At 56.8% G+C, this 56879-nt stretch carries 56 protein-coding genes and 5 tRNA genes (2 of these 61 running past the window's edge); 25 read left to right on the top strand and 36 right to left on the bottom strand.

Going from position 1 to position 56879, the window contains the following annotated elements:
- The 4 genes from P349_RS06270 to P349_RS06285 all read left to right on the top strand — a co-directional run.
- Positions 1-815, top strand: partial view of a BapA/Bap/LapF family large adhesin gene (locus tag P349_RS06270; protein WP_032647947.1) — the 3' portion only. It extends 9289 nt beyond the left edge of the window; only the last 815 of its 10104 coding nucleotides appear in the window; its start codon lies beyond the left edge, outside the window; it ends in the stop codon at positions 813-815.
- Between the two features lie 81 nt (positions 816-896).
- Positions 897-2300 carry a TolC family outer membrane protein gene (locus tag P349_RS06275; protein WP_032647949.1) on the top strand — a complete coding sequence of 468 codons (1404 nt, stop codon included), beginning with the start codon at positions 897-899 and terminating at the stop codon, positions 2298-2300.
- The gene (locus tag P349_RS06280; RefSeq protein ID WP_024908316.1) at positions 2297-4492 is read left to right on the top strand and encodes a type I secretion system permease/ATPase; all 2196 of its coding nucleotides are present in this window, start codon (positions 2297-2299) and stop codon (positions 4490-4492) included. Before P349_RS06275 ends, P349_RS06280 begins: the two co-directional genes overlap by 4 nt.
- Before the next feature lie 10 nt (positions 4493-4502).
- Positions 4503-5672 carry an HlyD family efflux transporter periplasmic adaptor subunit gene (locus P349_RS06285; RefSeq protein WP_152540067.1) on the top strand — a complete coding sequence of 390 codons (1170 nt, stop codon included), beginning with the start codon at positions 4503-4505 and terminating at the stop codon, positions 5670-5672.
- A 48-nt stretch (positions 5673-5720) separates the two neighbouring features.
- Here P349_RS06285 and P349_RS06290 read toward each other — a convergent pair whose 3' ends face one another.
- Entirely contained in the window at positions 5721-6458 is a 738-nt protein-coding gene (locus tag P349_RS06290) for an AraC family transcriptional regulator (RefSeq protein WP_032647951.1), read from the bottom strand.
- 97 nt (positions 6459-6555) lie between these two features.
- On the opposite strand from P349_RS06290, the gene P349_RS06295 reads away from it, so the two are divergent.
- Positions 6556-6975, top strand: coding sequence for a nuclear transport factor 2 family protein (locus tag P349_RS06295; RefSeq protein WP_032647953.1), 420 nt, complete (start codon positions 6556-6558; stop codon positions 6973-6975).
- Positions 6976-6977: 2 nt separating this feature from the next.
- Here the strand turns inward: P349_RS06295 and P349_RS06300 are convergent, their stop codons facing one another.
- From P349_RS06300 to P349_RS06325, 7 genes are all read right to left on the bottom strand, one after another.
- Positions 6978-7496: a DUF6622 family protein gene (locus P349_RS06300; RefSeq protein ID WP_032647955.1), complete on the bottom strand. Its 519-nt coding sequence runs from the start codon at positions 7494-7496 to the stop codon at positions 6978-6980.
- Positions 7497-7580: 84 nt separating this feature from the next.
- A complete protein-coding gene (locus P349_RS06305) occupies positions 7581-8615 on the bottom strand; it encodes a fimbrial protein (protein WP_081758217.1) in 1035 nt (344 codons plus the stop codon).
- 11 nt (positions 8616-8626) lie between these two features.
- The gene (locus P349_RS06310; protein ID WP_050597513.1) at positions 8627-11155 is read right to left on the bottom strand and encodes a fimbria/pilus outer membrane usher protein; all 2529 of its coding nucleotides are present in this window, start codon (positions 11153-11155) and stop codon (positions 8627-8629) included.
- A 44-nt stretch (positions 11156-11199) separates the two neighbouring features.
- Positions 11200-11862: a fimbrial biogenesis chaperone gene (locus tag P349_RS06315; RefSeq protein ID WP_050597512.1), complete on the bottom strand. Its 663-nt coding sequence runs from the start codon at positions 11860-11862 to the stop codon at positions 11200-11202.
- 35 nt (positions 11863-11897) lie between these two features.
- The gene (locus P349_RS06320; RefSeq protein ID WP_032647958.1) at positions 11898-12443 is read right to left on the bottom strand and encodes a fimbrial protein; all 546 of its coding nucleotides are present in this window, start codon (positions 12441-12443) and stop codon (positions 11898-11900) included.
- A 99-nt stretch (positions 12444-12542) separates the two neighbouring features.
- On the bottom strand, positions 12543-13166 hold the full coding sequence (locus tag P349_RS25010; protein WP_050597511.1) for a LuxR C-terminal-related transcriptional regulator: 624 nt from the start codon (positions 13164-13166) through the stop codon (positions 12543-12545).
- 385 nt (positions 13167-13551) lie between these two features.
- Positions 13552-14733 carry an aminotransferase-like domain-containing protein gene (locus P349_RS06325; RefSeq protein WP_032647962.1) on the bottom strand — a complete coding sequence of 394 codons (1182 nt, stop codon included), beginning with the start codon at positions 14731-14733 and terminating at the stop codon, positions 13552-13554.
- A 129-nt stretch (positions 14734-14862) separates the two neighbouring features.
- Between P349_RS06325 and P349_RS06330 the strand changes: the two genes are divergently transcribed.
- Positions 14863-15219 (top strand): hypothetical protein, encoded by a 357-nt coding sequence (locus P349_RS06330; protein ID WP_032647964.1) that lies wholly within the window; start codon positions 14863-14865, stop codon positions 15217-15219.
- Here P349_RS06330 and P349_RS06335 read toward each other — a convergent pair.
- A complete protein-coding gene (locus tag P349_RS06335) occupies positions 15212-16105 on the bottom strand; it encodes a LysR family transcriptional regulator (RefSeq protein ID WP_032647965.1) in 894 nt (297 codons plus the stop codon). The genes P349_RS06330 and P349_RS06335 overlap by 8 nt on opposite strands.
- Before the next feature lie 97 nt (positions 16106-16202).
- Between P349_RS06335 and P349_RS06340 the strand changes: the two genes are divergently transcribed.
- On the top strand, positions 16203-16805 hold the full coding sequence (locus P349_RS06340; RefSeq protein WP_032647967.1) for a short chain dehydrogenase: 603 nt from the start codon (positions 16203-16205) through the stop codon (positions 16803-16805).
- Here the strand turns inward: P349_RS06340 and P349_RS06345 are convergent.
- The 7 genes from P349_RS06345 to P349_RS06375 all read right to left on the bottom strand — a co-directional run bounded on the left by P349_RS06345 (position 16799) and on the right by P349_RS06375 (position 25254).
- Entirely contained in the window at positions 16799-17533 is a 735-nt protein-coding gene (locus tag P349_RS06345) for a class I SAM-dependent methyltransferase (RefSeq protein WP_032647969.1), read from the bottom strand. The genes P349_RS06340 and P349_RS06345 overlap by 7 nt on opposite strands.
- 126 nt (positions 17534-17659) lie before the next feature.
- Complete coding sequence (locus tag P349_RS06350; protein WP_032647971.1) at positions 17660-19039, bottom strand: amidohydrolase family protein; 1380 nt, start codon at positions 19037-19039, stop codon at positions 17660-17662.
- A gap of 1 nt (position 19040) precedes the next feature.
- Positions 19041-19997, bottom strand: a complete 957-nt coding sequence (locus P349_RS06355; protein ID WP_024907671.1) for a carbamate kinase family protein — start codon at positions 19995-19997, stop codon at positions 19041-19043.
- A complete protein-coding gene (locus P349_RS06360) occupies positions 19994-21574 on the bottom strand; it encodes a hypothetical protein (RefSeq protein WP_032647973.1) in 1581 nt (526 codons plus the stop codon). Before P349_RS06360 ends, P349_RS06355 begins: the two co-directional genes overlap by 4 nt.
- A gap of 11 nt (positions 21575-21585) precedes the next feature.
- Complete coding sequence (locus P349_RS06365) at positions 21586-23001, bottom strand: DUF1116 domain-containing protein (protein WP_032647976.1); 1416 nt, start codon at positions 22999-23001, stop codon at positions 21586-21588.
- The gene (gene fdrA, locus P349_RS06370; RefSeq protein WP_032647978.1) at positions 23001-24542 is read right to left on the bottom strand and encodes an acyl-CoA synthetase FdrA; all 1542 of its coding nucleotides are present in this window, start codon (positions 24540-24542) and stop codon (positions 23001-23003) included. Before fdrA ends, P349_RS06365 begins: the two co-directional genes overlap by 1 nt.
- Positions 24543-24648: 106 nt before the next feature.
- Positions 24649-25254, bottom strand: a complete 606-nt coding sequence (locus tag P349_RS06375; protein ID WP_032647980.1) for an ankyrin repeat domain-containing protein — start codon at positions 25252-25254, stop codon at positions 24649-24651.
- A gap of 320 nt (positions 25255-25574) precedes the next feature.
- Here P349_RS06375 and P349_RS06380 point away from each other — a divergent pair, with 320 nt between their 5' ends.
- Complete coding sequence (locus P349_RS06380; protein WP_032647981.1) at positions 25575-26504, top strand: LysR substrate-binding domain-containing protein; 930 nt, start codon at positions 25575-25577, stop codon at positions 26502-26504.
- Here P349_RS06380 and P349_RS06385 read toward each other — a convergent pair.
- Positions 26501-26659 (bottom strand): YqaE/Pmp3 family membrane protein, encoded by a 159-nt coding sequence (locus P349_RS06385; RefSeq protein WP_032645235.1) that lies wholly within the window; start codon positions 26657-26659, stop codon positions 26501-26503. The two genes, P349_RS06380 and P349_RS06385, sit on opposite strands and share 4 nt — an antisense overlap.
- Positions 26660-26840: 181 nt before the next feature.
- Here P349_RS06385 and P349_RS06390 point away from each other — a divergent pair, with 181 nt between their 5' ends.
- From P349_RS06390 to P349_RS06400, 3 genes are all read left to right on the top strand, one after another.
- Positions 26841-27140, top strand: coding sequence for an ArsR/SmtB family transcription factor (locus P349_RS06390; RefSeq protein WP_032647983.1), 300 nt, complete (start codon positions 26841-26843; stop codon positions 27138-27140).
- A gap of 9 nt (positions 27141-27149) precedes the next feature.
- Positions 27150-27671 (top strand): rhodanese family protein, encoded by a 522-nt coding sequence (locus tag P349_RS06395; protein WP_032647985.1) that lies wholly within the window; start codon positions 27150-27152, stop codon positions 27669-27671.
- Positions 27672-27750: 79 nt separating this feature from the next.
- Positions 27751-27930 carry a hypothetical protein gene (locus P349_RS06400; RefSeq protein WP_023308920.1) on the top strand — a complete coding sequence of 60 codons (180 nt, stop codon included), beginning with the start codon at positions 27751-27753 and terminating at the stop codon, positions 27928-27930.
- A gap of 38 nt (positions 27931-27968) precedes the next feature.
- Here P349_RS06400 and stpA read toward each other — a convergent pair whose 3' ends face one another.
- Positions 27969-28373 (bottom strand): DNA-binding protein StpA, encoded by a 405-nt coding sequence (gene stpA, locus P349_RS06405; RefSeq protein ID WP_024907680.1) that lies wholly within the window; start codon positions 28371-28373, stop codon positions 27969-27971.
- A gap of 494 nt (positions 28374-28867) precedes the next feature.
- Between stpA and alaE the strand changes: the two genes are divergently transcribed.
- Positions 28868-29317: an L-alanine exporter AlaE gene (alaE, locus tag P349_RS06410; RefSeq protein ID WP_008502567.1), complete on the top strand. Its 450-nt coding sequence runs from the start codon at positions 28868-28870 to the stop codon at positions 29315-29317.
- Between the two features lie 32 nt (positions 29318-29349).
- Here the strand turns inward: alaE and P349_RS06415 are convergent, their stop codons facing one another.
- Positions 29350-29694, bottom strand: a complete 345-nt coding sequence (locus P349_RS06415; protein ID WP_024907681.1) for a DUF2002 family protein — start codon at positions 29692-29694, stop codon at positions 29350-29352.
- Between the two features lie 160 nt (positions 29695-29854).
- Here P349_RS06415 and P349_RS06420 point away from each other — a divergent pair, with 160 nt between their 5' ends.
- The 13 genes from P349_RS06420 to leuA all read left to right on the top strand — a co-directional run bounded on the left by P349_RS06420 (position 29855) and on the right by leuA (position 44714).
- Positions 29855-30181: a DUF883 domain-containing protein gene (locus tag P349_RS06420; protein WP_008502569.1), complete on the top strand. Its 327-nt coding sequence runs from the start codon at positions 29855-29857 to the stop codon at positions 30179-30181.
- Positions 30182-30433: 252 nt separating this feature from the next.
- On the top strand, positions 30434-30673 hold the full coding sequence (nrdH, locus tag P349_RS06425) for a glutaredoxin-like protein NrdH (RefSeq protein ID WP_008502570.1): 240 nt from the start codon (positions 30434-30436) through the stop codon (positions 30671-30673).
- Positions 30670-31080, top strand: coding sequence for a class Ib ribonucleoside-diphosphate reductase assembly flavoprotein NrdI (nrdI, locus tag P349_RS06430; protein WP_032647987.1), 411 nt, complete (start codon positions 30670-30672; stop codon positions 31078-31080). The genes nrdH and nrdI overlap by 4 nt, the downstream gene beginning before the upstream one ends.
- Positions 31053-33197, top strand: a complete 2145-nt coding sequence (gene nrdE, locus P349_RS06435; RefSeq protein WP_032647989.1) for a class 1b ribonucleoside-diphosphate reductase subunit alpha — start codon at positions 31053-31055, stop codon at positions 33195-33197. Before nrdI ends, nrdE begins: the two co-directional genes overlap by 28 nt.
- Before the next feature lie 9 nt (positions 33198-33206).
- Positions 33207-34166 carry a class 1b ribonucleoside-diphosphate reductase subunit beta gene (nrdF, locus tag P349_RS06440; protein ID WP_032647991.1) on the top strand — a complete coding sequence of 320 codons (960 nt, stop codon included), beginning with the start codon at positions 33207-33209 and terminating at the stop codon, positions 34164-34166.
- Positions 34167-34497: 331 nt separating this feature from the next.
- Positions 34498-35700 (top strand): glycine betaine/L-proline ABC transporter ATP-binding protein ProV, encoded by a 1203-nt coding sequence (proV, locus tag P349_RS06445; protein WP_032647993.1) that lies wholly within the window; start codon positions 34498-34500, stop codon positions 35698-35700.
- Positions 35693-36763 carry a glycine betaine/L-proline ABC transporter permease ProW gene (gene proW / locus P349_RS06450; RefSeq protein ID WP_032647995.1) on the top strand — a complete coding sequence of 357 codons (1071 nt, stop codon included), beginning with the start codon at positions 35693-35695 and terminating at the stop codon, positions 36761-36763. Before proV ends, proW begins: the two co-directional genes overlap by 8 nt.
- 9 nt (positions 36764-36772) lie before the next feature.
- Positions 36773-37768 (top strand): glycine betaine/L-proline ABC transporter substrate-binding protein ProX, encoded by a 996-nt coding sequence (gene proX, locus P349_RS06455; RefSeq protein WP_032647997.1) that lies wholly within the window; start codon positions 36773-36775, stop codon positions 37766-37768.
- A gap of 199 nt (positions 37769-37967) precedes the next feature.
- Positions 37968-39152 (top strand): MFS transporter, encoded by a 1185-nt coding sequence (locus P349_RS06460; protein WP_032647999.1) that lies wholly within the window; start codon positions 37968-37970, stop codon positions 39150-39152.
- A gap of 313 nt (positions 39153-39465) precedes the next feature.
- The gene (gene mprA / locus P349_RS06465; protein WP_023333174.1) at positions 39466-39996 is read left to right on the top strand and encodes a transcriptional repressor MprA; all 531 of its coding nucleotides are present in this window, start codon (positions 39466-39468) and stop codon (positions 39994-39996) included.
- 126 nt (positions 39997-40122) lie between these two features.
- Positions 40123-41295 carry a multidrug efflux MFS transporter periplasmic adaptor subunit EmrA gene (emrA, locus tag P349_RS06470; protein ID WP_032648001.1) on the top strand — a complete coding sequence of 391 codons (1173 nt, stop codon included), beginning with the start codon at positions 40123-40125 and terminating at the stop codon, positions 41293-41295.
- A gap of 16 nt (positions 41296-41311) precedes the next feature.
- Positions 41312-42859 (top strand): multidrug efflux MFS transporter permease subunit EmrB, encoded by a 1548-nt coding sequence (gene emrB, locus P349_RS06475; RefSeq protein WP_024907690.1) that lies wholly within the window; start codon positions 41312-41314, stop codon positions 42857-42859.
- Between the two features lie 199 nt (positions 42860-43058).
- Complete coding sequence (gene leuA / locus P349_RS06480) at positions 43059-44714, top strand: 2-isopropylmalate synthase (RefSeq protein ID WP_032648002.1); 1656 nt, start codon at positions 43059-43061, stop codon at positions 44712-44714.
- Here leuA and P349_RS06485 read toward each other — a convergent pair.
- The 17 genes from P349_RS06485 to P349_RS06565 form a co-directional block, all read right to left on the bottom strand.
- Positions 44701-45465 carry an AraC family transcriptional regulator gene (locus P349_RS06485; RefSeq protein ID WP_032648181.1) on the bottom strand — a complete coding sequence of 255 codons (765 nt, stop codon included), beginning with the start codon at positions 45463-45465 and terminating at the stop codon, positions 44701-44703. The two genes, leuA and P349_RS06485, sit on opposite strands and share 14 nt — an antisense overlap.
- A gap of 64 nt (positions 45466-45529) precedes the next feature.
- Complete coding sequence (gene luxS, locus P349_RS06490; RefSeq protein ID WP_024907693.1) at positions 45530-46045, bottom strand: S-ribosylhomocysteine lyase; 516 nt, start codon at positions 46043-46045, stop codon at positions 45530-45532.
- Positions 46046-46198: 153 nt separating this feature from the next.
- Positions 46199-47743: a glutamate--cysteine ligase gene (gene gshA / locus P349_RS06495; protein WP_032648004.1), complete on the bottom strand. Its 1545-nt coding sequence runs from the start codon at positions 47741-47743 to the stop codon at positions 46199-46201.
- 83 nt (positions 47744-47826) lie between these two features.
- Positions 47827-48255: a YqaA family protein gene (locus tag P349_RS06500; protein ID WP_008499541.1), complete on the bottom strand. Its 429-nt coding sequence runs from the start codon at positions 48253-48255 to the stop codon at positions 47827-47829.
- The gene (gene yqaB / locus P349_RS06505) at positions 48252-48818 is read right to left on the bottom strand and encodes a fructose-1-phosphate/6-phosphogluconate phosphatase (protein WP_032648006.1); all 567 of its coding nucleotides are present in this window, start codon (positions 48816-48818) and stop codon (positions 48252-48254) included. The genes P349_RS06500 and yqaB overlap by 4 nt, the downstream gene beginning before the upstream one ends.
- Before the next feature lie 250 nt (positions 48819-49068).
- Positions 49069-49145 (bottom strand) — tRNA-Arg (locus P349_RS06510).
- Positions 49146-49305: 160 nt separating this feature from the next.
- A tRNA-Arg gene (locus tag P349_RS06515) sits at positions 49306-49382 on the bottom strand.
- Positions 49383-49411: 29 nt separating this feature from the next.
- Positions 49412-49488: transfer RNA gene (locus tag P349_RS06520), tRNA-Arg, on the bottom strand.
- Positions 49489-49552: 64 nt separating this feature from the next.
- Positions 49553-49629: transfer RNA gene (locus tag P349_RS06525), tRNA-Arg, on the bottom strand.
- 4 nt (positions 49630-49633) lie between these two features.
- A tRNA-Ser gene (locus tag P349_RS06530) sits at positions 49634-49726 on the bottom strand.
- A gap of 342 nt (positions 49727-50068) precedes the next feature.
- On the bottom strand, positions 50069-50254 hold the full coding sequence (gene csrA / locus P349_RS06535) for a carbon storage regulator CsrA (protein WP_000906486.1): 186 nt from the start codon (positions 50252-50254) through the stop codon (positions 50069-50071).
- A gap of 241 nt (positions 50255-50495) precedes the next feature.
- Positions 50496-53123, bottom strand: a complete 2628-nt coding sequence (gene alaS / locus P349_RS06540; protein ID WP_032648007.1) for an alanine--tRNA ligase — start codon at positions 53121-53123, stop codon at positions 50496-50498.
- 131 nt (positions 53124-53254) lie between these two features.
- The gene (recX, locus tag P349_RS06545; protein ID WP_032648009.1) at positions 53255-53755 is read right to left on the bottom strand and encodes a recombination regulator RecX; all 501 of its coding nucleotides are present in this window, start codon (positions 53753-53755) and stop codon (positions 53255-53257) included.
- 68 nt (positions 53756-53823) lie between these two features.
- Positions 53824-54882, bottom strand: a complete 1059-nt coding sequence (gene recA, locus P349_RS06550) for a recombinase RecA (RefSeq protein WP_024907698.1) — start codon at positions 54880-54882, stop codon at positions 53824-53826.
- A gap of 89 nt (positions 54883-54971) precedes the next feature.
- On the bottom strand, positions 54972-55469 hold the full coding sequence (gene pncC, locus P349_RS06555) for a nicotinamide-nucleotide amidase (protein WP_024907699.1): 498 nt from the start codon (positions 55467-55469) through the stop codon (positions 54972-54974).
- Between the two features lie 128 nt (positions 55470-55597).
- A complete protein-coding gene (locus tag P349_RS06560) occupies positions 55598-56476 on the bottom strand; it encodes a metal ABC transporter substrate-binding protein (protein WP_032648011.1) in 879 nt (292 codons plus the stop codon).
- Positions 56477-56490: 14 nt separating this feature from the next.
- On the bottom strand, positions 56491-56879 hold the 3' portion of the coding sequence (locus tag P349_RS06565) for a metal ABC transporter permease (RefSeq protein ID WP_032648012.1). It continues 472 nt past the right edge of the window; 389 of the gene's 861 nt are visible here — the last part of the coding sequence; its start codon lies beyond the right edge, outside the window; the stop codon is at positions 56491-56493.

Raw genomic sequence — 56879 nt, 5'->3', positions numbered from 1 at the left:
CCGGGACCTATACGCTGAGCTTTACCGGTAGCGTACCGGGGCTCAGCGTCGGGAACATCACCATCACGCCAAGCGTGAACGGTACCACCTACTCGCTGACTGATTTCGACGCGACCGGCAGCCACACCGTCAACGGCAATATCTTCGACGGTACCGACTCGGGCGGCGTACTGGATCAGCTCCACTCGGTGGATACCCGCCTGAGCGTGACCGGCTACAACGGCGTCAGCACCACGCTGGATCCGTATACCGGCAGCGCAACGGTGAACATCACCGGCCATTACGGCATCCTGGCGATCGGTGCAGACGGTCATTACACCTATACCCTCAACAGCGGGGTATCGCTCTCATCCATCACCTCTAAGGAGACCTTCAACTACACCCTGACCGATGCGACCGGGAAGACGGACAGCGCCACGCTGACCATCAACATGGCGCCGCAGTTCATCAGCTCGGAACATAACGACGTCATTACCGGCACCGCCTACGGCGACACGCTGATTTATCAGGTGCTGAACAGTACGGTGGGGAATGCCACGGCGGGTAACACCAGCAGCGCCGCGGGCGATCACTGGACTGGCTTCTCGCTGGCGCAGGGAGACAAGATCGACATCGGCGATCTGCTGGTGGGCTGGAACGGTAGCGCCTCGACGCTGGGAAATTATCTCCATGTCACTAATAGTAATGGCAATACCGTGATCTCCATCGACCGTGACGGTGCAGGGTCCACCTACACTAATACCACGCTCGTTACGCTTGATGGCGTTCAGACCACCTACGACGAGCTTGTTAACCAGCAACACATCATTACCTGATAGCACCTGCAAGAGATGACCCGGGCGCACAGCGCCCGGGCATAAATAATAAAGCCGTACTCTTTTTATTAGGGACATGACATGGGAATGAAGATGCCTTACTGGTGGCTCTCGTGCTGCCTGATATCTGTGCCCGCTTTCTGTGCAAATCCGGCGGCGACCATCAATACCGGACAGCTTCGCGAAACGCAGGAACTCCCCTCACTCAACGGTCGCGTGGCCCCGGTAGCAGGCAACGCCGCTCCCGGTTCATTGCAGCTTGGCGAGGCCGTCAACCGCGCCGTCACCTGGCACCCGGCTATCAGCGAAGCCGTGGGGAAACTCTACCAGCAGAGCGAAGAGGTGGACGTCGCGAAATCAAAATACTATCCGCAGATTAATGCCGGCGTGGACAACGGTTATTCCCACGACGGCGATCAGAACGGCTTTACGCCATCGCTGGTGCTTTCTCTCTCACAAATGCTCTACGACTTTGGCAAAGTAGCCAGCCAGGTGCGCGCCGAGAGCGCTGGCGTTGCCCAGCAGCAGGCCAACGTGCTGGTGAGTATCGACACCATCGCCCACGATACCGCCGTCGCCATGGTACAGGTGCAAACCTGGCAGCAGATGGTCGACACCGCCAAAGAGCAGCTTGAAGCCCTCTCTTCCATCGGCACGCTGACCCGCCAGCGTAACGACGAGGGCGCCACGTCGCTCTCTGACGTGGTGCAGACCGATGCGCGTATCGAAGGCGCTCGCGCCCAGCTGATGCAGTACCAGGCCAGCCTCGACAGCGCCCGCGCCACGCTGATGAGCTTTCTCGGCTGGAACAGCCTGAACACGATCAGCAATGACTTTCCGCAAAAGCTGGGTCGGAGCTGCGATATCGCCGAGCCAGACGACCGTCTGGTTCCCGCCGTTCTCGCTGCCTGGGCGCAGGCTAACGTCGCCCAGGCTAACCTCGACTACGCCGATGCGCAGATGACGCCAACCGTCTCACTGGAGCCGGAGGTGCGTCACTACATGAATGACCGCTATGCAGGCAGCGAAACGCGGGATCGCACCCAGTATTCCGCCTGGGTGAAAGTGCAGATGCCGCTCTATCAGGGCGGCGGCCTCACCGCCCGGCGTAACGCTGCCGGACACGCGGTGGAGGCGGCGCAGTCCACCATTCAGCGCACGCGCCTTGATGTCCGCCAGAAACTGCTGGAAGCCCGTAGCCAGGTGATGAGTCTGCAAAGCACGCTGCAAATCCAGGGCCGCCAGGAAGCCCTCAGCGCCCGCACCCGTGAGCTGTACCAGCAGCAATATCTTGACCTCGGCTCACGCCCGCTGCTCGACGTGCTCAACGCCGAACAGGAGGTCTATCAGGCGCGCTTCACCCAGCAGCAGACCCTCGGTCAGCTGCACCAGCTGCAGCTCAACTGCCTGTATAACACCGGACAGTTGCGTCATGCGTTCGATCTTGATAACCGCACCATCCAGACCGTGGAGATCCAGCCATGAAGCAGCGTGATATCCCGCAAGGTGAAAACATGACGGATGAGGCGCTGGCGCAGTGGGCGCAGGCCTTTGGCTTTATCGCCACCCGCTACCGCGTCGCCTGCTCGCCCGGCGCGCTGATCGCAGGCGCACCGTGGCTGAAAGGCAAACCGATGGTACCCGCCCTCACCCAGCTGGCGCGTGAGGCGGGGTTGTCGTTTCAACTGCTCACCGCTGACCAGCAGTCGATCAACAGTTGGCGTCTGCCGGTGGTGGTGGCGCTGAATGACGGCCGGGTCGGCGCGATCGAGCACTTCGACGGCGACGACACGCTGGAAGTCAGCTTTTTCGGCGATGAGACCTACACCAACCGGCTGTCGATGACGGCGATGCTGCCCGCTATCCGCCACGTTATTGCCCTGCGTCCACTCGCCGCACTGAAGGACAGCCGCGTGGACGCCTATATCTCAAAATACCGGCCGGACTGGCTCTACCGCCTGGTGATGCGCGATCTCCGCCCCTACAGCTGGGTGATGCTGGCCGCGCTGTTTATCAACGTGCTCTCCCTCTCCGGCATTGTCTTTTCCATGCAGGTGTATGACCGGGTGATCCCCGCCCAGTCCTACCCGACGCTGTACGTCCTGACCATCGGGGTGCTGATTGCCACCCTGTTTGGCTTTGTGCTGCGCGTGGCGCGCGGGCACATTATGGATCTGCTGGGCAAGCGCTCGGATATGCGCGTCTCGGATCGCGTATTCGGCCACGCGCTGCGGCTGCGCAACAGCGCGATCCCCCGATCCACCGGGAGCTTTATCTCACAGCTACGCGAGCTGGAGCAGATCCGCGAGATGGTCACCTCATCCACCATCTCGACGATTGTCGACCTGCCCTTCTTTTTACTGTTCGTGGTGGTGCTGGCGATCATCGCCCCGCAGCTGGCGTGGATCGCCCCGGTCGCGGCGGTGATCATGGTCCTGCCCGGCCTGCTGCTGCAGAAGAAGCTAGCGGAGCTGGCGAAACAGTCGGCTCATGAATCGACCCTGCGCAACGCGGTGCTGGTGGAGAGCGTGCAGGGGCTGGAGGACATCAAGCTGATGCAGGCGGAAAACCGCTTTTTGCAGCAGTGGAACAGCTATATCCAGATCACCGCCGAATCAGGCCTGCGCACCCGCGAGCTGACGCAGAACCTGATTAGCTGGGGGATGACCATCCAGAGCCTGGTTTACGCCGGAGTGATTGTGGTCGGCGCGCCGATGGTGATCGACGGCACCCTGACCACCGGCTCGGTGGTCGCCGCGTCGATGCTGGCCTCCCGCATGATCGCCCCGATGGCGACGCTGTGCGGCGTGCTGGCGCGCTGGCAGCAGGTCAAAGCGGCAAAAGAGGGGCTGGACAGCATCATGCAGCTTCCCACCGAAAACCAGCGCGAGGAGACACCGATCCGCCAGGACGTGCTGCGCGGTCACTACCTCTTCGAGCAGGCGCAGTTCCGCTATCAGCCGGACGATCCGCGTATGGCACTGCGCATTAACCGGCTGGAGATCCGGCCGGGTGAGAAAGTGGCGATCCTCGGGCGCAACGGCGCGGGCAAATCGACCCTGCTGCAGGCCATGGCGGGCGGGATGGATCTGGCAGCCGGCGAGCTGCGACTTGATAACTTCAGCCTGCCGCATCTCGACGTTGCCGACGTCCGGCGCAACGTCGGCTTTATGACCCAGAACGCCCGGCTGTTTTACGGCACCCTGCGCGAAAACATTACCCTCGGCATGCCGCGCGCCACCGACGAAGAGATCTTTGAGGCACTGGAGCTGACCGGTGCGGCGGGCTTCGTGCAGAAGCTGCCCAAAGGGCTGGACTACCCGATCATGGAAAACGGCGTGGGGTTATCCGGCGGGCAGCGCCAGTCGATTCTGCTGGCGCGAATGCTCCTGCGCGATCCGAATATCGTGCTGATGGATGAACCCACCGCGTCGCTCGACGAGCACACCGAGCGGGAATTTATCCAGCGCCTGGGCGACTGGCTCGGGCACCGCACCCTGATTGTCGCTACGCATCGCGTACCGGTTCTGGAACTGGTGGAGCGTGTAGTGGTGTTGAAAGAGGGGATGCTGGTGATGGACGCGCCAAAAGCCCAGGCGCTGAACAACAGCCGTATGCAGCAACAGCAGCAGGCAGCAACCGGACGGGAGTGGAAAAATGAAAATCAGTCAGCGTGACGTGGCGGCAATGGACGATCTGGATAATGCCCTCGACTCCGAAAGCGGCTACACCGGCGCGCGTCGGATCGTGATCTTCTCGCTGCTGATGTTTGTGGTGCTGGGCGTCTGGGCGTGGTTTGGCATGCTGGATGAGGTATCAACCGGCTCGGGTAAAGTGATCCCCAGCTCGCGCGAGCAGGTTTTACAGTCGCTGGACGGGGGGATCCTCACCGAGCTGAACGTCCACGAGGGGGATCAGGTGCAGGCCGGGCAGGTGCTGGCGCGGCTTGATCCTACCCGTTCCGAGTCGAACGTCGGCGAAAGCGCGGCGCGCTACCGGGCTTCACTGGCCTCCAGCGCCCGCCTGTACGCCGAGGTGAACGATCTCCCGCTGAAGTTCCCCCCTTCGCTGGCAAAATGGCCGGATCTGATTGCCGACGAAACGCGGCTGTACAACTCGCGCCGCGCGCAGCTGGAGGATACCCAGCGGGAGCTTCGCGCCGCGTTAGATCTCGCCAATAAAGAGCTGGCCATCACCCAGCGTCTGGTGAAAACCGGGGCCGCCAGCCACGTGGAGGTGCTGCGCCTGCAGCGGCAGAAAAGCGATCTGGAGCTGAAGCTCACCGACGTGCGCTCGCAGTATTACGTCCAGGCGCGCGAGGCGCTCTCCAAGGCCAACGCGGAGGTGGATATGGTTTCGGCGATCCTCAAGGGCCGCCAGGATTCCGTCACCCGTCTGACGGTAAAATCCCCGGTGCGCGGGATCGTGAAAAACATCAAGGTCACCACCATCGGCGGGGTGATCCCGCCCAACGGCGAGCTGATGGAAATTGTGCCGGTAGACGATCACCTGCTGATTGAAACCCGCCTGTCACCGCGCGACATCGCCTTTATCCACCCGAACCAGGAGGCGCTGGTGAAGATCACCGCCTACGATTACGCCATTTACGGCGGGCTGCACGGGGTCGTGGAGACGATATCCCCGGACACTATTCAGGACGAGGCCAAGCCGGAGGTGTTTTACTACCGGGTGTTTATCCGCACCAGCCAGGATTACCTGGTGAATAAGGCGGGCAGGCACTTCTCGATTGTGCCGGGGATGATTGCCACGGTGGACATTAAGACCGGCGAGAAAACGGTGCTGGATTATCTGATTAAGCCGTTTAACCGGGCGAAAGAGGCGCTGAGGGAGCGGTAGTCAATCGCCGGGTGGCGGCTTCGCCTTACCCGGCCTACATTGTAAAGCTCAGCGGGACGTGGGGAGGGCATCAGACCGCAACATCGCCCACTGCCCCGGTGTTTTACCGGTCCATGCTCTGAAAACCTCAATAAATGCGCTGACGCTGCTGTAGCCGCAGGACAGCGCAATCCACCCTACCGGCTTCCCTGCCGCCAGCCACTCCATTGCCTGCATGACGCGCGCCAGCTGCCGCCAGTTAACAAAGTTCATTCCGGTCTGGGCACTAAACCGACGATTGAACGTACGTACGCTCATCCCCGCACGGCGGGCATGGCTCTCGACCGTCTGGTTATCATCGACAAACTGCAGCAAATGGCTGACCACGTTCTTCAGACGCGGATCCGTCGGCACGGGCAGAGAAAAGTGAATCTGGGGCGTCAGGGCAAGCTCATCCAGCAGCAAAGTCAGCTTTCGCGGATCGTACTCGTTCTCTGCACCACATAAACGGGAAAACAGTGCATGAGTGAGATCGTCGGGCTCGAACAGCGCGGGCGCATCGGGAAGCCCTGCACAGCAGGCGGGGTCAAGATAGATGGCGCAGCCTTCTATTGCGCTTTCAGAAAAAGCGGCGTGCTGCTGACCTGGCGGGATCCAGCCGATGTGTTTTGCCGGTACGACCGAGCGCGTCTGCTGCGTCTCAATGACCAACAGACCCGTTGCAATGCGCCACAGCTGGCCGGTGCGATGACTGTGCCACGGTGTTCGATACCCGCCGGGATGACGGAGCGTTTCAAAACTGACCATCTCATTTTGACCGAAAATCGTTATTCATCGACCTATTACAGAAACCACGTCTTCGGCTGTCAAGGATAATGGGGACTCAACCACATAAGGAGCCCGTATGAGCATTATCACGTCCCTGGTAGCCCAGCCTGACAACGCCGCGCAGCGCGAAAAAATGGCGTGCCTGTTAACCCGCTTATTCAACGGCGATATCGATCCGGCAGAGGTATTTACGCCCGATTACCAGCAGTTTACGGACGGTCACGCGCTTGACTACCGGGGTTTTGTCCAGCATCTGAGCCACGTCAGCTCACAGATCCGCACGATCGCCTTTACCGTAGTGGAGATAGCCTGTCATGACGAACTTCTGGCTGACCGGCATATCGTGACGGTCACATATCCCGATGGTCGTCAGGCAGAGATAGAGGTTTATCTGTTTGCCACGCTGCGTGAAGGGAAAATCTGGCGGATCCATGAAGTCACGCGAGCCCTCAGCGGCGATGCTTCAGATCGCACCCTGGCACACGCGACAGAATAACGTCACTCCGCCGGGCGCGGCGCGGTACGGCTAAACACCTCAACATACCGCGTAAACTTGCCGATAAACACCCCGGCAAACAGCCCGCCGGAGACAATCGCAAGGGCGCTGATGGCGGGCTGCTGCAGCGTCTGTGGCGCGATGGCGCTCATTATCCCCAGCACGTATTTCACCGCGAACGCCAGCATCATAAACGGCAGCGCTGTGTAGTCAGCCTGGCGGCAAAGGGTGCGCGGCGCGGCGGCGCGTGTTACCGCCGTCGGGCGAATCAATGCGTAACCCAGCGCAGCGCCAGCCAGAATGCCCGCAAGCCACATCGACAGCGTCGCGACGCTGAGGGTGCGGTACATCACCAGATCGTAAATATCCCATAGCAGAAAAATGGCCGGGATTATCGCCAGTTTTTCCAGCGTGACCGTGGCGGGCCGGCGGGCCCGGAGCCCACGAGAAACCAGAAACACAAACAGCACCCAGACCCAGATGGGGGTGTGCGTCAGAATACCAGTCAGTTGTTCGAACATAGCTGTTTACCGTGGGCGTCACGCGGCCGTTATCGCGCGGGATAAGTATTACGCAAAATAGCCCGCACGCAATCCCCACTTTTGTTACTTGAACGTCACGGTAAAGGTGGCTGTCGCACTGTAATCCCCAAGCTTCGGCGTCGTGGTCGTCCATATAAACCCTGCGTGATAATCATGCGTGAGCCGATCTCCACCGATCGTTCCTATCTCCTGCGGCGTGTTCAGCGCAATGCGCGGCTCCATCAGGCTGCTGGCGGAAATGATAAAGCCAAAGCCGCTGTCTGCCGCGGGCATGATGATTGCCCCGTCTTTGACCGTATTCGTCGAGCTTAACGTCATCAGCAACGTCTCCCCCGTGCAGGTTTTACCGCTGGCTTCACGCGTCAAATCGACCTGTAGCGTAAAGGGTTTTGTTTTCTCAATCTTACCGGGCGTCGCCCAGCTTCCGTTGATGACGCCAAAGTCGAGAGTATCGGGTACCAGCACCACTTTTGGCGTGCAGGCCAGAAAGGTGATTTTATCCAGCCCGGTAATGGTCAGGTTAAAGTTACCGTCCTGAGTCACCGTGCCGCCTCGCAAACCGCCCACGCCGTCCACCTGAAAGAGCGACAGGCTGACATCCCCCATCACTTTGCCATTGGTGGCCGCCGGAAGGCCGGTGGTTTTGATGTAAACCTGATAGGTGAGCGTGAACGTCTGCGGGGCCGCCGGGGAGAGACAGCCTTTGTTGCCGTTAGGGCGGCACACCGTTCCGGGACCAATTTCTATTTTATCGCCCTTCTTCAGCTTGTAATCGACGTTCCTGAAGGTAATGCCGATCTCAAGAGAGTTATGCACGTTTTTCACCGCATCTTTCGGATCGAGCCACAAATAGGCGCTCTCGCCGTTTGGATAGGCGTCAGTGTCAGAGCAGGTAAACGTCGCCGTGATGGGTGACGATACCCATATTTTGGTGTTGGTGCCGAAGTCACCGATCGACGCTTTGATGATGCTGTTAATGGCAACGTACTGGCTGACCGAGCCCTGGGCTTTACAGGTCAGCGCCATAACGGTGGAAGAAAACAGGCCGAAGCAAAAAATCACCGCAGCGTACAGCATATGTCGTCCCTGAAATTGCATTGTCCTCTCCTTTATCGACAAATTGCGCTGATCTCGCGATAGCCCGCGGTATCCTGGTCACGCCGTTCCTCATCCGGAAGCTGGATGCGACACTGTTCGTCGTCCCCCTCCCCCCAGCGAATGGCGATCGTTTCGCCCGGCAGTACGCCTGAAACAAAAATATCACCGTCAGGCCCGACAATGCCGTTGTTACGCCCGCCCCGGCTGTAGGCCTGTGCGCCAACCGGCGGCACGCTGTTGTCGGGTCGTTTGCTGTGAATCAGCACGCTGTCGCCCCGATATGTTTCAAACGTCACGCGCGTAATCGCGCCGCGGGTAGGGACGTTGTTCTGGGTGGCAACAGGCACGTCCAGCCCCTCCGGGAAGTCCAGGGTGTTTAACGACCAGGTATTGTTGCGATAAGGAATCGCATGCGGGGCAACGGCATAGCCCGCAGCGTCGATCCGCACTCCGGCCTGATTCTCTACCCTCACCCCCTGCGCATCCTGAGCCTCAATCAGGGTAAATGTGCTGCCCGGCGGCTGAGTCAGCGTCACGCCGCCAGCGTGAGCAAGAATGCCGCCGCTGAGATTCATGCTGCTTTGCTGCACATCTTCCGCTCTGGAATAGCCCAGCCACAGGTTTCCGGCGCCTCCCTTGTAGCCCATGCTCAGATCGCCCGCCGTCCCCTCGGCATCGTTTTGCTGTACCTGCATGGCATAGCTGAGGCGGTTATCCTCAAGCAGGGAGCCACTCAGCCCCGCGGAGGACGACACGTTTCCGGCACGATCGGCATGAAGGTCTGTCGTCGCCGTCGCCGGGTGGCTGCCAAAGCTGAGCGGCAGGGACAGGCGCAGGTTAATGCTGCTGTCATTTGCGATGTAGTGGTTGCGCGTATTCTGGTAGTACAGACTCCAGGTCACATTGCCCAGCCGTGAGGTAAAGCCAGACTGGACCGTGGTATCAGAACCGGCATCCTGCCAGTAGCTTTGCTTGCTGAAGGTGAGATAAAGCTGACTGATTTCACCAATCTGCTGGCTCATCGAGATATCCAGCCGCGCTTTTTTGGTTGCGTAGCGGCTGTCGTAATGGATTTCAGGCTTTGACGCGACCCAGTCAGGGTTACTCTGGTCAGCATCATCCCAGTAGTAGGTTTTATATCGGCCATTATCCCAGCGGCGACGTTCCTGAACCGACTCCTGGAAATCGTAATAACCGGACGAGGAGTAACGATAGCCCGCCACCTGAAAATCGGTGCGGGCATCGAGAAAGGATTTCGCGTACAGGAAGCGAGCGCTCCCCCCTTGCTCATCGTCGCCCCGCGCCAGCTTCGTGTCGGATAACGCCAGATCGACGGACAGCGCGCCAAAATGCCCCATGTTTTTGCCCACGCCCATCGCCGCGCTGCGGTAGTGTTCCGCCGAAAGCAGGCCACCCGACAGGGTTACCGTATCGCTCATCCCTCTGGAGAGCTGGCTTTCAACAAACGCAGGCGCATAACCGTCGGCACCGTCATGATATTTTGCGGCCGTGATTTCATAGTTCCACTGCCCCTTGCGAACCAGCCCCGGGAGCACGGTATAGGGGATCACCAGATTGGTTTTCCGTCCGTCGGTTTCAATGATGGTGACAAACAGATCGCCGCTCTGACTGACCGGCACAATATCATCAAACGCGAACGGTCCCGGCGGTACGTTGGTGGAGTAGATCAGATACTTATTCTGTCGTACCTCCACGCGAGCATTGCTTTCCGCCACGCCTCTGACGATGGGGGCATAGCGCGACTGGCTGTCTGCACGCATCATGGGCTCCGAGGCCAGCTGCACTCCGCGAAACGGAATGCTGTCGTACAGGGTTGTTCCGGTACTCCCTTGCCCCAGCAGCAGACGACTCCTGATTGACGGAAGCGCCCTTTCAGCCCACGACGAGACGTTTTTCCAGTGGCCCGTTTCCCCATCCCGCTTTGTCAGGTTCGCCATCTGGCGTAAGCGCCACGCCCCCAGATTGATGCCGTTATTCAGGTAAAGGTAGGCGTACTGGCTGTTTTGCCCGTTGCTTCTGATGGTGTTCGCCGCCAGGCTATAGTTCACAAAAGCGGCATTGATGCCCTCGTCGTAACGCGTGGCGGGTACCGTTCCGCGCGGTTGCGTCAGCATATTGAGCTGGGGAACCTGAATATCCAGCCGGTGCTCGGTCATCGTAACGTTCATGGACGCACCCGCAATCCGGCGCTCGAGGGGATAGCACGACTCGTCATCGTCAGCGGGAAGATCGACGGACCACGCGCGCAGCCGATCGGCGCTAATGCATGGGTGCAGCGCGCTGTCGGACTTATCGCGGACGATCTCAACGTCACGCTGTTCAACGAGCTTTCGGTTAACGTAAACATCGAGGGAATAGGTTCCGGGAATAATGCCGGAATCAGGGTCGATCAAATTAATGAGCGATTGTTCGCCCGTTCCATGAAAAAATGCGGTGTTGTATTCACTTTGCGCCAGACATTCGCTGCCGGAAACCAGTAAAGAGGTGAGCGCGCACAGGGATATCCATGTTCGTTGCATAATGGTTCATCCATGACATTATTTAATAATCTGCAACCGTGGGCTTACTGCATTTTAACGTCGGCAACGCCGCCGTAATCGTTAATGTACGTTAAGCCAACCACTCGCGAACCTTTGGGAAAATGAATCGTTTCGCTGCCAAAGGGCGCAATCATCGGGGCCGTTATTTTTTGTTCTTTTCCCTGCGGAGTTTTAATCATTAACTGACTCAGGCTAATATGCAGAGGCCCAGGATTGCTGACGACCAATGCATCGCTATTTTTCGTCAGTTTTAGCTGGCCTATCTGCTCGTCCAGTTTTGCCTTCATCCCAACCGGGCGATAAAAAAGCTTAAGGCGCGTTCGAATCGCCAGCTGCATCACATTAGGCTCGCTGGCCCTGGGTGGTATTTCCTGAACGTTAATCCAGTAAACGCTTTCTCTGTCGGCCGGTAATCCTTTACCGGAATAGATAAAACGTAAGACGGCGGATTGATCGGGTTTCACCTTCATAATAGGCGGCGTCACCACCATCTCTTTTCCGGGCTTGTCTGAATCTTCGTCCAGCCAGGACTGGATAATATAATTTTTCTGCGACGCGTTATGCAGCGTCAACGAGGCCGATTTATTCTCACCGGAATAAATCACCCGTGAACTTTCAATCTGAATAGCTGAAATAGCCGATGCGGAGTACAGCGCGAATAGCGCAATAATAAGTGACTTCATCATACCACCTTAAAAGCAGGCCCGAAGGCCTGCTCCTGTTATTGTTGAACAATGGTGAAGGTGGCCGTTGCGTTTGCTTCCCCGGTGGTGACCGCATCCTGGTTATAGGCGTAATAGTTCGCTTTCAGGAAGAACGTCCCGCTGCCCGAGGTGTCACCTTCGGCAATGGTGATGCTGGCATCGGATTTATCAAGGGTTTTGGATAAGGTAATGTTCTGGTCGGAGATATCTTTAATCTGAATCCCCACCCCTTTTGCCGTGGTGCTGGCGGCCGCGTTATCCAGGTCCAGCACGTTCGGCTGACCGGACGGGCTGACGCCGTCAAGAACCAGATAATAGGTGCCCGGCTGACAGCCTGTCAGGTTAATGGCAAAACCCACCTCCGGACCGTTGGCATTTTGTTTTAAGGTTTCCATCGGAATAGTTCCCATCGGAACCGTAATTTCGGCAGCACTTTCCCCGGAGAGCTTGCAGGAAGATGAGCCAATTTGCCCAACAAATTTTAACTTACCGTCTGCCGCATGGGCAAAAGAGGTAAAAAGCCCCAGGGCAACCATCGCCGCGCAAAGAGATTTCAATTTCATATACAGCTCCTTCTGTTTATACAACATATTATGAATAACAGTGCATCGCTTCTGCCTGAATACTACACCCGCATAAAACGCTTCATTTCCCGGCGGACGTTATGTCACCTTTATATCCGTTGTCAGGTAGTGATAAAGCCCGGTAAGACTCTCAACCTGGAGTTTGGAATAAATGTTACGCCGGTGAATACTGACCATTTTCTCACTAATATCAACCTGCCGGGAGATCTCTTTATTACCTTTCCCTGTAATAAAAAACGGCATCAGGTCTAATTCTCGGTGGGTGAGATTTGAATTTTTCTTAATCATCGCCCAGGTTTTATTGGTCACGGATTTTGAAATAATCTGGCCAGCCTTATCTTTGACCATAAAAGTGCTGAGTTTTTCAAACGATTCACTATTATCAATTAAGATATCCGCGACCGAGTCCAGCAAAATATTTTCAGTCACTTCCACAATTCGCGCATTAGTCGTAATAATAAGTATATTGTCAAAAACATTCTGGCGCTTCATCTTTAACAGTAACAACAGTAAACCATGGTCAGCAATATAATAGTCAATGATTATCGTGACCGGTGATCTCATTACCATCGTGCTCAGCGTTACGCTGGCTTTTTCAAATGCTAAAAACTTCAGTTCCTGCTTATCTCTCTGGCAATTTTGTATGATTTCACTCAACCCAATTCTGAACCAGACATTATCAGATACACAAATAATCATCATCCGTAACCTTATACTGATCCATGTATAACATTCCGGGAATAGAGCCTGCGAAGTGATTTAACCCTGAGCGAACGCTAAAAAAATCATCCAACGACTGCGCTTATTCCATGAGACATTATTCAGATCAAAATGAATGAGATGCAAATAAGAATATGGGCAACAAGTGTAAGAGCAATCCGAAAAAGGATAATACAAAAAATGCTTTTCTTGGAAAAAAATCATTAATAATTAATTAGTTAGATAATGTTAATTTTGGTATTACTTTTCGAATACAATCCAAAAACATGGCCCGGGTATGATCCTGCGCAAGTAAACGTGAAGTTCCTGATCTGCATTTTCAGCTTCACCGCTTAAATAACGTCCAGAATCATACCCCGCCATTCTGTTATAAAGAAGCTTTCAGGCGTCGAACGGCCTCTTTCAGCTCTTCATCCGTTGGCGTCACAAATGACATGCGCAGCGTCGTTGGGTCTGGCTCATTGCAGTAGAAAAATTCGCCGGGCACAAATACCACGCCGTTACTTAACGTTTTTTCCAGCCAGCGGGTGGTGTTCATGCCGTTGTTCATTTTCGCCCACAGGAACATGCCGCCCTTCGGCTTGTGGAACGACATCACGTCGCCCAGCTCGGCTTCCAGCTCGGTTGCGAACGTCTGGTATTTCTGGCGATAGGCTTCGCGGATCATTTTAATCTGATCGGCCAGACGACCGGTTTTCAGGTATTCATACGTCATCAGCTGCGACAGCGTGCTGGTGTGCAGATCGGTGGTTTGCTTAAGGTTCACTACCGCTCGCTTCAGCCATTCCGGCACCAGCACCCAGCCTACGCGAGTACCCGGCGCGAGGATTTTAGAGAAGGTCGAGGTATACACCACGTTCTCTTCATTGCCGATATCTTTGGCATGGGCGATTAACGGGCGGAAGACTTCATCGGTATAATTAATTTCGCTGTACGGATCGTCTTCAATAATCACGAAGTCATAGCGCTTCGATAATTCCACCAGCTGCTTACGGCGCGCTTCAGAAAGAGTTACCCCGCCAGGGTTGCCAAACGTCGGAACAATATAGACCGCTTTGATGGTTTTATTTGCCGCCAGCGCTTCAAGCTCATCCACCTTCATGCCGTCGCCGTCGGTGCCAACGGATTCAAAATTCGCCTGCGCCAGGCCGAAGACCTGCAGCGCAGCGAGATAGGTAGGACGCTCAACCACAACGGTGTCACCCGGGTTGATTAACGCACGCGCCAGCACGTCAAGCGATTGCTGTGAACCAGAGGTCACGACCACATCATCGGCCTTACAGGCGATACCGCGCCCCTCGCAGATGCGTTTAATTTCCTCGCGCAGTCCAGGTACGCCTTCCGTCAGGCCGTACTGGAACGCCTCGCCAAAATGCTGAGATAATACGGCATCAGCGGCAATTTTCAGCCCTTCACGATCGAACAGATCAGGGTTTGGAATACCGCCCCCCAGCGAGATCACGCCCGCCATTTTGCTGTGTTTCAATAATTCACGGATGGCAGATGATTGCAGGCCCTGCGCGCTGCTGGCGAGTTTACTCACGGACATTCTCTTGTTACCTTCTTTTTTTATGATATGACCACTCTTACTAGCACAAGTCCCCGGATTTTTCATGCGCTTCGTAGGATCTGCTCGATGTGGGCTTCTATGCCAGCACATTCTCATAAGGCATCAATAATGAAAATCATCGTAACGTTATCCTGTTTCCTGCTGAGCGGCTGTGTTGTCGGTAACATGGACTCTTCCGACTATAAATATGTTCGCTATGCTCAAACCTTCCAGAAGCCGGGGCCGGGAGGCTACACCGATAATGAGCAGCGCAAGAAAGATCTTTACTTCTGTGGCGTAGACAAAGACGCCAATCTTGATGACGGCAGCTATAACGGGGGCAGCAGCAGACCTGACCAAACACTTCAGGAAATCGTTGCCAGAAACGACAAAATATCGAATTGCATGAAGCAGAAGGGCTATACCGTCTACGGCTATGACGAGTGTGGCCCCCTCAAAGCGCCAACCGGACGTTGCCCTAATTAACGCTGACATGCCCATTCTGCATGATGTGCGCAATAAACTGAGTGAGTTTAGGTAGCGGCCGCAAATCCTGGCGCCACAATAAATGCACCGGCCTCGGCGCGGGCGTGAACGGCTCAAGCACGCGCACCAGCCTGCCGCTTGCCAGCTCTTCCGCCACCAGCACTTCCGGTTGCAGCAACAGCCCCGCCCCGGCCCGCGCCGCCATGCGTAAGCCGTAGCCGTCGTTACATCTTAAGATCGCATCCCGCTTCCAGCGCACCTCTCCTTCCACGCCCGGCAGCCGCCACTCGTTACGTGCAGTCCACACCGTGTGCGAAAGACAGAGATGATCCACCAGATCGTCTGGCGTTTGCGGCGTGCCGTGTCGCGCTAAATAGTCCGGTGCGGCGCAGATCACCATGTTGTAGGGGCACAGGTATTTCGCCACCAGATCGTCATTACGAACGTCACCAATGCGAATGGCCAGATCGACGCCCTCCTCCACCAGATCGACCATCCGGTTGGTGAGATCCAGCTCGATGCGTACCTCCGGGTAGCGCTGCAAAAAGGTGGCCGTCAGCGGGACAATCACGCAGCCGCCAAACGATGTGGGTGCCGTGACGCGCAACGTTCCGGCAGGTGCAGCACGGAGCCGCTCGACTGCATTCTCAGCAATGGAGACCTGCTCCAGCACCCGCTTCGCCTCGTCGAAATAGACGCGTCCGGCATCCGTCAGGCTCTGGCGGCGCGTGTTACGCTCCAGCAGGCGTGTGCCGAGCTGTGCTTCCAGCAGCGCAACGTACTTGCCCACCATCACCGCCGACATCTCCAGCCGTGCCGCCGCACCGGTAAAACTGCCGCTTTCCACCACGGCAATAAACGTCTCCATGCTGCGGAGCTTATCCATATTCCAAACCTCTGGTTAGCAATCCTCTAACTTTAGCCCAGTTTATCCGTTTTTTGATTTGTTAAAGAATAAAGGCTCACAACAGAAGGAGTCAGCTATGAAAATCGTCATTATTGGTGCCAGCGGTACGGTCGGTCGTGCGGTAACGGAAGAGCTGAGTCGTCGCCACGAGGTCATCCGCGTCGGCCGCACGCAGGGCGACGAGCAGGTGGATATTACCTCGCAGGCGAGCGTTCAGGCGCTCTTCGAGAAAATCGGCCAGGTGGATGCGATTGTGTCCGCCAGCGGTGGCCTCTATTTCGGCCCGCTCGCGACCATGAAAGACAGCGACTTCAACCAGGGCCTGCAGGATAAACTGCTCGGGCAAGTGCGCCTGGCGCTGACCGGCCAGCACTGCCTGAATGAAGGCGGCTCGATTACGCTGATAAGCGGAATTGTGGCGCACGAGCCGATTGCGCAGGGCGTGAACGCCACCACGGTGAATGCCGCGCTGGAAGGGTTTGTTCGCGCGGCAGCCTGCGAACTGCCGCGCGGGATCCGCATCAACCTGATCAGCCCGACGGTGCTCACCGAATCGGTCGACACGTACGATGGCTTCTTCCCGGGCTTCGAAAGCGTGCCTGCCGCCACGGTGGCGCAAGCCTATCGTCGCAGCGTGGAAGGCGTGCAGACCGGGCGCGTATACAAGGTCGGCTACTGATCCTTACGGGCGGCGATCAGCACCAGCATCGGGCGCTCCGCCTCTTCGGCCAGTGCGGGCCAGGCGTCAATCTGCGCCTGAGTTGGCCCCCACTCGTTGACGTTGCTTATCGTTAATCCGGCCCTGATGAGCGCGTTAAGCGTGGTGCCCAGCGTGCGGTGGTATTTGATTACCCCGTCCGCCAGCCAGTTGCTGACGCGCTGGCCTTCGTCCTGATAATGGTTCACGCCCCAGAACCGCTCTCCGTTATCGTCGGTCAGCCAGCCCTGACGGGAGGCGCAGGTGTAAATGGGGTGCTCCATCGAAAAGACCAGGCAGCCGCCGGGCTTAAGCGCGCGCTGAACCTTCGCAAACAGGGTATCCAGCTCCGGCAGGTAGTGCAGCGCCAGCGAGCTGTAGACCAGATCGAGGCTGTTCTCGTTGAGCTTAAGTGATTCCAGATCGCTACGCTGATAGTGAATCCGTGCATCGTCAGTCAGTTCAGCCGCGCGGGCGAGCATCTTTTCTGAGATATCGACCCCCGTGACGTCAGCAGCGCCCAGCTCGCGCGCGGCACGGCAGAACCAGCCGTAGCCGCAGCCGAGATCGACAACCGATTTACCGGTTAAATCCGGTAGCATGCTTTTTAGTGCAGGCCACTCCGGCGCGCCGTCCAGACCCTGCACCGAACGCGGAAGCTGGGCGTAGCCTTCAAAAAACGCCGGGTTGTCGTAGATGTTTTGTGCCATGGCAGATCCCTCTTTAAGAATGTGACTCCCAGTATAAAACATTGCCGGGTGGCGCTGCGCTTACCCGGCCTACGATTTGAGGGTTTCAGTAGGCCGGGTAAGGCGAAGCCGCCACCCGGCTCGCGTTTAGCCCACCGTACCCCAGACCAGATTTCCCTTATGGAACGTTGCGGTACGCGGGGAAATGCGCGCCACGGCTTCGGCGGAGCAGGAGGCGTCCACCAGCACAAAGCTTGCATCGTCCTGCGCTTTTGGCCACACGCGCTCGCCTTTGTCGTTCAGCGGCAACACGTCGCCGGTCGCAATCCCCAGCGCGCGGGAGAGCGTCTGCTCGTTTGGGCGAATATAGAGCTGCGCATAGAGATTCGCTTTCTCCAGCATGTCCCCCAGACCGTACGGCGACCAGTGGTCGATTACGCTGTCGGTCCCCGTCATCACAAACACGCCCTTCTCGCGCAGCTGCTTCAGCGGCATATGCAGGGTGCCAATCGGCACGGTGGAGGCGATGGTCACCTGCTGCGCCGCCATGCGGGTGGCGATCTCATCCACCTGCTGTTCGTTGAGCGTCGCAAGGGCGAAGGCGTGGCTGATGGTGAGTTTCCCCTTCAGCGCCGGCGTTTTCTCCACGGTTTCGACCATGTAGTTCACCGCCGCCACGCCCGCCGGGCTGGTTTCGTGCAGGTGAATATCCACCCCTTTGTCGTAGTCCAGCGCAATCTGGAACATGGTATCGAGGGATTTCTCCATCGCGCCGTCAACGTTGGTTGGATCCAGCCCGCCCACGTAGTGCGCCCCAGCCTGCATCGCTTCGCGCATCAGCTTTTCAGAATTCGACAGCAGCAGCCCGTGCTGCGGGAAGGCGACGATTTCGCAGTCAAAACCAGATTTGCGGCGCGCCAGCACCGCCTGCAGGTTTTCCAGGTTTTTCAGGCCGGAAACCGGCTCAATGTTGCAGTGGCTGCGGGCGATGGTGGAGCCTTTCGACTGGATCAGGTCGATCAGCTTTTCCGCGCGTTCTTGGGTGTAGGGCTGCAGCTCCGGCAGCAGCTTCTGCTCAAGGCGGATCATGTCCTGAATCGTGGTGCCCGCCGGGCGGTTGAGCGATCGCCACGGGCCGCCGTAGAAGGTTTTATCCAGGTGGATGTGCATGTCACGCATTGCCGGGAGCATCAGCTTGTTGCCCGCATCGTAGTGAGGCAGCGAGGCGTCGGCGTGGCGCTTGTTGTCGCGCAGGGCGACGATCTTCCCGTCCTTGATTTCCAGCGTTTTCAGCTCGGTACGGGTGCTCGTCGCCACGCCGCCGTCGAAGTTAAACCCGTCTTCGAGCAGCACGTTGTCCAGATAGTAATGTTTCGCGGTGATATTCATAGGCTTACCGGTCTCGCAGAGTGGCTTTGCGGAGTCAGCAGCATACGCGACGGAGCCGGTCGCGCCAAACAGCGCGCAGGCGGTGACCATTTTGCCGCTCTGGCTGATAAACTCGCGGCGGCTTTTATTTTCACTCATCTTATCTTCCTTCATTCACAATATGGGTACCGGTTTCCCCGCGCAGCGCCGCGGGCAGGCAGTCCGGCGAGGTGATAATCACGCGCTTGCCGCCGTGGTGTAAAAATTCCAGCGAGGCGACGATTTTGGGCAGCATGCTGCCCGCCGGGAAGTGGCCTTCCTCCATATAACGCCTCATCTGCGCCACGTTAACGGTGTCCAGCGCCTGCTGGTTTGGCTTGCCGAAGTTGACGCACACCTTCTCCACGCCGGTGGTAATCACCAGCACGTCGGCGCGGATCTCGCGCGCCAGCAGCGCGGTGGAGAGATCTTTATCAATCACCGCGTCGACGCTCTGGTAATCCCCTTGTTCGCTGCGAACGACCGGGATCCCGCCGCCGCCCGCGCCGATCACGACATACCCTTTTTGGGTCAGCGTCTTAATGGCATCCGCCTCAACAATCCGCAGCGGCTGGGGTGAAGCCACCACGCGACGATATCCCCGACCCGAATCCTCAACAAAGTGCCAGTCCGGGTGCGTGCGCTGCAGCTCGTCGCGCTGTGCCTCGCTGAAGAACGCACCGATAGGTTTCGTCGGGTGCGTAAAGCCGGGATCGTTTTTATCCACCTCCACCTGCGTGACGACCGTGACCGCTTTTTGCTCCCCGCGCACGGCCAGGCAATTGTTGAGCGCCTGCTGGATCAGATAGCCGATGCCGCCCTGGGTGTCCGCCACGCAGTTTGCCAGCGGGGTCAGCGGCAGTCCTTCCCGCTCGTGGGCGATTTCGGCACGGCGCAGATCCAGCCCCACCTGAGGGCCGTTGCCGTGGGTGAGCACGATGTCATAGTCGGAGGCCAGCATTTCCAGCACCGACTCTGCCACCGCTTTCACCGCCTGCGCCTGATGTTCAACCGACTGGCTGGCGTTGTCTTTGATAATGCTGTTGCCGCCAATGGCAACGACCATAAGCTCTTTCATTTTGTTTCCTTTAGAAGGTGCGTTCTGGTGCCCTCACCCCGGCCCTCTCCCACAGGGAGAGGGGGATTAACAGAGATATCCAGCACATGCTTCACCACAAACATGCCGCCCATCATCAGATACGCGGTGACGAACATCAGCGAACTGCCTTCGGCAAAGCCCACAACCGGGGCGTGGATCACCCCGAACAGCGCCAGCAGTGCCCCGCCCGCCGCAGCCACGGCGCCGCGCAGCGGTTTGTTGATGATGGCGAAGATGGCGATACAGCCCCACAGCATGCTGGCGAGCGGTGCCCCGTTCCCCAGATGGACTAATCCTTCGTAGTAGATCCCTTTACTGTGCAGCACGTCGGTGCCGATTTTCGCCGCGCTGGTGCCTGCCGCCCCCATCACGCTGTTCATCATGGTCAGCGCCCAGTTGGCGATCCACGGGAACAGACAGATGAAGATCACGGGTACCTCCACTTTGGGCGTTTCCCTCACCACCTGGTTGGCGGTGACCACGCCGATAAACACCAGAATCGGCACGATGGCGGTCATCGGAATGATGGCGAGCATAAACGCCCCCAGCCCGAACAGCGGCACGATGAACATGGTTACGCCGGAGGCCAGCGTGTAGCCGATGCTCGCCCCCATCGCTTTCCAGCCGGGATGGCCGACGTAGACCGTCACCGGGAACGGGTTCCCCATCAGGCAACCGAGCATGGAGGCCAGACCGTTCGCCAGCATCACCTTGCGCGTCGGGTATTCATCCCCCGCCGCGTGGGCGCTTTCGATGTTCTCCAGATCAAAGATGTAGTTCGCCAGACCCAGCGGTACGGCAGAGGCAAGATACGGCAGCGCGTGCGGCAGCCCCTGCAGGAAGCCCTCCACGTGCACCTGCGGCGGGTTAAAGCCGAAGGATGACATGGACGCTTTAATCGCTTCCGGGCTTTGCAGTCCGGAGATCCACGCCAGTGCGGTACCGGCTATCAGCAGCAGCAGGCCGGTCGGGATTTTGGCGAAAATCGGCTTTTTGCCAAACCAGTTAATGAAGATCAGCAGTAGCACGATAAACGACACGGTCGGCGCCTCGAACGCCTGCAGCATCGGGTTCATCGCCAGCAGCAGCAGACCCAAACCGGACAGGCACGACAGCAGCACGGTGCGCGGGATCATCTTGCGGATGGTTTCCCCTAAAAACGAGCCGCCCGCGAGGATCATCGCCTCCACGAAGCACCACACCAGGCCAATCTGGATGGCGAACTCCGCATCGCCGGTCTGCTGATAGACCGGCATCAGCACCAGGAAGGTCACGGTAAAAATTGACGGCGCACTGGGGCCGGACGGCAGCGCGGTGACGTCCGTTCGCCCGGTGGCGCGCGCCATCTGCATGCCGAACCAGGCGTAGCAAATACTCGCGGTCAGCACCGCCAGCCCGAAGGCCGGTGCGATGCGTCCATAAACAATTTCCTTCGGGATGCCGACGACAAAAATGAGCAGCCCCATCATGGTCAGCAAATTGGTCAGGTTGTTGGTCATCAACCCGAAATACGCCGCCCAGTCACCTCTTTTCCACTCCAGCTTCATGTTTTTCATGGATGCTTGCCTTATAAAAAGTAGCGATCGCGGAAGGTCAACAGCGCCTTTTCAAAACAGCTAAACGGCGGGTGAACGATGCCCGCCCCAATCATGCCGATGCCCGCGTCTTTGTGGGCAATGGCGGTGTTAATCACAGGCAGAATGCCGCTGCCGGCGACTCTGGTGATGTCGATGGCGGTCGGGATCCCCATAAACGAGAGCAGCGGAATGGTGACGTTCGGGTTTTCGCCGAGGGTGATTTCGCGCATCTGGCGGGAGAAGTCGATAGCTTCCTCCACCGTGCCGCCCACCAGCGCAACGATTGCCGGGGCCGTCGCCATCGCAAAGCCGCCGATGCCGTAGGTTTCGGTGATGGCGCTGTCGCCGATATCCAGCCCGGAGTCTTCCGGCTTATAGCCCGCGAACATCGGGCCGATCACCTGCTGCGCCGGGCCGGTGAACCACTGCCCCGGCAGGCCGGAAATGCGCAGGCCAAACTCGTAGCCGTTGCGCGCCATGGTAGTGACCACGGTGCTGTACTCAATCCCGTGAGCGGCGTCCAGCGCGGCCTTACACATCGCCATCCACGTCGGGCCGGAGAAGTAGTCGCTGCTGGCGACAAACTCAAATACCTCGCGCTGCTGCGCCACCGGATAGCCCGCCTGAATCATCCCCGGCGTCAGCGCCTGGATCAGCAGCGTGGTGCCCGCGTTGTTGCGGTTGTGGCACTCATCCCCCATGTGCAGCGCCTGGGCCAGCATCAGCCGCAGGTCGATTTCGCCGATAATCTTCATCGCGTCGCGCAGCATCGGACCGAGCACGTCGCGCATCCAGTTCAGGCGGTCGATGACGCTCTGGTCGTTGGCCCCCATGCGCAGGATCTTCGCCATCTGCTCGCTGAGGTTAGTGAAGGCGCGGTTGCCGTAGGTTTTGTTCTCAACGATGTGCATAAACATCGACGCGGAGGTGACGCCCGCCATCGAGCCCACGCAGTCGTGCTCGTGGCACGGCGAGAACGTAATATCCCCGGAGGCGGCAAGCCGTGTCGCGTCGTCCAGATCTTTCGCCAGCCCTTCAAACACCAGCGCCCCGGTGACCGCACCCTTCATCGCGCCGCACATGTTTTCCCAGGAGACAGGCGGACCGGCGTGCAGAATGGTGGTGCGGGTCATCCCCGGCACAACGTTAATCGCCTGGTCATAGCCCACCAGCACCGGATGGGACTGAATAATGCGCTCAAGCGCAAGCTTGTTGGCGGCGGCGATTTTCTCCGCCAGCGGTTTTTTCGCCAGCTGGTCGAGCGCCTCAACGACCTGCATATTGCCCTGCCCCGGCGGCGTCCAGTCGAGCTGGGTGACGGGTACGTGCTGTTTTTTAAGATCGTCGCTGAACATCGCGATGCCGACGTTGATGACGTTCAGCGGCTGGTTGAATAAGGTGGTCATTATGCTTTCTCCCCTTTGCAGACAAATTCGCGTGCCAGTAATCCGGTGTTGGTGCTGCTGCTGGCCCAGATGACGCCTGCGTCGGTCAGCAGCTGGCACTGCTGCGCCAGCGACTGCGGATCCTGGTCGGTACCCAACACGTAGCCGAGGATTTCCAGCGGACGGTTTTCGGCCTTTGCAATTGCCTGCGCCTCTTTAATGGCGTCGAGCATCACGCCGACCGGATCCTCATGCGCGCCGAAGCCCAGCACGAAGTCCATCACGATGACGCCCACCTCAGGATCGCGTGCCTCCTGCAGCAGACGGCTGATGCGGTTGGTCGGGTCGATCATCGGATGCGGCTTGCCGTTGGTGAAATCGTCGTCGCCAAAGTCGAGGAAGGTATGGGCTTTACTGACGCTGATGTCGCTCAGGCGCTTAGACGGATCCGGCTGGATGTTGCTGTAGACGTCGTCGAATTTCGCAAGCGCCGCGAACATCGCCTCGTCGCACAGGGTGCCGCCGCAGAACAGGCCGCGAATGTACTTCTGCTGCGGAGTCAGGCGGGCGCGCACCTCTTCAATCAAAGGCCAGTTGAGCGGATGCAGATCAAGGGACTCTTTTTTGATGCCGGTGAGCAGGACCGCCTTCAGGGCTGCCTCTTTGGTGCCGCGCGCAAACTGCAGGCCGTCCTCATCGGCGGGCGGTTCGCTGCGCCCGAGGAAGCAAACAACCACCGGCTTGCGGCAGGCTCTGGCGCGGGCCAGCACCTTTTCTGCCACGGCAGGCGCCGCTGGTTTGGAGATCAGCGCAATCACCTCTGTGCCCTCGTCGGCTTCGAGCATGTCGATGGCGTCGAGCATCATCAGACCGCCGATTTTCTCGCTGAGATCGCGCCCGCCGGTGCCAATCAGCTGCGACACGCCGCCGCCGAATTCGTGGATGCGCACGCTCAGCTCCTGGCTGCCGGTGCCGGATGCGCCGACGATGCCAATCGAGCCGCGGCGCACCGCGTTAGCAAAGCACAGCCCCGCGCCGTTGATGATGGCGGTGCCGCAGTCCGGCCCCATCATCAGCAGCCCTTTCTGGTGCGCCAGCTGCTTCAGCGCCAGCTCGTCGTCGAGCGACACGTTATCGGAGAAGAGCATTACGTTGAGATCGTTTTCCAGCGCCTGGCGCGCCTCGCGGGCGGCGAAGGTGCCGTTGACGGAAATCACCGCAAGGTTGCTGTCCGGGCGATGGGTTTTGGCACTGGCAATCGTCGCGTAGCGCGCTTCATGGGAACCTGCGCTCTCTTTACGCGTGAACAGCGCTTCAATAGCGGCCAGCGTTTCATCATTCGCCGCGTCACCTTTAATCACGATCATCAGGTCGCCGTTTTTGGCTTCCGCTAATTCCGGCGTTAATAACCCGAGGTTTTTTAATACGCCTTTATTCATCTCCGTCGCCATGGCCACAAACGCCTGGTCGACGCCCGGCAATTTATTGGCTTTGGTAGAAACGGACATTAATGACACCGAATCAAAATACGTATTCTTTTTTATAACGATTTTGGTTGGCATTGTTTTCTCCTGAATACGGATAAAAGGGGGCCGCCGTCGTGCAAAATGCACGTCGGTAAAAATACTTTTGAATTAACGGCCAGCCGGAAATGGCTGGCCGAATGCGCTATGCGCCCGCCGCCAGCAGCAGGTCGGCAATCTCAGTGAAGCCTTTCTCCCGCGCCAGCTCGAGCGGGGTTTTGCCATATTTGTCGGTCATGTGCGGGTTCGCGCCGTGATCCAGCAGCAGCTTCACGATCGCCTGCTGCTTTGCGCCGCCGTCGTTTAGGACGATGGCTTCCAGCAGCGGCGTCCAGCCAACAAAGTTGGTGTGGTTGACGTTGATGTCGGTTTTTTCCAGCAGCTCGCGTACGATCTCCACGTGCCCTTTTTCACTGGCTGGCGTAATGCCCACGCCGCCAAAGCGCGTCAGGCGGTCGAGATCCGGGTTCGCGGGCAATACCAGCCGCAGGAGAGTTAAATCATTCGTCAGGCAGCTAATGAGGAAAGGGTTAAAGCAGGTCTGGTCCTGTTTATCAATATCCGCTCCGGCGGCAATTAATAACTCTACGCAGGCATAATGTTTTTTCAGGCTGGCAATAATAACGGCGGTTCTTTTCTGGTGGTTGGTGGCGTTAATATCCACGCCTTTCTCCAGACAGGCTTTTAGCGCATCGCTATTGCCCTCCTCTGCCGCCAGCAGAAATTCAGTAACGAGTTCAGTTGCAGACATATTCAGACTCCTGATGTTTTTATTTCTGTTGACCTGAGAATAGCAACAGCCTGGTCATAAAAGAATCCGCTTAAAAATGATTCATCGACAGTCAATTCATTGTTGAGTTAAATTCAACAAACCGGTCAAAACGTGCGTCTGTGCAACCTTTTTCTTATGTTTATCCGCTTTTTAGCGCTCGAGACTGCATTATGCTTATGCCTGATGAAGCCTTACGCACCAGGGCTTTCAGCAAAGAGTCAGAACTGTGATCGGCTTCAAATGCGTTGTAACAACGCTGTTAAAATATGTTCAAAACTGATGGCTGAAGGGAGTGAGATATGAATTCCATCTTTACCGAAGAGAACCTGCTGGCCTTTACTGCCGCCGCACGCTTCGGCAGCTTCAGCAAAGCCGCCGCCGAGCTGGGCGTCACCACGTCCGCCATCAGCTACACCATTAAGCGCATGGAGACCGGGCTGGACGTGGTGCTGTTTGTGCGTAACACGCGCAGCATTGAGCTGACCGAGTCCGGCTTTTACTTTTACCGTAAGGCCACCGACCTGCTTAACGACTTTCACGCCATCAAGCGCGGGATTGATACCATCTCACAGGGCATCGAGGCGCGGGTGCGCATCTGTATTAACCAGCTGTTGTATACGCCGCGCCATACCGCGCGGCTTCTGCAGGTGCTGAAAAAGCAGTTTCCCACCTGCCAGATCACCGTCACCACGGAGGTCTATAACGGCGTGTGGGACTCCATCATCAACAACCAGGCCAATATCGCCATCGGCGCACCGGACACGCTGCTCGACGGCGGCGGGATTGACTACACCGAGATCGGCGCCATCCGCTGGGTCTTTGCCATCGCGCCGGAACACCCGCTGGCCTTCGTCCCGGAACCGATAGCGGAGAGCCAGCTGCGCCTGTACCCCAACATCATGGTGGAAGATACTGCGCACACCATTAACAAGAAGGTCGGCTGGCTGCTGCACGGACAGGAAGCCATTCTGGTGCCGGACTTTAATACCAAATGCCAGTGTCAGATCCTGGGCGAAGGGATAGGTTTTTTACCGGAGTATATGGCGCGGGAAGCGGTGGAAGACGGGCTGCTGGTGACGCGGCGTATCAATAACCCGCGTCAGGATTCGCGCATGCTGCTCGCCACGCAGCATGCCGCGACCGGCCAGGTCACGCGCTGGATCAAACAGCAGTTTGGCCCCCAGGGCGTGCTGACCGGGATCTACAGCGACTTACTCTGGCGTGCTTAGTTCTTACTCTGAACCCAAAAGGCATGGATAAGACCCGGGATGTAGCCCAGCAGCGTCAGAATAATGTTGATAATAAACGCCCAGCCGAAACCTTTGCCCAACAGCACGCCCAGCGGCGGCAACAGGATGGTAAAAACAATACGCCAAAAACCCATATCAAAACTCCGTGCAAGCTAATCCATTGAAAATAATAAAGAGAACTATCTCTAAGCATAGCCAGTTTACCTGTCTGCGCCAGTTCTCTCCCCTGCGTTTACCCTCTTTTACGCTTTTGACGCTGGCGTAAAGTGCACAATTACTTTAGCATTATCTTAATTAAGAAAACACTAAACTACCATGACCGAACTCGAACAGCTTCAGGCCAGCGCAGAGCAGGCCGCAAACCTTTTAAAAGCGATGAGCAACCCGCGTCGGCTGCTGATCCTCTGCACCCTGTGCGGCGCCCCCGGCACCAGCGCGGGGGAACTGGCCCGCGCGACGGGGCTAAGTCCTTCCGCCACGTCGCAGCATCTGGCGCGCATGCGTGATGAAGGTCTTATCGACAGCACCCGCGACGCGCAGCGCATTCTCTATTTCATTAAAAACGATGCGGTGCGTCAGCTCATCAGCACCCTGAAAACCCTTTATTGCCCGTAAGGAGCCGCCATGTCACTTCCCCTTATTTCACCACGCGAGGCCAGCGCCCGCATCGCTGAAGGCGCAAAACTGATTGATATTCGTGATGCCGACGAGTACGCCCGCGAGCATATTCCCGCCGCGCAGTCCGTGCCGCTGGATACCTTCCCCGGCGGTCTTAACGCTCAGGCGAGGGATACGGTGATTTTTCACTGCCAGTCTGGTGCCCGCACCTCAGGCAATGCCGACCGCCTTGCGCAGGCCGCCGCGCCCGCTCAGGCATTTGTGGTCGATGGGGGTATTCAGGGCTGGAAGCAGGCCGGGCTGCCTACCGTCGAAGACAAATCCCAGCCGCTGCCGCTGATGCGTCAGGTGCAAATTGCTGCCGGGCTGCTCATTCTCTGCGGCGTGGTGCTGGGCTATAGCGTCTCCGGCGCTTTTTTCCTGCTCAGCGGTTTTGTCGGAGCCGGACTGCTGTTCGCCGGTGTGACGGGCTTTTGCGGTATGGCGCGACTGCTCAGGGTAATGCCCTGGAACCGGCGTACCTCATAAGCAGTAATCGGTGAAATACGCTGTACCCGGCGTCATGCGTGGGCTAAGGTGAAGGTCGCTAAAACGATGAGGAGGTAATATGTTTTCTGTCGGTGATTATGTGCAACCGCGTAAAGGCGGCCCGAAACTGAAAGTGCTCGAAGTGAACGGTGACAGCATTGTGGCGGTTCAGGCCAGCAATGAGCAAGGCGAGAAATATACTCTGAAAGCTGCCGATGTGGCGCCGTATACCGAAGAAGGCGATTTCGGCGTCTGCTGAACAGCCAGCCGGGCGGCGTGTACCGCCCGGCTCACCTGTCAGATCAGAAAATCATCCAGCGATTTACCGTTTGCCAGCGCGTTGGCAATAGGCTTCGGCGTGCGGCCCTGGCCGGTCCACGTTTTCTCTTCACCGTTCTGGTCAATAAAACGATATTTTGCTTCACGCGGCTTGCGCTTTTTCGCTGGATTACCCGTCAGCGCCCTTTCAGAGCCCAGAAGGTCAGTCGGTGAAATACCATCGGCTTTCATCAGTTCCAGCAGGGCATTAATTTTTTCCTGCTGTTCAGCACGCTGCTGCTCTAATTCCGCCAGCTCACTCCGTTTCTCTTCAGTAACGACCCTGACCTTTTCCAGCGTTTCCTCAAGAACGTCCAGGGATAATTCACGCGCCATGGCGCGCAGAGTTCGGATATTATTAAGATTCTGTAACGTCAAAGACATATTATTTGAAAACCTTCTCTTTAGGGTAAATAGATAAATCGTCGACAGAATAATTCATTTCCGCTGAAATATCTACCCATGGGGCCGCCCTGCCAGTAGCGTAAATATGTTTAAATATCACTGCGAATATTATCTTATAACGCCTGCGGGATACGCATGGATTCAATCATCGCATCAATATAAATGGTCAACTTTAATCAAAATTTCAGCATTCTACGCCTCGCACAAGAGGAACGATTCTCACGCTGGCGCCATAAACACCAACCATATGATTTACCTGAAAAAACAGCCAACCGAGACAGATTATAACGAACCGCATAAAAAACAATCACTTTTAGAGAATTTTGTGGACAAAAGGCGATTAAATAAAAATTAATCACTAGTTGTTAGTTCAAACACAGAGATATACTCTATACACGTCAAACAAACCAACCTAAAGCACTAATCGCTTCAGGAAAATCGTTTCTTTTGTGTTCTTCTCAAGGAGTTCAGACATGTTCTCACCGCAATCACGCCTTCGCCATGCCGTGGCGGATACTTTCGCGATGGTTGTCTACTGTTCCGTTGTGAACATGCTGATCGAAATATTCCTCTCCGGAATGTCCTTCGAGCAGTCACTTTCTTCTCGTCTGGTGGCGATCCCGGTCAATATAATTATTGCATGGCCTTACGGCTTATACCGCGATGCCGTCATGCGTTTTGCGCGTCGTATCAGCCCCGCAGGCTGGGTGAAAAACCTGGCGGACGTTCTGGCCTATGTAACGTTCCAGTCGCCGGTTTACGTGGCCATTCTGCTGACAGTGGGTGCAGACTGGCACCAGATCGCTGCGGCGGTCAGTTCGAATATTGTGATTTCAATGCTGATGGGTGCGGTATACGGCTATTTCCTCGACTACTGCCGCCGCCTGTTTAAAGTCAGCCAGTACAGTCAGGCAAAAGCGTGATGTGAAGCGACTGGCGCACGCCAGTCGCGAATTTACTGTACGTCGCCAAACAGTCCCTTCAAAAACCGCTCCAGCGCCATGCGTGAACTGAAGCCATGCGGAATACCATAATGCTCATGCCGTTCACCGCCCAAATAGAGCGGAAATTGCTGATAGTGATCGCAGGTTTTAATATCCGAGGCAGGCTCAGCAAATGACAGACTTCTGTCTTTCAGCGTCGGGTGAATAATGAGAGCGGTACGTCCCATTCTTGCTTCACGATTAACGTAAACATAATTATCGCCACGGCGATATCCATACGCTTTTGGTGTCACCTCATCCATGGTGAATCCCTCTTTTTCAAGAACGCGCGCCACCTCATCAGGTCGTAAATACATATCTTTTCCTCGTTATCTTTTCCTGCCCGGCAACCTTACAGTATTCAGCATTAGCAGGGCTTTCAGAATAATCCATAAACTGCCGGATAACGCGTGATGGGCTTCAGATATTAAATTTCTGAACTAAACTGAACGGGAACACAAAATTACGGAGGATCGTATGTTTAACAGACCGAACCGAAACGATATTAATGACGACGCTCAGGATATTCGTAATGATGTCAGCCAATTAGCGGACACGCTGGAAGAGGTGCTGAAGTCCTGGGGAAGTGACGCGAAGGACGAAGCGGATGCCGCAAAGCGTAAGGCTCAGTCTCTGCTCCGTGAAACCCGCGCGCGCTTAAACGGCCGCACGCGTACGACACAGGCTGCCTGCGATGCGGTCAGCTGCGCAACGACCTTCGTGCGCGAGAAACCGCTCTGTACGCTCGGCACGGTAGCGGCCGTCGGTATCTTTGTGGGCGCTCTGCTTAGCCTGCGTAAATAACCCGCTCACGCACCGTTATCTGCCCCGGTGGCCAATGGCTGCCGGGGCTTTTCTTTGCCTTCTCGCCTGTAAAACCCGTGTAGCCTGCCCTGCCCAGCTGTGCTCATCATCGGGACAACATCAATCTAAATTTCCCATATCTTGTATGGTTGAAACTTAAGACAACTACATCTAGTATTCCTTTTAGCAAGACACACACAACCTGACGCGATGACTCGCGCCGTTATCTCATTTTAAATGGAAATACGAATCATGAGTATTATTATTTACACTCGTAACGATTGTGTTCAGTGCCACGCGACCAAACGGGCAATGGAAAGCCGCGGCGTGGCGTTTGAGATGGTGAATATTGACCAGCAGCCCGAGGCCGCCGATACCCTTCGCGCGCAGGGTTTCCGTCAGCTTCCGGTGGTGGTGGCCGGGGAGACCAGCTGGTCTGGCTTCCGCCCGGACATGATCAACCGCATCGCCGCGCAGGCCGCCCGGGCATGAGTGGGCTGGTGTTCTTCTCCAGCAGCTCGGAAAACACGCTCCGCTTTATTGAGCGCGTCGGGCTGCCTGCGGTGCGCATTCCCCTTAACGAGCGGGAGCGGATCCGGGTAGAGGAACCTTACATTCTGGTGGTGCCCAGCTATGGCGGAGGCGGTACGGCGGGCGCTGTGCCTCGCCAGGTGATCCGCTTTCTGAACGATCCCCATAACCGGGAGCTGATCCGCGGCGTCATTGCGGCGGGGAATCGCAATTTCGGCGATGCCTTTGGCCGCGCCGGAGATGTCATCTCTCAAAAGTGCGGCGTGCCGTATCTCTATCGCTTTGAGCTGATGGGGACGCAGCAGGACGTCGAAAACGTGCGTAAAGGAGTGAACGAATTTTGGCAACGACAACCGCAGAACGGGTAATACAGGCGACGCCGGATTACCACGCATTAAACGCCATGCTTAACCTCTATGACCGGGAGGGACGCATTCAGTTTAATAAAGACCATGAGGCGGTGGACGCCTTTTTTGCCGCCCACGTGCGGCCCAACAGCGTGACTTTTGCAAGCCAGAATGAACGTCTCGACTATCTGGTTAACGAGGGCTACTACGACGCGCGCGTCCTCACCCGCTACGAACGCGCCTTCGTCGTGAAGCTGTTTGAACGCGCCCACGCCAGCGGCTTTCGTTTCCAGACGTTCCTTGGCGCGTGGAAATACTACACCAGCTATACCCTGAAGACCTTCGACGGTAAACGCTACTTAGAAAGCTTTGAAGATCGCGTGGTGATGGTCGCGCTGACCCTGGCACAGGGCGATGAAGCGCTGGCGGAACAGCTCACCGACGAGATCCTCTCCGGACGCTTCCAGCCCGCCACGCCAACCTTTCTCAACTGCGGCAAAGCCCAGCGCGGTGAGCTGGTTTCCTGCTTCCTGCTGCGCATCGAAGACAATATGGAGTCGATTGGCCGCGCGGTGAACTCGGCGCTGCAGCTTTCCAAACGCGGCGGCGGCGTGGCGTTTCTGCTCTCTAACCTGCGTGAAGCGGGCGCGCCGATCAAGCGCATCGAAAACCAGTCCTCCGGCGTGATCCCGGTGATGAAGATGCTGGAAGATGCGTTCTCCTACGCCAACCAGCTTGGCGCGCGCCAGGGCGCGGGCGCGGTTTACCTGCACGCGCACCATCCGGACATTCTGCGTTTTCTCGATACCAAACGCGAAAACGCCGACGAAAAAATCCGTATCAAAACCCTGTCGCTGGGGGTGGTGATCCCGGATATCACCTTTAAGCTCGCCAAAGAGAATGCCGAGATGGCGCTCTTCTCGCCGTATGACATCGAGCGAATTTACGGCAAGGCCTTTGGCGACGTGGCCATCAGCGAGCTCTACGACGAACTGGTGGCCGACGATCGCATACGCAAAAAAACCATCAACGCCCGCGATTTCTTCCAGACGCTTGCCGAAATTCAGTTTGAGTCCGGCTATCCGTACATCATGTTTGAGGATACGGTGAACCGCGCGAACCCGATTGCCGGGCGCATCAACATGAGCAACCTGTGCTCGGAGATTTTGCAGGTCAATAGCGCGTCAGCCTACGACGAAAACCTGGACTACGCGGAGATCGGCAAAGACATCTCCTGCAACCTCGGGTCGCTGAATATCGCCCACACCATGGATTCACCCGACTTTGGCCGCACGATAGAAACCGCCATTCGCGGGCTGACGGCGGTGTCGGACATGAGCCACATCCGCAGCGTGCCGTCTATTGAAGCGGGCAACGCCGCGTCGCACGCCATCGGGCTGGGGCAGATGAACCTCCACGGCTATCTGGCGAGGGAAGGCATCGCCTACGGCAGTCTGGAAGGACTGGACTTCACCAACCTCTATTTTTACACCGTCACCTGGCACGCGCTGCACACCTCAATGATGCTGGCGCGCGAGCGCGACCAGCGCTTCGCGGGCTTTGAGCAGTCCCGCTACGCCAGCGGGGAATATTTCAGCCAGTATCTGGAAGGCGACTGGCAGCCGAAAACCGAAAAAGTGTGCGAACTGTTTGCTCGCGCGGGGATTACCCTCCCCACGCGTGAGATGTGGCTGCAGCTGCGTGACGACGTGATGCGCTACGGCATCTACAACCAGAACCTGCAGGCGGTGCCGCCAACCGGTTCGATCTCCTATATCAATCACGCCACCTCGAGCATTCACCCGATCGTATCGAAAATTGAAATTCGTAAGGAAGGCAAAACCGGGCGCGTTTACTACCCTGCCCCGTTTATGACCAATGAGAACCTGGCGCTGTATCAGGACGCGTATGAGATCGGGCCGGAAAAAATCATCGATACCTACGCGGAGGCGACAAAACACGTGGATCAGGGGCTGTCGCTGACGCTGTTCTTCCCGGATACCGCCACCACGCGGGATATCAACAGAGCGCAGATCTACGCCTGGAAGAGAGGCATCAAAACGCTCTACTACATTCGCCTGCGCCAGCTTGCGCTGGAAGGCACCGAAATTGAAGGCTGCGTGTCCTGCGCGCTGTAAGGAGAAAGGATGAAACTGTCACGCGTGAGTGCCGTTAACTGGAACAAAATCCAGGACGACAAAGACCTGGAGGTGTGGAACCGCCTGACCAGCAACTTCTGGCTGCCGGAAAAGGTCCCGCTCTCCAACGATATTCCGGCCTGGCAAACGCTGAGCCACGCCGAGCAGCAGCTGACGATCCGCGTTTTTACCGGCCTGACGCTGCTCGACACCATTCAAAATACCGTCGGCGCACCGGCTCTGATGAGTGACGCGCTGACGCCGCACGAAGAGGCGGTAATGTCGAACATCAGCTTTATGGAGGCGGTGCACGCCCGCTCCTACAGCTCGATTTTCTCCACCTTGTGCCAGACCAAAGACGTCGACGCGGCCTATGCCTGGAGTGAAGCGAGCGAGTCATTGCAGAGAAAAGCGGAGCTGGTGCTGACGTATTATCGGGCCGACGAGCCGCTGAAGAAGAAGATCGCCAGCGTGTTTCTGGAATCGTTCCTCTTCTATTCTGGCTTCTGGCTGCCCATGTACTGGTCGAGCCGGGGCAAGCTCACCAACACCGCCGATTTGATTCGGCTCATCATTCGTGATGAAGCGGTGCACGGGTATTACATCGGCTATAAGTATCAGAAAGGGCTGGAGAAAGTCAGCGAGGCAAAGCGCGAGGAGCTTAAAGGCTTTGCGCTCGATTTGCTGATGGATCTGTACGACAACGAGCTGAGCTATACCGAGGAACTCTACGCCGGCACCGGCTGGGAGGATGACGTGAAGGCCTTCCTCTGCTACAACGCCAACAAGGCGCTGATGAACCTGGGTTACGAGGCGCTTTTCCCGCCGGAGATGGCGGAGGTGAACCCGGCGATTCTGGCCGCGCTGTCGCCCAATGCCGACGAAAACCACGATTTCTTCTCCGGGTCGGGTTCGTCGTACGTGATGGGCAAAGCGGTAGAAACCGAGGATGAAGACTGGGATTTTTAATGAACGTTAACGTTCGTTAATTTAATATAAACCCAACAATTCCCTCTCTAATATTTACAAAGCAACTACACTGTAATTTCCACGTCATATTCGCCTGAATCATTCCATTTCAGGCGAAATTTCCCGATGCAGCAGCAAAAAATTGAGAAAAATTCAGATCGCGCTCAGCCCTTTACTCATGGGAAATTCAGCCGTTTCGCTTCCATGAAAATTCATGTCATAAGCAAACCCAGGGTTGTCTCAGATTCTCAGTATGTTAGGGTTATGCCCGTTAACAATTTACCATGGTAATCATATCGGCATAAACAAATAACAGGACACTCTCTATTGCATGGCAATTAAATTAGAAGTGAAAAATCTTTATAAAGTATTTGGCGAGCATCCGCAGCGCGCATTCAAATATATTGAGAAAGGCCTTACGAAAGAGCAAATTCTGGAAAAAACCGGGCTATCGCTTGGCGTTAAAGACGCCAGTCTGGCCATTGAAGAAGGCGAGATTTTTGTCATCATGGGATTATCCGGTTCGGGTAAATCCACTATGGTTCGCCTTCTCAATCGCCTGATTGAACCCACCCGCGGACAGGTGCTGATTGACGGCGTGGATATCGCCAGAATATCAGACGCCGAGCTTCGCGAGGTGCGCAGAAAGAAGATCGCAATGGTGTTCCAGTCATTCGCGCTAATGCCGCACATGACGGTGCTGGATAATACCGCTTTCGGCATGGAATTAGCCGGCACGCCGGCTCAGGAACGTCAGGAAAAAGCCCTGGATGCACTGCGTCAGGTCGGGCTGGAAAATTATGTGCATGCGTACCCGGATGAACTTTCCGGCGGTATGCGTCAGCGCGTGGGATTAGCCCGCGCATTAGCCATTAATCCAGACATATTATTAATGGACGAAGCCTTCTCCGCCCTCGATCCGTTAATTCGCACCGAGATGCAGGATGAGCTGGTAAAATTACAGGCTAAACATCAGCGAACGATTGTCTTTATTTCCCACGATCTGGATGAAGCCATGCGTATTGGCGACCGTATTGCCATTATGCAAAACGGTGAAGTGGTGCAGGTCGGCACGCCGGATGAAATTCTCAATAATCCGGCAAATGATTATGTGCGCACCTTCTTCCGCGGCGTGGATATTAGCCAGGTCTTTAGCGCCAAAGATATTGCCCGTCGAACGCCAAACGGCATTATTCGTAAAACCCCAGGCTTTGGCCCGCGCTCGGCGCTGAAGCTGCTGCAGGACGAAGACCGTGAATACGGTTATCTGGTTGAACGCGGCAATAAATTTGTTGGCGTTGTCTCCATAGACTCCCTGAAAACGGCTCTCACTGAGAACCAGGGAATCGATGCGGCGTTAATTGACGCTCCGCTTGCCGTGGACGCCGAAACGCCGCTCAGCGAGTTGCTCTCTCACGTGGGTCAGGCGCCGTGCGCCGTGCCGGTCGTGGGCGAGGAACAACAGTACGTCGGCATCATTTCAAAACGGATGCTGCTGCAGGCTTTAGATCGCGAGGGGGCAAACAATGGCTGACCAAACTAACCCGTGGGGTACCACTGAAGCAGCGGACAGCGCTGCACAATCCGCCGACGCGTGGGGTTCCACGCCCGCTCCTGCCGACGGCGGCGGCGCGGCAGACTGGCTCAATAGCACACCCGCGCCTGCGCCAGAACACTTCAACATCATGGATCCGTTCCATAAAACGCTGATCCCGCTGGACAGCTGGGTGACGGAGGGGATCGACTGGGTGGTGACGCACTTCCGTCCGGTTTTCCAGGGGATCCGCATCCCGGTGGATTACATCCTGAACGGCTTCCAGCAGCTGATGCTGGGCATGCCAGCGCCGGTCGCCATTATCCTGTTCTCTCTGATCGCCTGGCAGTTTGGTAGCGCCGGGATGGGGATCGCCACGCTGATTTCGCTGATTGCCATTGGCGCGATTGGCGCGTGGTCGCAGGCGATGATAACCCTGGCACTGGTGCTGACCGCCCTGCTCTTCTGCATCGTCATCGGCCTGCCGATGGGGATCTGGCTGGCGCGCAGCCCGCGGGCCGCGAAGATAATTCGTCCGCTGCTGGATGCAATGCAGACCACCCCGGCGTTCGTCTATCTGGTGCCGATTGTCATGCTGTTCGGCATCGGCAACGTGCCGGGCGTGGTGGTGACCATTATCTTCGCCCTGCCGCCGATTATTCGTCTGACCATTCTCGGGATCAACCAGGTGCCTGCGGACCTGATCGAGGCGTCACGCTCGTTCGGTGCCAGCCCGCGCCAGATGCTATTTAAAGTTCAGCTCCCGCTGGCCATGCCAACCATCATGGCGGGCGTTAACCAGACGCTGATGCTGGCACTCTCAATGGTGGTGATTGCCTCGATGATCGCCGTTGGCGGACTGGGCCAGATGGTGCTGCGCGGCATAGGCCGCCTCGACATGGGGCTGGCCACCGTCGGCGGCGTCGGGATTGTCATCCTCGCCATTATTCTTGACCGCCTGACCCAGGCCGTCGGTCGTGATTCACGCAGTCGCGGCAACCGTCGCTGGTATACCACCGGCCCGGTCGGGTTACTCACCCGCCCTTTCACGAAATCAAAATAAGGAACAACGATGCGACATAACGTACTTTTTGCCACAGCGTTTGCTACCCTTGTCTCCACCAGCACGTTCGCGGCTGACCTGCCGGGTAAAGGCATTACCGTGCAGCCGGTGCAGAGCACCATTTCGGAAGAGAGCTTCCAGACGCTGATCGTCAGCCGCGCACTGGAGAAGCTGGGCTACACGGTTAACACGCCGAGCGAAGTGGATTACAACGTGGGCTACACTTCGATTGCTTCCGGTGACGCCACCTTCACCGCGGTGAACTGGCAGCCGCTGCACGACGATATGTATGCCGCCGCCGGTGGCGACAAGAAATTCTACCGCGAAGGCACCTTCGTGACCGGCGCGGCGCAGGGTTATCTGATCGACAAGAAAACCGCCGATAAGTATCACATCACCAACATTGAACAGCTGAAAGATCCGAAGATCGCCAAACTGTTCGACACCAACGGTGACGGCAAGGCCGACATGATGGGCTGCTCGCCGGGCTGGGGCTGTGAAGCGGTGATTAACCACCAGAACAAAGCCTTCGATCTGGCGAAAACGGTCGACGTGAGCCACGGCAACTATTCGGCGATGATGGCCGACACCATTGCCCGCTTCAAAGAGGGTAAACCGGTGATCTACTACACCTGGACGCCGTACTGGGTGAGCGACGTGCTGAAGCCGGGTAAAGACGTGGTGTGGCTGCAGGTGCCGTTCTCCTCCCTGCCGGGCGAGCAGAAAGACATTGACACCAAGCTGCCGAACGGCATGAACTACGGCTTCCCGGTGAACACCATGCATATCGTGGCGAACAAAGCCTGGGCCGAGAAAAACCCGGCAGCGGCGAAGCTGTTCTCGGTGATGAAGCTGCCGCTGGCGGACATCAACGCCCAGAACGCGATGATGCACGCGGGTAAATCCTCCGAAGCGGATGTGAAAGGCCACGTGGACGGCTGGATCAAAGCCCACCAGCAGCAGTTTGACGGCTGGGTGAAAGAGGCGCTTGCGGCGCAGAAGTAAAAACAACCCCCTGCCCCTCACCCTAACCCTCTCCCCAAAGGGGAGAGGGGACTTTATACACCCTCTCCCCTTTGGGGAGAGGGCTGGGGTGAGGGGATTAACCGCACAAACACACACATAACAATCCCCCAACATTCACAATCATTAGCTATTATGGTTTCCGGAAAAATAATCACTCAACTAACGATTCCTGAAACTAATGACAAAAACCACTCAAGGGCTTAGCCCCGCACTCATCCTTTTAATGTCCGTGGCAACGGGTCTGGCGGTCGCCAGCAACTATTACGCGCAGCCTCTTCTCGACACCATCGCCCGCGCGTTCAATCTCTCCGCCAGCTCCGCAGGCTTTATCGTTACCGCTGCACAGCTCGGCTATGCCGCCGGACTGCTGTTCCTGGTGCCGCTCGGCGATATGTTTGAACGCCGAATGCTGATCGTGTCCATGACACTGCTGGCCGCCGGTGGGATGCTGATCACCGCCAGCAGCCAGTCGCTGACGATGATGATCGTCGGTACCGCGCTAACGGGGTTGTTCTCCGTGGTGGCGCAAATCCTGGTCCCGCTCGCCGCGACCCTCGCCTCTCCGGAAAAACGCGGCAAGGTGGTGGGCACCATCATGAGCGGCCTGCTGCTGGGGATTTTGCTGGCGCGTACCGTTGCCGGCCTGCTGGCAAGCCTCGGCGGCTGGCGCACCGTATACTGGGTAGCGAGCGTACTGATGGTCATCATGGCGCTGGCGCTGTGGCGCGGGCTGCCAAAAGTGAAGCAGGAAAACCACCTGAACTACCCGCAGCTTCTGGCCTCCGTTTTCAGTCTGTTCACCCAGGATAAGCTTCTGCGTACCCGCGCCCTGCTGGGCTGTTTCACCTTCGCCAACTTCAGCATTCTGTGGACGTCGATGGCGTTTCTGCTTGCAGCGCCGCCGTTCAATTATTCCGAAGGGGTGATTGGCCTGTTCGGTCTGGCCGGTGCCGCAGGCGCACTGGGCGCACGTCCCGCAGGCGGGCTGGCCGACAAGGGTAAATCCCACCTGACCACCTCCGCAGGGCTGATTTTACTTCTGCTCTCCTGGGCGGCAATCTGGTACGGGCACGTCTCGGTGCTGGCGCTGATCGTCGGCATCCTGGTGCTCGATCTCACCGTTCAGGGCGTTCACATCACCAATCAGACCGTCATCTATCGCGTGAAGCCAGAGGCGCGTAACCGCCTGACGGCCGGTTACATGACCAGCTACTTCATTGGCGGCGCGGCGGGTTCGCTCATTTCAGCGTCGGCGTGGCAGCATGCAGGCTGGTCGGGGGTATGTGCGATCGGGGCCATCGTCGCCACCCTTAACCTGCTAGTATGGTGGCGTGGTTACCATCGCCAGGATGCAATTCACTAAGTTTTACATTGCGTTGGCCTCTTAGGGTGTTAAGAGGCCTTTCACTCTGTTAATGTAAACGTAATCATTTATCCCAGAAATTTTAATGTGGGTGACATATTTACAATCGGCATGAATAGTTCAGACCCCCGTCCTCACATCCTCTCTTCAGCGGGTTCACACCCTACGCTTTCTGTGCTCACCGGGTCACGGACTTACCCGGCGCTTTCTGATGGTGACATTGATTTGGCGGATATAACCGCACAAATAATTCATTTACATTATTTGTCACCATCGTTACTATATCGGCTGTAATTAATGAGGTTATGCCCAAATGGATAGTTCGTTTACGCCCATTGAACAAATGCTTAAATTCCGCGCCAGTCGCCATGAGGACTTCCCGTACCAGGAAATCCTGCTGACTCGCCTGTGCATGCACATGCAGGGTAAGCTACTGGAAAACCGTAATAAAATGCTGAAAGCTCAAGGGATTAACGAGACGTTGTTTATGGCGTTGATTACGCTGGAGTCTCAGGAAAATCACAGCATTCAGCCTTCCGAACTGAGCTGCGCGCTGGGCTCTTCCCGTACCAATGCGACCCGTATTGCCGATGAACTCGAAAAGCGTGGCTGGATTGAGCGCCGTGAAAGCGACAACGATCGCCGCTGCCTGCATCTGCAACTGACCGATAAAGGTCACCAGTTCCTGCGCGAGGTGCTGCCACCTCAGCACAATTGCCTGCACAAACTCTGGTCTGTCCTCAGCACCGCCGAGCGCGACCAGCTTGAGCACATCACTCGCAAGCTGCTCACCCGTCTTGACCAGATGGATGAAGACGGCGCCGTTCTTGAGGCGCTGCGCTAACGCGACGACACGCTCACCATTCCAGATTCATAAGAAAACCGACAGGCCAGCACGTCACACTGCTGGCCTTTCTGACAACAGGTCGGCTCAGCCGATGTGAAAATAAGAAGATCGTGGAGAACTACAATGAGCGCAAATGCGGAGAGCACTACCCCGCAGCAGCCGGGCAACAAGAAAGGCAAACGTAAGAGCGCCCTTCTTCTGTTGACCTTGCTCTTTATCATTATTGCCGTGGCATATGGGATCTATTGGTTTTTAGTACTGCGTCATACTGAAGAGACTGACGACGCGTACGTGGCAGGGAACCAGGTACAAATTATGGCGCAGGTGTCGGGCAGCGTGACGAAAGTCTGGGCTGACAATACCGACTTTGTGCAAAAAGGCGATGTGTTGGTGACCCTCGATCCAACCGACGCCCAGCAGGCGTTTGAAAAAGCACAGACCGCGCTGGCCTCCAGCGTCCGTCAGACCCGCCAGCTGATGATCAACAGCAAACAGCTGCAGGCCAACATCGACGTGCAGAAAACGGCACTGGCGCAGGCGCAGAGCGACCTGAACCGCCGCGTGCCGCTCGGCACGGCTAACCTGATTGGCCGTGAAGAGCTGCAGCACGCCCGCGATGCCGTGGCCAGCGCTCAGGCACAGCTGGATGTGGCCATTCAACAGTACAACGCCAACCAGGCGATGGTGCTGGGCACCAGCCTGGAAAACCAGCCCGCCGTTCAGCAGGCGGCGACCGAAGTGCGTAACGCGTGGCTTGCCCTGCAGCGTACTAAAATCGTCAGCCCGATGACCGGCTATGTCTCCCGTCGCTCCGTCCAGCCAGGGGCCCAGATTAGCCCAACCACGCCGCTGATGGCGGTCGTGCCGGCAGACAATCTGTGGGTAGACGCTAACTTTAAAGAGACGCAGCTTGCCCATATGCGTATCGGCCAGACCGCGACGGTTGTCAGCGACATCTACGGCGATGACGTGAAGTACACCGGTAAAGTGGTCGGCCTGGATATGGGGACCGGCAGCGCCTTCTCCCTGCTGCCTGCGCAAAACGCCACCGGTAACTGGATCAAAGTGGTTCAGCGTCTGCCTGTGCGTATTGAGCTGGATGCCAAACAGCTGGCGGATCACCCGCTGCGTATCGGCCTCTCTACGCTGGTGACGGTCGACACCGCCAACCGCGACGGTCAGATCCTGGCAAGCCAGGTTCGCAGCAGCCCGGCTTATGAAAGCAACGCCCGTGAAATTAGCCTCGATCCGGTCAACAAGCTGATCGATGACATCGTGAAGGCAAACGCCGGTTAATCCGAAGGTGAGCGTTATGCAACAGCAAAAGCCGCAAAAACCGCTGGAAGGGGCGCAGCTGGTCATCATGACCATTGCGCTCTCTCTTGCGACATTCATGCAGGTGCTGGACTCCACCATCGCGAACGTGGCGATCCCGACCATCGCCGGTAACCTTGGCTCGTCGCTGAGCCAGGGGACCTGGGTCATTACCTCGTTTGGGGTGGCAAACGCCATCTCCATTCCGATTACCGGCTGGCTGGCAAAGCGCGTCGGTGAAGTGAAGCTGTTCCTCTGGTCGACGGTATTGTTCGTTCTTGCCTCCTGGGCGTGCGGCATGTCCAGCAGCCTGACGATGCTGATATTCTTCCGCGTTATTCAGGGGATTGTCGCCGGGCCGTTGATTCCGCTGTCGCAGAGTTTACTGCTGAACAACTACCCGCCCGCCAAACGCTCAATTGCGCTGGCGCTATGGTCAATGACCGTGATTGTCGCCCCGATTTGCGGGCCTATCTTAGGCGGCTATATCAGCGACAACTATCACTGGGGCTGGATCTTCTTCATCAACGTACCGATTGGCGCCATCGTGGTAATGCTGACGCTCCAGACGCTGCGCGGCAGAGAAACCCGGACGGAACAGCGGCGTATCGACGCCATTGGTCTGGCATTGCTGGTTATCGGCATCGGTAGCCTGCAGGTCATGCTCGACCAGGGCAAAGAGCTGGACTGGTTCAACTCCCGGGAGATCATCATCCTGACGATTGTCGCGGTGGTGTCGCTGAGCTTCCTGATTGTCTGGGAGCTGACGGACGATAACCCGATAGTCGACCTGTCGCTGTTTAAGTCGCGAAACTTCACCATTGGCTGTCTGTGTATCAGCCTCGCCTACATGCTCTACTTCGGCGCGATTGTACTGCTGCCGCAGCTGTTGCAGGAGGTATACGGCTACACCGCAACCTGGGCAGGTTTAGCCTCGGCACCGGTTGGATTGATTCCGGTTCTGCTGTCGCCGATTATTGGCCGCTTCGCCCACAAGCTCGACATGCGCAGGCTGGTGACGTTCAGCTTTATCATGTACGCCGTGTGCTTCTACTGGCGCGCGTATACGTTCGAACCGGGAATGGACTTTGGCGCGTCCGCGTGGCCGCAGTTTATTCAGGGCTTTGCCGTGGCGTGTTTCTTTATGCCACTGACCACCATCACGCTTTCCGGTTTACCGCCTGAACGCATGGCGGCGGCATCGAGCCTGTCGAACTTTACGCGAACGCTGGCGGGCTCCATCGGTACGTCGATCACCACCACCCTGTGGACTAACCGTGAATCGATGCACCATGCGCAGCTGACCGAAGCGGTGAACCCGTTCAACCCGAACTCCCGCGAAATGTACAACCAGCTTCAGGGAATGGGTATGACGGAGCAGCAGGCGTCAGGGTGGATTGCCCAGCAGATCACCAACCAGGGGCTGATTATCTCGGCCAACGAGATTTTCTGGATATCGGCAGGGATCTTTATCGTCCTGCTGGGGCTGGTGTGGTTTGCTAAACCACCGTTTGGCGCCGGTAGCGGCGGCGGTGGCGCGCACTAGTTCTGTGCACGAGTTGCCGGGTGGCGGCTACGCCTTACCCGGCCTACGCTTACCGGGCCACCATTCGTAGGCCCGGTAAGCGCAGCGCCACCGGGCAACAATCGCCACCGTGTCCAGAACGCGACAGCCATTGTCAGTTCCGATAAAGCAGCGCGCCTGAAATCGATTCACGATAGTGAAAAGACAACAGGAGCGCATCATGCTGAACACACCCGCCGACAAGTACCAACCCTATCCGACCCTTTCCCTGCCCGACCGCCGCTGGCCGGAGCAACGCATCACCCGCGCGCCGCGCTGGCTCTCAACCGACCTGCGAGATGGCAACCAGGCCCTTGCCGAGCCGATGGACAGCACGCGCAAGCTGCAGTTCTGGGACCTGCTGCTGGGCTGCGGATTCAAAGAGATCGAGGTCGCTTTTCCTTCCGCCTCGCAGACGGATTTCAACTTTGTTCGTCAGCTGATTGAAGAAAACCGCATCCCGGATGACGTGACGATTCAGGTGCTCACTCAGGCACGGGAAGATCTCATCCATCGCACTTTTGAATCCCTGCGCGGCGCGAAGCAGGCCACCGTCCATCTCTACAACGCCACCGCCCCGCTGTTCCGCCGCCTGGTGTTCGGCATGGAGAAAGCGCAAGTCGTCGAGCTGGCGACGCGCGCCACGCGGCTTATTCGTCAGCTGTGTGAAGAGAACCCGGACACCCGCTGGCAGTATGAATACTCCCCGGAAACCTTCTGCTTTACCGAACCAGAGTTTGCGCTGGAGATTTGTGAAGCCGTCGCGGAGATCTGGCAGCCATGCGACGAACGGCCAATGGTGATCAACTTACCCGCCACCGTCGAAGTGAGCACGCCGAACGTCTATGCCGACCAGATCGAGTATTTCTGTCGCCACTTTAGCCGCCGCCGCGATGTCTGCATCAGCGTGCATCCGCATAATGACCGCGGTACCGGCGTCGCCTGCGCGGAGCTGGCCGTAATGGCGGGGGCTGACCGCGTGGAGGGCTGTCTGTTTGGTAACGGGGAACGTACGGGCAACGTCTGCCTGGTGACGCTGGCAATGAACCTCTACAGCCAGGGGGTTAGCCCGAATCTGGACTTTAGCGATATGAACCGGGTGGTGGAAGTGGTGGAAACCTGCAATCAGCTGCCGGTACATCCGCGCCACCCTTGGGCCGGGCGGCTGGCCTATACCGCCTTCTCCGGCTCGCATCAGGACGCGATCAAAAAAGGCTTTGATGCCCGCAGGCCAGGCGATCGCTGGGAGATGCCCTACCTGCCCGTCGATCCGCAGGATATTGGCTGCACCTACGAAGCGGTGATCCGCGTGAACAGCCAGTCAGGAAAAAGCGGCAGCGCGTGGCTGATCGAACAGAATCATGGTCTGAAACTGCCCCGCGCCCTGCAGCAGGATTTCAGCCAGCACGTGCAGCAGGAAACCGATCGTCACGGAAAAGAGATGACGCAGAATGCGCTGTGGCAGCTGTTCCGCACTCGCTACGGCCTGGTGGCCACGCCGCAGTTTGCGCTGCAATCCTACCGCAGCGACAGCCAGCAGGATGGCCAGCTGTGTTTGACGGCCAGCATCGCTACGCAGGGGGGAACGCGTCAGCTGGAAGGCCAGGGTAACGGTCTGCTCTCCGCCGCCGCTCAGGGCTTAAGCCGCTGGGTCACCGCCCCGTTCGTGATTAAGGATTACCACGAGCATACGTTAGGCGAACGCAGCGACAGCCGCTCGGTGGCCTACATCCGCTGCCTGTTCCAGGACGGCAACAGTCGCTGGGGCGTGGGCATTGATAGCGACGTGGCGCGCGCCTCGCTTCAGGCGCTGTTTAACGCCGTCAGTCGTTCTTAAAGTAATCGCTGGGGGAGACGCCCATCACGCGGCGGAACATCGCCGTAAAGGCGCTGTGGCTGCCGTAGCCCAGATCCAGCGCCACACGCAATACCGGCTGGCCCTCCGCCAGCCGCACTAAGGCTTCCAGAAGGCGCGCCCTTCTCAGCCACTCTCCGTAGCTTAATCCCGTCTGCTGCTGGAAATGGCGGTTCAGGGTGCGCTCGCTCATGTTCATCATGCTCGCAGCCTGCGCGCTGCTCCAGCTTTCACCCGGGCTTTGCCGGATTTGCAGACACAGGCGACGTAACGCCTCACTTTCCGGCTCCGGCAGGTGAAACGGCAGCACCGGCATAGTGCGGATTTCATCAAGAATGAGCTCATAGACGCGCTCATCCCGGCTTCCGGGTGAGTACGATTCAGGTAAAGCAAGGGAGACGAGGATCAGTTCGCGCAGCAACGGCGCGATCTGCACGATCTGGCAAGTGGCCGGGAGATCGGCCCGCGCCAGCGGATCGATAAACAGCGTTCGCGCCGCCACGTTGCCGGTGATGCGAAGCGAGTGGCGGGTCCCCGCCGGCAGCCAGACGCCGCGGCCTGGGGGCACAACCCAACAGCCCGATGCGGTATCCACCCGAACCACACCGCTCAGGGTGTGCAGCAGCTGCGCGCAGTCGTGCTCATGCCACGGCTCGCTGTCACCATGAGCGTAATCATGAGCGAACGGAACGAGGGGACGATGGGTAAAGGAGAAAGTCGCGGTTGTGGTCAAAGGAGGCACCAACACAATGTAGGCCCGGTAAGCGAAGCGCCACCGGGCATCCACAGGCACAATACTAGATGTGCAGTTCCTGCAGTTTTTCTTTTGGCAGGGCCAGCTCTTCGTTGCTGTTCACGCGAACATCACGCTCGATGATGTGGCGCGCGATCTCCTGCGCTTCTTCCAGAGAGTGCATCTGGTAGGTACCGCACTGGTAAACGTTCAGCTCAGGGATCTGGTTCTGCTCTTTCACCTTCAGAACGTCCTGCATCGCCGCTTTCCAGGCATCCGCGACGCGCTTCTCATCAGGCACGCCAATCAGGCTCATGTAGAAACCGGTACGGCAGCCCATCGGAGAGATATCGATGATCTCAACGCCGTTGCCGTTCAGGTGGTCACGCATGAAGCCAGCGAACAGGTGTTCCAGCGTATGAATGCCTTTCTCCGGCATCACTTCTTTGTTTGGCACGCAGAAACGCAGATCGAAGACGGTGATCGTGTCGCCGTGCGGGGTGTGCATGGTCTTCGCCACGCGGACTGCAGGTGCTTCCATACGGGTATGGTCGACAGTAAAGCTATCTAATAACGGCATACGTCACCTCCGATAGTGATTTTTTTTAAAATAAACTGAACTCTTCTACAGAATGCGCGTCTGAGTATATGAAAGACGCGCATTTGTTATCATCATCCCTGAATTCAGAGATGTATATTTTGGCCACAGCGATGTGGCCTTTTTCTTTTCTGCTTAAGCCTGCTTCGCCAGAAACGCCTCAAACGACTCGGTATCCGCCGCTTCAACCTCTTTCTGACGCACAACGGACGCATCGCGTTCCGCTACAAAATCCGCTTCGCTCAGCACTTCTAACGGCTCCTGGATCAGCATCTCACGGTACTCCGCCGAGAGTGAACGCCCCGTACCACCGATGCCCTGATCAATCATAGAACGCAGAATGCGCGCTGAGAACGTCAGTTCCGGATTATCAAAACATTCCACCAGCTGGTCGCAGATCAGTTGATACGCCTCTCCGCCGTCGATGCTGTCCATTGTCCGGGCAACACGCTTCAGATCGCGGAACAGATCTTTGCCGACTGTGGTCAGCGGGAACTGTGCCGTTTCGCAGCCGATACCCAGCGTCAGACCCGGTTTACGCCCTTCCAGAATCACGCGGTTCCAGTTTGTACGGGTACAGAGCAATTCGTCTGAACTCATTTCCGGCGCATCCGCCAGCACGCACCAGACCATAAACAGATCCAGGAAGCGAATCTGCTGTTCATCAACGCCAATCGGTGAGAACGGGTTGATATCCAGCGAGCGCACTTCAATGTATTCAATCCCGCCGCGCTGCAGCGCATCCGACGGGGTTTCACCGCTGCGCGTTACGCGCTTAGGACGAATAGGCGCATACAGCTCGTTTTCAATCTGCAGCACATTGCTGTTGATTTGCAGGCGTTTGCCGTCTTTTTCGAGGCCGATTTTCTCGTACTCTTCCGACGGGGTTTTGATCGCCCGCTTCAATCCTGCCACATATTCGTGCAATTCGTTAAACGTAATACCGAGATTGCTTTGCGATTTATTGGTATAACCGAGATCGCTCAGGCGCAGAGAGGTGGCGTACGGGAGATAGTACATTCCGCAGTCGGTCTTCTCGAACGGCAGCGTGGTCGGTTTCCCCTGCAGGAACGAAGAACAGATCGCCGGGGAGGCACCAAACAGATACGGGATCACCCAGCCGAAACGGTAGTAGTTGCGGATCAGGCGGAAGTAGCCTTCAGAGATCGCGTCTTTATCCGTTTCACCACATTTCGCCTGCCAGAAAGCCATCGGCAACGAGAAGTTGTAGTGCACGCCAGAGATGGTCTGCATCAACGCGCCGTAGCGGTTTTTCAGCCCCTCACGGTAGAGCGTTTTCAGCCGACCAATATTTGACGTGCCGTACTGCGCCAGCTCAATCTCCTGCCCCTGCTCGATATAGCACGGCATGCTGAGGGGCCACATACGTTCGTCGCCCATGTTGCGCGCGGTGTAGCGATGGATATCGCGCATGATCGTCAGCATATGATCAATATCACCCTCTACTGGGGTGATGAACTCCAGCAGCGCTTCAGCGAAATCGGTTGTGATCCATTTATGTGTCAGCGCCGAGCCTAACGCCTTCGGGTGACCCGTCGTCGCTAAGCTACCGTCCGCGTTAACGCGCAGCGTTTCACGCTCAAGACCACGCTGAATACCCTTCAATACCTGAGGGTGGTTTTCCAGCCAGGCCAGCGCCTGAGATACGTCCGGGATCAAATTGACCTCCCGCCTGTCAAAGTAATGTTACTCAGCATAATTGTAATGGTTGACGATTGAAGGTCGCGTATTCATTCCACCAATTAGTGCCACCACGTCATACCCTGTAGTGTTGCCCACGCCACGAGAACATAGCGCAACGCCTTGCCAAGGCACAAAAAAAAGAGCACCGGTCCCCAAGAGATGCGCATCCATCCCGCCAGCAGACACAGTAAATCGCCTATTACAGGCATCCAGCTTAATAACAGCGTGGCAGCGCCATAGCGTTTTAGCCAGCCGACTGCCTTTTCCTGCCAGCGCGATTTTTCACGCAGCGGAAAGAAACGCCCAAGAATAACGTTAGTCAGCCCTCCAAGGCTATTACCCATTGTTGCTATTAATACAAGCAGCCAGGGCTGACTCACGCCGGACAACAGCATCGCCACCAGCACCACTTCCGAATTGCCCGGTAACAGCGTGGCGCTTAAAAAACTGCTGGCGAATAATGAGGCGAGTGACAGCGCGTCACTCACAGTAAGCGCACATCCACCGCATCCATTCCAGCATCACGCGCGGCCTGGATACCGAAATCGGCATCTTCAAACACGACACATTTTGCCGCAGGGACGCCCATTAATTCTGCGCAGAGCAGGAAGGTGTCCGGTGCGGGCTTGTGATGTTTAACATGATCGGCGGCTACCACGGCAGAGAAATAGTGGCGCAGGCCAAGATGGTTGAGTAATGCCTCTGCAATCGCGCTTTCGCTGCCCGTCCCCACCGACATCGGGCGACGCCCGTGCCACTCTTTTACCACATCAATCAGCGGCAATGGACGTACGGTATCTAAGAGCATGGCTTTTACCGCATCGGTTTTTTCGCGTGCGAGCAGGTGCGGGTCGAGATCGGCCTGATTCAGTTCAATCACGGCCTGTGCAATACGCCAGGTTGGGGAGCCGTTGAGGGCGATCATCGCCTGAAGGTCGAAACGCATACCGTAGCGGCCCAGGACGTCGGTCCAGGCTTGACGATGCGTGGGTTCGGTATCCAGAAGAGTACCATCCATATCGAAGATCAAACCGTCATACTGTGCGTACATCGTGCTCTCACTAACCGATTAACAAAGCATTACTTTATCGTAAATGGTGGTTTTTGTCGCTGACAGAGAGTGTGATTGCTGACGGAACGTCGAAGGAATAAACAAAGAAGGAGAAGATGGTGCATCCGGGAGGATTACTCGGCTTACGCCTCGCCCTGCGGGCCGTTGCTAAAGCAACGTTATCCTCCCTGGTGCTTGCGATTAACTCGCAGACCTTAAAACAACAGCATCGCTGTTATCCAGGAGAATATGGTGCATCCGGGAGGATTCGAACCTCCGACCGCTCGGTTCGTAGCCGAGTACTCTATCCAGCTGAGCTACGGATGCATCGGGAAATGCTTTTAGAAACAGTAAATGGTGCATCCGGGAGGATTACTCGGCTGCGCCTCGCCCTTCGGGCCGTTGCTAAAGCAACGTTATCCTCCCTGGTGCTTGCGATTAACCCGCAGACCTTGAAACAACAGCGTGGCTATTATCTCGGAGAATATGGTGCATCCGGGAGGATTCGAACCTCCGACCGCTCGGTTCGTAGCCGAGTACTCTATCCAGCTGAGCTACGGATGCATCAGGGTACTGCTTTCAGAAATAGTAAATGGTGCATCCGGGAGGATTCGAACCTCCGACCGCTCGGTTCGTAGCCGAGTACTCTATCCAGCTGAGCTACGGATGCATCGGGATTTACTACTGTACTGCTCGATATTCATATCACTTCTAAAGCAATATGAAGTAATAGATGGTGCATCCGGGAGGATTCGAACCTCCGACCGCTCGGTTCGTAGCCGAGTACTCTATCCAGCTGAGCTACGGATGCAAAATGGCGGTGAGGCGGGGATTCGAACCCCGGATGCAGCTTTTGACCGCATACTCCCTTAGCAGGGGAGCGCCTTCAGCCTCTCGGCCACCTCACCACACAACGCCTCTTTCGAGTGCTTCGAGTTACTCGTTAAGAGCTTCTCGTCGCTGCGTGGCGCATATATTACTTTCTGGGACTTATAAGTCAAACAATTTTCCAAAAGCTTTTATCGTTTGCACAAATCACACGCAATTCGCATGTAAAAGCCGCAAAGAGGGTGTTTTATAAGCGGATTTTGCAGGCATCTTCACAGAAAACCTATGCAGAAATGGCGGCGTAAGAGCGAGTTTAGGGTAACGGAGTGGTTAAAAAGAGAGCGTTTGAAATTAAACGGTAACGTTGAGCAGGAAAAATGACAGGAGGGTTGCGTCTCGCCCGACAGCGAGACGCGACAATATCAGTAACTGGACTGCTGGGATTTTTCAGCCTGGATACGCTGGTAGATCTCTTCACGGTGGACAGATACTTCTTTAGGAGCGTTAACACCAATACGTACCTGGTTACCCTTTACCCCTAAAACTGTCACGGTGACCTCATCCCCAATCATGAGGGTCTCACCAACTCGACGAGTCAGAATCAGCATTCTTTGCTCCTTGAAAGATTAAAAGAGTCGGGTCTCTTGTATCCCGGCATTATCCATCATATAACGCCAAAAAGTAAGCGATGACAAACACGTAAAGTGTAAGCAGTCACGGCATCACATTCTGTTAAACGTAAGTTTAGCCGATATACACAAACTCAACCTGACTTTATCGTTATCGATAGCACAGTGAACAAGACGCCATAACGTTACCGCTATGGCGTCTGCTTGTGCTTTGTAGTTATTACAGTTTCGCGCTTACCCAGCTTTCAACGCTGGCTAATGCCGCAGGAAGTGCCGCCGCATCCGTACCACCGGCTTGCGCCATGTCCGGACGACCGCCACCCTTGCCGCCCACCTGCTGAGCGACCATACCAATCAGTTCCCCTGCTTTTACGCGGTCGGTCACATCCTTAGAGACGCCCGCAATCAGAGAAACCTTACCTTCTGCCACTGTCGCCAGCACGATAACGGTAGAACCAAGCTGGTTCTTGAGATCGTCGACCATAGTACGCAGCATCTTAGGCTCAACGCCCGCCAGATCGCTGACCAGCAGTTTAACGCCCTTAATGTCTACAGCCTTGCTGGAGAGGTTTGCACTCTCCTGCGCCGCAGCCTGCTCTTTCAGCTGCTGCAGCTCTTTTTCCAGCTGACGCGTGCGATCCAGCGCAACGCGCACTTTCTCGCCCAGGTTCTGGCTATCGCCTTTCAGCAGCTGCGCGATGTCGTGCAGCTGATCGCTCTGCGCATGCAGGCTGGCAATCGCACCTTCACCGGTTACCGCTTCAATACGACGCACGCCTGCCGCCGTACCCGACTCGGAAACAATGCGGAACAGGCCAATGTCACCGGTGCGCGAGGCGTGCGTACCGCCGCACAGCTCGGTAGAGAAATCGCCCATGCTCAGCACGCGAACGCGCTCGTCGTATTTCTCACCAAACAGCGCCATCGCACCTTTTTTCTTCGCGTCCTCGAGATCCATGATATGGGTCTCGATTGGCAGGTTGCGACGGATCTGCGCGTTCACCAGATCTTCCACCGCGCGGATTTCAGACGGTTTCATCGCTTCAAAATGCGAGAAGTCGAAACGCAGCACTTTGTCGTTAACCAGAGAACCTTTCTGTGCAACGTGAGTACCGAGTACGTCGCGCAGGGCAGCGTGCATCAGGTGGGTTGCAGAGTGGTTCAGACGAATGCGCGCGCGGCGAGCTTCATCCACGTTAGCCTGGACGCCCTCGCCCACTTTCAGAGAACCGGAAACCAGTTTGCCCTGGTGACCAATCGCCTGACCGTATTTCTGGGTGTCGCTGACGCTGAAGCTGAAACCATTACCTTTCAGTTCGCCTTTATCGCCAACCTGGCCGCCGGATTCGGCGTAGAACGGCGTTTTGTCCAGAATGACTACCGCATCCTGACCCGCGCTGATGCTGTCTACGGCTTTACCGTCAACAAACAGGGCGGTCACTTTGCCGGTCAGTTCCAGCGTCTCATAACCTTTGAATTCTGACGCGCTATCAACGCGGATCATCGCGTTGTAGTCTGCACCGAAACCGCTGGATTCACGCGCGCGACGACGCTGCTCTTCCATCGCGGCTTCGAAGCCCGCTTCGTCAACTTTGATGTTGCGCTCGCGGCAAACGTCCGCCGTCAGGTCAACCGGGAAGCCGTAGGTGTCGTACAGGCGGAAAGCGGTTTCGCCATCCAGCGTGTCGCCCTTAAGTTTCGCCAGCTCTTCGTCCAGCAGCGCCAGACCGCGCTCCAGTGTACGCGCAAACTGCTCTTCTTCGGTTTTCAGAACCTGCTCTACCTGCGCCTGCTGGCGTTTCAGCTCATCACCGGCAGCACCCATTACGCCAATCAGTGGCCCAACGAGTTTATAGAAGAAGGTGTCCTTCGCGCCCAGCATGTTGCCGTGACGGATGGCACGACGAATGATACGACGCAGCACGTAGCCACGGTTTTCATTCGATGGGATAACGCCGTCGGCAATCAGGAACGCGCAGGAACGAATGTGGTCCGCGATAACGCGCAGCGATTTGTTGTTCAGATCGGTCGCGCCGGTAACGTTCGCAACGGCTTTGATCAGGGTGCTGAACAGGTCAATCTCGTAGTTGGAGTTAACGTGCTGCAGTACTGCGGCAATACGCTCCAGACCCATACCGGTATCAACGGAAGGTTTCGGCAGCGGCTCCATCGTACCGTCGGCCTGACGGTTGAACTGCATGAAGACGATGTTCCAGATCTCAATGTAGCGATCGCCGTCTTCTTCCGGGCTGCCTGGAGGGCCGCCCCAGATATGGTCGCCGTGATCGTAGAAGATCTCGGTGCACGGGCCGCAAGGACCGGTATCACCCATCTGCCAGAAGTTGTCAGACGCGTATGGTGCGCCTTTGTTATCACCGATGCGAATAATGCGCTCGCGCGGGATCCCGACTTCTTTTTCCCAGATTTCGTAGGCTTCGTCATCGGTTTCATAGACGGTAACCCACAGACGCTCTTTCGGCAGGTTGAACCAGTTTTCACCGGTCAGCAGTTCCCACGCATATTGAATGGCATCGTGTTTGAAGTAGTCGCCGAAGCTGAAGTTACCCAGCATTTCGAAGAAGGTGTGGTGACGCGCGGTGTAACCGACGTTTTCCAGGTCGTTGTGTTTACCGCCCGCACGCACGCAACGCTGTGAGGTTGTAGCGCGGGAATAATTACGCTTGTCGAGACCAAGGAACACATCCTTGAACTGGTTCATCCCGGCGTTGGTAAACAGCAGAGTCGGATCGTTGTTCGGTACCAGGGAGCTGCTGGCAACAACCTGGTGTCCCTTACTATGGAAAAAATCGAGAAACGCCTGACGGATCTCAGCGGTGCTCTTGCTCATAATTATCCTGAAATCAAGCTAACGAAATGTCGTAGCCAGCCTGTATCGGTAAACCGTTGGACAGACCAGCTACTGGAAAAAGTGGGAATAAGATAAGTTTTCTTTAGTGGGAAGTAAAATCCCGCATGCGTTCAATCGGCAAAATTACGCCAGATATCCTGAATATCTTCCATCAGAAAGCCGCGGTAGAGCAAAAAGCGCTGGATTTTGACTTTTTCTGAAAATTCACGCGGCAGCGGTTCGCCGTACTTACGAATGGCCTGCTCTTTTGCCAGCTCGCACCAGTCAACGTCGCATTCGCGCATCGCTTTTTCGATGGACTCCCGGGCTACCCCTTTCTGGTTTAGCTCCTGCCGGATGCGCGCGGGCCCATATCCTTTGCGGCTGCGGCTGGCGAGAAACCGCGAGGCAAAACGCTCGTCATCAAGATAGCGATGCTCATAGCACCAGGCAATCACGCGATCATAATCTTCCGCGGTGGCATCAATCTCTTCTGGCCCGTTTTTACTCATCACCGGTGCCGACAGCTTTCGCCGCAGCTCCTGTTCACTGTGGTCACGCACGGCCAGGATGCGCACCGCGCGATCCAGTAGGCGTGCATACGCGGGTCGACGAGTTGTCGGTTCACTCATAAAAAACCTGCTGATTCAGAAATGCAAAAAGGGCCGCATCAGCAGCCCTTCATTGTTAAACGAAAGAATTAAAAATCTTCGTTAGTTTCTTCAGCATCCGCGCTATCAACCGCGAAATCTGGCGTGGAGTCCTGGTTGTTCAGCAGAAGCTCACGCACTTTCTTCTCGATCTCTTTCGCTGCAGCCGGGTTCTCTTTCAGCCAGGAGATCGCGTTCGCTTTACCCTGACCAATCTTATCACCGTTGTAGCTGTACCAGGCGCCCGCTTTTTCAATCAGCTTCTCTTTCACGCCCAGGTCAACCAGCTCACCGAAGAAGTTAATACCTTCGCCGTAGAGGATCTGGAACTCGGCCTGTTTGAACGGCGCGGCAATTTTGTTCTTCACAACCTTCACGCGGGTTTCGCTACCCACCACGTTCTCGCCCTCTTTCACCGCGCCGATACGGCGGATATCCAGACGGACAGAGGCGTAGAATTTCAGTGCGTTACCACCGGTAGTCGTTTCCGGGTTACCGAACATCACACCAATTTTCATACGGATCTGGTTGATGAAGATCAGCAGCGTGTTGGACTGCTTCAGGTTACCCGCCAGCTTACGCATCGCCTGGCTCATCATACGTGCCGCGAGGCCCATGTGAGAGTCGCCGATTTCACCTTCGATTTCCGCTTTTGGCGTCAGAGCGGCAACGGAGTCGACCACGATAACGTCAACGGCACCAGAACGCGCCAGCGCGTCACAAATTTCCAGCGCCTGCTCACCGGTGTCCGGCTGAGAACACAGCAGGTTGTCGATATCTACACCCAGTTTGCGGGCATAAACAGGGTCCAGCGCGTGCTCGGCATCGATAAACGCACAGGTTTTACCTTCGCGCTGTGCCGCGGCAATCACCTGCAGCGTCAGGGTGGTTTTACCGGAGGACTCTGGCCCGTAGATTTCTACGATACGGCCCATAGGCAGACCGCCAGCGCCCAGCGCGATATCCAGAGAAAGCGAACCGGTGGAGATGGTTTCCACATCCATGGAACGGTCTTCACCCAGGCGCATGATGGAGCCTTTACCGAATTGCTTTTCGATCTGGCCCAGTGCTGCCGCCAACGCTTTCTGTTTGTTTTCGTCGATAGCCATTATTACTCCTGTCATGCCGGGAGAAGCGACTGTGCTTCACCGTGGATTTCTGTTCTGTTGGTGCAATTATACTGTATGGTCATACAGTATCAAGTGTTTTGTAGAAATTGTTGCCAAAGCGTTTTTAACGCATAAACGGTTGCCTGACGACGCACGCTTTCGCGATCGCCGCTGAAGCACTCCCGGCGGGTGATCCCTTCCCCTTTGGACGTGGCGAACCCAAACCAGACGGTGCCAACAGGCTTCACGTCGCTGCCGCCGTCCGGGCCCGCAATGCCGCTAATGGAAATCGCGTAATCGGCCCGCGCCGCTTTGAGCGCACCAATCGCCATCTCGATCACTACCGGTTCGCTGACCGCGCCATGCTGTTCAAGCGTGGATTCCCGCACGCCAATCATCTGTGCTTTAGCTTCGTTACTGTAGGTCACAAAACCGCGTTCAAACCAGGCGGAACTGCCGGCAATATCGGTAATCGCTTTCGCCACCCAGCCGCCGGTGCAGGACTCCGCAGTGGTGATTGTCGCGCCACGCTGCTTCAGCGCAAGGCCCACTATCTCGCTAAGCTGCATCAATTCATGGTCAGTCATTCTCGCTCCAGGCATCAGAAAAACGTGCTGCACAAGATAGCACTTTCTCGTCAGATGTGGGGATGCACTTCAGGTTTTACGAGGGGGCTTCAGAAAAAGCCGGTACGGACGCACCGGCGGTGGAAAGGTTATTTCATGCTGTCAGCGAGAGTGTTCACATTGTGGCGAAACGCCTTAACGTAGGTGTCTGCCACTCCGCCTTTTGCCGACAACGCTTCCGGATAAAGTTCGCCCCCAGGCTGCGCGCCCGTCGCCGACGCAATCTGTTTAACCAGACGCGGATCGAGCTGATTTTCCATAAACCAGGTTTTCACGCCGTCGGCTTTGATCTGATTGATAATCTCAGCCACCTGCGCCGCGCTGGCTTCGCTCTCAGACGACAGCCCCTGCGGCGCCATAAACGTCACGCCGTAGGCGCGGCTGAAATAGCCGAACGCATCATGGCTGGTCAGGACCTTGCGCTTATCCTTCGGGATCGCGCTAAAACGCGTTTTGGCCCAGCTATCCAGCTGGTTAAGCTGCGTGATATAGGGTTTACCGGAGGCTTCCAGCGCGGCTTTGTCCTGCGGATCGGCTTTCACCAGCCCGTTCAGAATATTTTGCGCATACAGCGCCCCGTTCGCCGCGCTGTTCCACGCGTGCGGATCGGTCACGGTCTTTCCATCTTCCTCAAGCGTGTGGGTTTTCACCCCGGTTGAGGCGACGACCAGCTGTCCTTTGAACCCGGAGGCTTTCACCAGACGGTCAAGCCAGCCCTCCAGCCCCAGGCCGTTCACCACCACCACATCGGCCTTGCTCAGCGCCGCGCTGTCTTTCGGCGACGGTTCGAAGGTATGCGGATCGCCGTCCGGCCCGACCAGCGTCGTCACCTTCACATGGTCACCGCCCACCTCCTGGGTGATGTCCCCCAGTATCGAAAAGCTGGTGACCACATTCAGCGTTTTCGCCATCACGCCGTGCGACATCATCCCCAGCGCAAGCGCCACTACTAATCCTGTACGTTTCATCGTTTCCCCTTGCGTTAAAAATACGCCCGCAGACTGCCAGCGAGCCTGCTTCGCGTACCCAATAAAATGGAAATAAAGAACAGCGCGCTGGCGGTGAGCACAATGGATGGCCCGGCCGGTAGACTCATCGCCCAGGAGAGGCTCAGCCCCAGCCATGCGCAGAAAATACCGCTGATACCCGCCATCAGGAGTAACGCCGGTAGCGTGCGTACCCAGCATCGTGCCGCCACGGCCGGCAGCATCATCAGCCCGACGGCCATCAGCGTGCCGAGCACCTGAAAACCGGCCACCAGGTTAAGGACCAGCAGCGCCAGAAACAGTCCGTGCAGCAGGCCGGGCAGCCAGCGGGCGTTCACCTGTAGCCAGGCGGTGTCAAACGCTTCGGTAACCAGTCCGCGATAAA

Source organism: Enterobacter sp. DC4 (assembly GCF_000568095.1).
GTDB lineage: Bacteria > Pseudomonadota > Gammaproteobacteria > Enterobacterales > Enterobacteriaceae > Enterobacter > Enterobacter pseudoroggenkampii.
Note: the sequence above shows the minus strand (reverse complement) of the source record. Positions and strands in the feature narration are given on the sequence as shown.

What these genes read in the sequence shown, in the direction of transcription:
- P349_RS06305 (WP_081758217.1), bottom strand. Translation starts at nt 8,615, where the DNA reads ATGCAATTTCAGGGACGACATATGCTGTACGCTGCGGTGATTTTTTGC.
- P349_RS06290 (WP_032647951.1), bottom strand. Translation starts at nt 6,458, where the DNA reads ATGGTCAGTTTTGAAACGCTCCGTCATCCCGGCGGGTATCGAACACCG.
- P349_RS06390 (WP_032647983.1), top strand. Translation starts at nt 26,841, where the DNA reads ATGACCGAACTCGAACAGCTTCAGGCCAGCGCAGAGCAGGCCGCAAAC.
- P349_RS06330 (WP_032647964.1), top strand. Translation starts at nt 14,863, where the DNA reads ATGAAAATCATCGTAACGTTATCCTGTTTCCTGCTGAGCGGCTGTGTT.
- P349_RS06340 (WP_032647967.1), top strand. Translation starts at nt 16,203, where the DNA reads ATGAAAATCGTCATTATTGGTGCCAGCGGTACGGTCGGTCGTGCGGTA.
- P349_RS06285 (WP_152540067.1), top strand. Translation starts at nt 4,503, where the DNA reads ATGGACGATCTGGATAATGCCCTCGACTCCGAAAGCGGCTACACCGGC.
- leuA (WP_032648002.1), top strand. Translation starts at nt 43,059, where the DNA reads ATGCTGAACACACCCGCCGACAAGTACCAACCCTATCCGACCCTTTCC.
- pncC (WP_024907699.1), bottom strand. Translation starts at nt 55,469, where the DNA reads ATGACTGACCATGAATTGATGCAGCTTAGCGAGATAGTGGGCCTTGCG.
- proX (WP_032647997.1), top strand. Translation starts at nt 36,773, where the DNA reads ATGCGACATAACGTACTTTTTGCCACAGCGTTTGCTACCCTTGTCTCC.
- proW (WP_032647995.1), top strand. Translation starts at nt 35,693, where the DNA reads ATGGCTGACCAAACTAACCCGTGGGGTACCACTGAAGCAGCGGACAGC.
- P349_RS06380 (WP_032647981.1), top strand. Translation starts at nt 25,575, where the DNA reads ATGAATTCCATCTTTACCGAAGAGAACCTGCTGGCCTTTACTGCCGCC.
- P349_RS06335 (WP_032647965.1), bottom strand. Translation starts at nt 16,105, where the DNA reads ATGGATAAGCTCCGCAGCATGGAGACGTTTATTGCCGTGGTGGAAAGC.
- P349_RS06560 (WP_032648011.1), bottom strand. Translation starts at nt 56,476, where the DNA reads ATGAAACGTACAGGATTAGTAGTGGCGCTTGCGCTGGGGATGATGTCG.
- P349_RS06460 (WP_032647999.1), top strand. Translation starts at nt 37,968, where the DNA reads ATGACAAAAACCACTCAAGGGCTTAGCCCCGCACTCATCCTTTTAATG.
- P349_RS25010 (WP_050597511.1), bottom strand. Translation starts at nt 13,166, where the DNA reads ATGATGATTATTTGTGTATCTGATAATGTCTGGTTCAGAATTGGGTTG.
- mprA (WP_023333174.1), top strand. Translation starts at nt 39,466, where the DNA reads ATGGATAGTTCGTTTACGCCCATTGAACAAATGCTTAAATTCCGCGCC.
- P349_RS06320 (WP_032647958.1), bottom strand. Translation starts at nt 12,443, where the DNA reads ATGAAATTGAAATCTCTTTGCGCGGCGATGGTTGCCCTGGGGCTTTTT.
- P349_RS06355 (WP_024907671.1), bottom strand. Translation starts at nt 19,997, where the DNA reads ATGAAAGAGCTTATGGTCGTTGCCATTGGCGGCAACAGCATTATCAAA.
- P349_RS06400 (WP_023308920.1), top strand. Translation starts at nt 27,751, where the DNA reads ATGTTTTCTGTCGGTGATTATGTGCAACCGCGTAAAGGCGGCCCGAAA.
- nrdH (WP_008502570.1), top strand. Translation starts at nt 30,434, where the DNA reads ATGAGTATTATTATTTACACTCGTAACGATTGTGTTCAGTGCCACGCG.
- nrdI (WP_032647987.1), top strand. Translation starts at nt 30,670, where the DNA reads ATGAGTGGGCTGGTGTTCTTCTCCAGCAGCTCGGAAAACACGCTCCGC.
- P349_RS06420 (WP_008502569.1), top strand. Translation starts at nt 29,855, where the DNA reads ATGTTTAACAGACCGAACCGAAACGATATTAATGACGACGCTCAGGAT.
- alaS (WP_032648007.1), bottom strand. Translation starts at nt 53,123, where the DNA reads ATGAGCAAGAGCACCGCTGAGATCCGTCAGGCGTTTCTCGATTTTTTC.
- P349_RS06350 (WP_032647971.1), bottom strand. Translation starts at nt 19,039, where the DNA reads ATGAGTGAAAATAAAAGCCGCCGCGAGTTTATCAGCCAGAGCGGCAAA.
- csrA (WP_000906486.1), bottom strand. Translation starts at nt 50,254, where the DNA reads ATGCTGATTCTGACTCGTCGAGTTGGTGAGACCCTCATGATTGGGGAT.
- P349_RS06310 (WP_050597513.1), bottom strand. Translation starts at nt 11,155, where the DNA reads ATGCAACGAACATGGATATCCCTGTGCGCGCTCACCTCTTTACTGGTT.
- yqaB (WP_032648006.1), bottom strand. Translation starts at nt 48,818, where the DNA reads ATGTACGCACAGTATGACGGTTTGATCTTCGATATGGATGGTACTCTT.
- alaE (WP_008502567.1), top strand. Translation starts at nt 28,868, where the DNA reads ATGTTCTCACCGCAATCACGCCTTCGCCATGCCGTGGCGGATACTTTC.
- emrA (WP_032648001.1), top strand. Translation starts at nt 40,123, where the DNA reads ATGAGCGCAAATGCGGAGAGCACTACCCCGCAGCAGCCGGGCAACAAG.
- P349_RS06295 (WP_032647953.1), top strand. Translation starts at nt 6,556, where the DNA reads ATGAGCATTATCACGTCCCTGGTAGCCCAGCCTGACAACGCCGCGCAG.
- P349_RS06315 (WP_050597512.1), bottom strand. Translation starts at nt 11,862, where the DNA reads ATGATGAAGTCACTTATTATTGCGCTATTCGCGCTGTACTCCGCATCG.
- luxS (WP_024907693.1), bottom strand. Translation starts at nt 46,045, where the DNA reads ATGCCGTTATTAGATAGCTTTACTGTCGACCATACCCGTATGGAAGCA.
- proV (WP_032647993.1), top strand. Translation starts at nt 34,498, where the DNA reads ATGGCAATTAAATTAGAAGTGAAAAATCTTTATAAAGTATTTGGCGAG.
- P349_RS06375 (WP_032647980.1), bottom strand. Translation starts at nt 25,254, where the DNA reads ATGTCTGCAACTGAACTCGTTACTGAATTTCTGCTGGCGGCAGAGGAG.
- P349_RS06325 (WP_032647962.1), bottom strand. Translation starts at nt 14,733, where the DNA reads ATGTCCGTGAGTAAACTCGCCAGCAGCGCGCAGGGCCTGCAATCATCT.
- P349_RS06385 (WP_032645235.1), bottom strand. Translation starts at nt 26,659, where the DNA reads ATGGGTTTTTGGCGTATTGTTTTTACCATCCTGTTGCCGCCGCTGGGC.
- P349_RS06275 (WP_032647949.1), top strand. Translation starts at nt 897, where the DNA reads ATGGGAATGAAGATGCCTTACTGGTGGCTCTCGTGCTGCCTGATATCT.
- P349_RS06365 (WP_032647976.1), bottom strand. Translation starts at nt 23,001, where the DNA reads ATGACCACCTTATTCAACCAGCCGCTGAACGTCATCAACGTCGGCATC.
- P349_RS06395 (WP_032647985.1), top strand. Translation starts at nt 27,150, where the DNA reads ATGTCACTTCCCCTTATTTCACCACGCGAGGCCAGCGCCCGCATCGCT.
- recA (WP_024907698.1), bottom strand. Translation starts at nt 54,882, where the DNA reads ATGGCTATCGACGAAAACAAACAGAAAGCGTTGGCGGCAGCACTGGGC.
- nrdF (WP_032647991.1), top strand. Translation starts at nt 33,207, where the DNA reads ATGAAACTGTCACGCGTGAGTGCCGTTAACTGGAACAAAATCCAGGAC.
- P349_RS06415 (WP_024907681.1), bottom strand. Translation starts at nt 29,694, where the DNA reads ATGTATTTACGACCTGATGAGGTGGCGCGCGTTCTTGAAAAAGAGGGA.
- P349_RS06300 (WP_032647955.1), bottom strand. Translation starts at nt 7,496, where the DNA reads ATGTTCGAACAACTGACTGGTATTCTGACGCACACCCCCATCTGGGTC.
- stpA (WP_024907680.1), bottom strand. Translation starts at nt 28,373, where the DNA reads ATGTCTTTGACGTTACAGAATCTTAATAATATCCGAACTCTGCGCGCC.
- P349_RS06345 (WP_032647969.1), bottom strand. Translation starts at nt 17,533, where the DNA reads ATGGCACAAAACATCTACGACAACCCGGCGTTTTTTGAAGGCTACGCC.
- recX (WP_032648009.1), bottom strand. Translation starts at nt 53,755, where the DNA reads ATGAGTGAACCGACAACTCGTCGACCCGCGTATGCACGCCTACTGGAT.
- fdrA (WP_032647978.1), bottom strand. Translation starts at nt 24,542, where the DNA reads ATGCCAACCAAAATCGTTATAAAAAAGAATACGTATTTTGATTCGGTG.
- P349_RS06280 (WP_024908316.1), top strand. Translation starts at nt 2,297, where the DNA reads ATGAAGCAGCGTGATATCCCGCAAGGTGAAAACATGACGGATGAGGCG.
- P349_RS06360 (WP_032647973.1), bottom strand. Translation starts at nt 21,574, where the DNA reads ATGAAAAACATGAAGCTGGAGTGGAAAAGAGGTGACTGGGCGGCGTAT.
- emrB (WP_024907690.1), top strand. Translation starts at nt 41,312, where the DNA reads ATGCAACAGCAAAAGCCGCAAAAACCGCTGGAAGGGGCGCAGCTGGTC.